The organism is Ventrimonas faecis (genome assembly GCF_040096075.1).
Classification (GTDB): Bacteria; Bacillota; Clostridia; order Lachnospirales; family Lachnospiraceae; genus Brotaphodocola; species Brotaphodocola faecis.
On the sequence record NZ_JBBMFJ010000019.1, the window covers coordinates 1 to 57,671 of the forward strand.

Annotated in this window: 54 protein-coding genes (1 of these 54 running past the window's edge); 21 read left to right on the forward strand and 33 right to left on the reverse strand. The window is 43.1% G+C overall.

Going from position 1 to position 57,671, the window contains the following annotated elements; translation table 11 throughout:
- Positions 1–239: 239 nt before the first annotated feature.
- The 6 genes from WMO41_RS09710 to WMO41_RS09735 all read right to left on the reverse strand — a co-directional run bounded on the left by WMO41_RS09710 (position 240) and on the right by WMO41_RS09735 (position 3,743).
- Positions 240–833: a PrsW family glutamic-type intramembrane protease gene (locus tag WMO41_RS09710; RefSeq protein ID WP_349229568.1), complete on the reverse strand. Its 594-nt coding sequence runs from the start codon at positions 831–833 to the stop codon at positions 240–242.
- A 26-nt stretch (positions 834–859) separates the two neighbouring features.
- Positions 860–1,486, reverse strand: a complete 627-nt coding sequence (locus WMO41_RS09715; RefSeq protein ID WP_349229569.1) for a histidine kinase — start codon at positions 1,484–1,486, stop codon at positions 860–862.
- A complete protein-coding gene (locus tag WMO41_RS09720; protein WP_349229570.1) occupies positions 1,470–1,838 on the reverse strand; it encodes a DUF4179 domain-containing protein in 369 nt (122 codons plus the stop codon). The genes WMO41_RS09715 and WMO41_RS09720 overlap by 17 nt, the downstream gene beginning before the upstream one ends.
- A complete protein-coding gene (locus WMO41_RS09725; RefSeq protein ID WP_349229571.1) occupies positions 1,825–2,373 on the reverse strand; it encodes an RNA polymerase sigma factor in 549 nt (182 codons plus the stop codon). The genes WMO41_RS09720 and WMO41_RS09725 overlap by 14 nt, the downstream gene beginning before the upstream one ends.
- 94 nt (positions 2,374–2,467) lie before the next feature.
- Positions 2,468–2,821 carry a DUF2500 domain-containing protein gene (locus WMO41_RS09730; protein WP_494338446.1) on the reverse strand — a complete coding sequence of 118 codons (354 nt, stop codon included), beginning with the start codon at positions 2,819–2,821 and terminating at the stop codon, positions 2,468–2,470.
- Between the two features lie 55 nt (positions 2,822–2,876).
- Positions 2,877–3,743 carry an AraC family transcriptional regulator gene (locus tag WMO41_RS09735; RefSeq protein ID WP_349229572.1) on the reverse strand — a complete coding sequence of 289 codons (867 nt, stop codon included), beginning with the start codon at positions 3,741–3,743 and terminating at the stop codon, positions 2,877–2,879.
- Positions 3,744–3,907: 164 nt separating this feature from the next.
- Between WMO41_RS09735 and WMO41_RS09740 the strand changes: the two genes are divergently transcribed.
- Together WMO41_RS09740 and WMO41_RS09745 are read left to right on the forward strand one after the other, a co-directional pair.
- Positions 3,908–6,949 (forward strand): glycoside hydrolase family 2 TIM barrel-domain containing protein, encoded by a 3,042-nt coding sequence (locus WMO41_RS09740; protein ID WP_349229573.1) that lies wholly within the window; start codon positions 3,908–3,910, stop codon positions 6,947–6,949.
- A 284-nt stretch (positions 6,950–7,233) separates the two neighbouring features.
- A complete protein-coding gene (locus tag WMO41_RS09745; RefSeq protein WP_349229574.1) occupies positions 7,234–8,022 on the forward strand; it encodes a helix-turn-helix transcriptional regulator in 789 nt (262 codons plus the stop codon).
- Positions 8,023–8,144: 122 nt separating this feature from the next.
- On the opposite strand, the gene ltrA is transcribed toward WMO41_RS09745, so the two are convergent.
- From ltrA to WMO41_RS09860, 23 genes are all read right to left on the reverse strand, one after another.
- Positions 8,145–9,443, reverse strand: coding sequence for a group II intron reverse transcriptase/maturase (ltrA, locus tag WMO41_RS09750; protein ID WP_349229575.1), 1,299 nt, complete (start codon positions 9,441–9,443; stop codon positions 8,145–8,147).
- 656 nt (positions 9,444–10,099) lie between these two features.
- The gene (locus tag WMO41_RS09755; RefSeq protein WP_349229576.1) at positions 10,100–11,218 is read right to left on the reverse strand and encodes an RNA-guided endonuclease TnpB family protein; all 1,119 of its coding nucleotides are present in this window, start codon (positions 11,216–11,218) and stop codon (positions 10,100–10,102) included.
- Positions 11,181–11,621, reverse strand: coding sequence for an IS200/IS605 family transposase (gene tnpA, locus WMO41_RS09760; protein ID WP_349229577.1), 441 nt, complete (start codon positions 11,619–11,621; stop codon positions 11,181–11,183). Before tnpA ends, WMO41_RS09755 begins: the two co-directional genes overlap by 38 nt.
- A gap of 192 nt (positions 11,622–11,813) precedes the next feature.
- Positions 11,814–12,113, reverse strand: coding sequence for a type II toxin-antitoxin system RelE/ParE family toxin (locus tag WMO41_RS09765; protein WP_349229578.1), 300 nt, complete (start codon positions 12,111–12,113; stop codon positions 11,814–11,816).
- Position 12,114: 1 nt separating this feature from the next.
- Positions 12,115–12,363, reverse strand: coding sequence for a type II toxin-antitoxin system prevent-host-death family antitoxin (locus WMO41_RS09770; protein WP_349229579.1), 249 nt, complete (start codon positions 12,361–12,363; stop codon positions 12,115–12,117).
- A gap of 214 nt (positions 12,364–12,577) precedes the next feature.
- Entirely contained in the window at positions 12,578–12,871 is a 294-nt protein-coding gene (locus WMO41_RS09775) for a type II toxin-antitoxin system RelB/DinJ family antitoxin (RefSeq protein ID WP_349229580.1), read from the reverse strand.
- Between the two features lie 96 nt (positions 12,872–12,967).
- Positions 12,968–13,870 carry a hypothetical protein gene (locus WMO41_RS09780; protein ID WP_349229581.1) on the reverse strand — a complete coding sequence of 301 codons (903 nt, stop codon included), beginning with the start codon at positions 13,868–13,870 and terminating at the stop codon, positions 12,968–12,970.
- A gap of 14 nt (positions 13,871–13,884) precedes the next feature.
- Positions 13,885–14,202 carry a hypothetical protein gene (locus WMO41_RS09785; RefSeq protein WP_349229582.1) on the reverse strand — a complete coding sequence of 106 codons (318 nt, stop codon included), beginning with the start codon at positions 14,200–14,202 and terminating at the stop codon, positions 13,885–13,887.
- 70 nt (positions 14,203–14,272) lie between these two features.
- Complete coding sequence (locus WMO41_RS09790) at positions 14,273–16,237, reverse strand: SAF domain-containing protein (RefSeq protein ID WP_349229583.1); 1,965 nt, start codon at positions 16,235–16,237, stop codon at positions 14,273–14,275.
- A gap of 2 nt (positions 16,238–16,239) precedes the next feature.
- A complete protein-coding gene (locus WMO41_RS09795; protein ID WP_349229584.1) occupies positions 16,240–17,808 on the reverse strand; it encodes a CpaE/TadZ family protein in 1,569 nt (522 codons plus the stop codon).
- A gap of 3 nt (positions 17,809–17,811) precedes the next feature.
- Positions 17,812–18,099 (reverse strand): hypothetical protein, encoded by a 288-nt coding sequence (locus WMO41_RS09800; RefSeq protein ID WP_349229585.1) that lies wholly within the window; start codon positions 18,097–18,099, stop codon positions 17,812–17,814.
- A 54-nt stretch (positions 18,100–18,153) separates the two neighbouring features.
- On the reverse strand, positions 18,154–21,033 hold the full coding sequence (locus WMO41_RS09805; protein WP_349229586.1) for a hypothetical protein: 2,880 nt from the start codon (positions 21,031–21,033) through the stop codon (positions 18,154–18,156).
- Positions 21,030–23,324 carry a putative type IV secretion/conjugal transfer ATPase gene (locus WMO41_RS09810; protein ID WP_349229587.1) on the reverse strand — a complete coding sequence of 765 codons (2,295 nt, stop codon included), beginning with the start codon at positions 23,322–23,324 and terminating at the stop codon, positions 21,030–21,032. The genes WMO41_RS09805 and WMO41_RS09810 overlap by 4 nt, the downstream gene beginning before the upstream one ends.
- Entirely contained in the window at positions 23,317–24,300 is a 984-nt protein-coding gene (locus tag WMO41_RS09815; protein WP_349229588.1) for a hypothetical protein, read from the reverse strand. The genes WMO41_RS09810 and WMO41_RS09815 overlap by 8 nt, the downstream gene beginning before the upstream one ends.
- Before the next feature lies 1 nt (position 24,301).
- Positions 24,302–24,643 (reverse strand): hypothetical protein, encoded by a 342-nt coding sequence (locus WMO41_RS09820; RefSeq protein ID WP_349229589.1) that lies wholly within the window; start codon positions 24,641–24,643, stop codon positions 24,302–24,304.
- A 15-nt stretch (positions 24,644–24,658) separates the two neighbouring features.
- Positions 24,659–25,129 carry a hypothetical protein gene (locus tag WMO41_RS09825; RefSeq protein ID WP_349229590.1) on the reverse strand — a complete coding sequence of 157 codons (471 nt, stop codon included), beginning with the start codon at positions 25,127–25,129 and terminating at the stop codon, positions 24,659–24,661.
- Positions 25,116–25,511: a hypothetical protein gene (locus WMO41_RS09830; protein ID WP_118542796.1), complete on the reverse strand. Its 396-nt coding sequence runs from the start codon at positions 25,509–25,511 to the stop codon at positions 25,116–25,118. Before WMO41_RS09830 ends, WMO41_RS09825 begins: the two co-directional genes overlap by 14 nt.
- A 160-nt stretch (positions 25,512–25,671) precedes the next feature.
- Positions 25,672–26,961 (reverse strand): peptidase associated/transthyretin-like domain-containing protein, encoded by a 1,290-nt coding sequence (locus WMO41_RS09835; protein ID WP_349229591.1) that lies wholly within the window; start codon positions 26,959–26,961, stop codon positions 25,672–25,674.
- Positions 26,954–27,463, reverse strand: a complete 510-nt coding sequence (locus WMO41_RS09840; RefSeq protein WP_349229592.1) for an LPD16 domain-containing protein — start codon at positions 27,461–27,463, stop codon at positions 26,954–26,956. The genes WMO41_RS09835 and WMO41_RS09840 overlap by 8 nt, the downstream gene beginning before the upstream one ends.
- 14 nt (positions 27,464–27,477) lie before the next feature.
- Positions 27,478–30,675 carry a DEAD/DEAH box helicase gene (locus WMO41_RS09845; protein ID WP_349229593.1) on the reverse strand — a complete coding sequence of 1,066 codons (3,198 nt, stop codon included), beginning with the start codon at positions 30,673–30,675 and terminating at the stop codon, positions 27,478–27,480.
- Between the two features lie 13 nt (positions 30,676–30,688).
- Positions 30,689–31,924: a DUF6094 domain-containing protein gene (locus WMO41_RS09850; protein ID WP_435436148.1), complete on the reverse strand. Its 1,236-nt coding sequence runs from the start codon at positions 31,922–31,924 to the stop codon at positions 30,689–30,691.
- A 213-nt stretch (positions 31,925–32,137) separates the two neighbouring features.
- A complete protein-coding gene (locus tag WMO41_RS09855; protein ID WP_349229595.1) occupies positions 32,138–32,677 on the reverse strand; it encodes a hypothetical protein in 540 nt (179 codons plus the stop codon).
- A gap of 47 nt (positions 32,678–32,724) precedes the next feature.
- Positions 32,725–33,015 (reverse strand): hypothetical protein, encoded by a 291-nt coding sequence (locus tag WMO41_RS09860; RefSeq protein WP_349229596.1) that lies wholly within the window; start codon positions 33,013–33,015, stop codon positions 32,725–32,727.
- Positions 33,016–33,797: 782 nt separating this feature from the next.
- On the opposite strand from WMO41_RS09860, the gene WMO41_RS09865 reads away from it, so the two are divergent.
- The 11 genes from WMO41_RS09865 to WMO41_RS09915 all read left to right on the forward strand — a co-directional run bounded on the left by WMO41_RS09865 (position 33,798) and on the right by WMO41_RS09915 (position 47,213).
- Positions 33,798–34,754, forward strand: coding sequence for a MerR family transcriptional regulator (locus tag WMO41_RS09865; RefSeq protein WP_349229597.1), 957 nt, complete (start codon positions 33,798–33,800; stop codon positions 34,752–34,754).
- Between the two features lie 1,016 nt (positions 34,755–35,770).
- On the forward strand, positions 35,771–36,913 hold the full coding sequence (locus WMO41_RS09870) for a ParM/StbA family protein (RefSeq protein ID WP_349229598.1): 1,143 nt from the start codon (positions 35,771–35,773) through the stop codon (positions 36,911–36,913).
- Complete coding sequence (locus WMO41_RS09875; RefSeq protein WP_349229599.1) at positions 36,914–37,519, forward strand: hypothetical protein; 606 nt, start codon at positions 36,914–36,916, stop codon at positions 37,517–37,519.
- A gap of 14 nt (positions 37,520–37,533) precedes the next feature.
- Entirely contained in the window at positions 37,534–37,722 is a 189-nt protein-coding gene (locus WMO41_RS09880) for a hypothetical protein (RefSeq protein ID WP_349229600.1), read from the forward strand.
- Positions 37,723–37,886: 164 nt separating this feature from the next.
- Complete coding sequence (locus WMO41_RS09885; RefSeq protein ID WP_349229601.1) at positions 37,887–39,050, forward strand: N-acetylmuramoyl-L-alanine amidase family protein; 1,164 nt, start codon at positions 37,887–37,889, stop codon at positions 39,048–39,050.
- A gap of 39 nt (positions 39,051–39,089) precedes the next feature.
- Entirely contained in the window at positions 39,090–41,696 is a 2,607-nt protein-coding gene (locus WMO41_RS09890) for a TraM recognition domain-containing protein (protein WP_349229602.1), read from the forward strand.
- Positions 41,689–42,564, forward strand: coding sequence for a hypothetical protein (locus WMO41_RS09895; protein WP_349229603.1), 876 nt, complete (start codon positions 41,689–41,691; stop codon positions 42,562–42,564). Before WMO41_RS09890 ends, WMO41_RS09895 begins: the two co-directional genes overlap by 8 nt.
- 430 nt (positions 42,565–42,994) lie before the next feature.
- Positions 42,995–43,252, forward strand: a complete 258-nt coding sequence (locus WMO41_RS09900; RefSeq protein WP_349229604.1) for a hypothetical protein — start codon at positions 42,995–42,997, stop codon at positions 43,250–43,252.
- Between the two features lie 170 nt (positions 43,253–43,422).
- Positions 43,423–43,986 (forward strand): alkyl hydroperoxide reductase subunit C, encoded by a 564-nt coding sequence (ahpC, locus tag WMO41_RS09905; RefSeq protein ID WP_349229605.1) that lies wholly within the window; start codon positions 43,423–43,425, stop codon positions 43,984–43,986.
- Complete coding sequence (locus WMO41_RS09910; RefSeq protein ID WP_349229606.1) at positions 43,986–45,608, forward strand: FAD-dependent oxidoreductase; 1,623 nt, start codon at positions 43,986–43,988, stop codon at positions 45,606–45,608. The genes ahpC and WMO41_RS09910 overlap by 1 nt, the downstream gene beginning before the upstream one ends.
- 306 nt (positions 45,609–45,914) lie before the next feature.
- The gene (locus WMO41_RS09915; protein ID WP_349229607.1) at positions 45,915–47,213 is read left to right on the forward strand and encodes a DUF3854 domain-containing protein; all 1,299 of its coding nucleotides are present in this window, start codon (positions 45,915–45,917) and stop codon (positions 47,211–47,213) included.
- Between the two features lie 72 nt (positions 47,214–47,285).
- On the opposite strand, the gene WMO41_RS09920 is transcribed toward WMO41_RS09915, so the two are convergent.
- The gene (locus tag WMO41_RS09920) at positions 47,286–47,687 is read right to left on the reverse strand and encodes a hypothetical protein (protein ID WP_349229608.1); all 402 of its coding nucleotides are present in this window, start codon (positions 47,685–47,687) and stop codon (positions 47,286–47,288) included.
- 131 nt (positions 47,688–47,818) lie between these two features.
- On the opposite strand from WMO41_RS09920, the gene WMO41_RS09925 reads away from it, so the two are divergent.
- From WMO41_RS09925 to WMO41_RS09955, 7 genes are all read left to right on the forward strand, one after another.
- A complete protein-coding gene (locus tag WMO41_RS09925; protein ID WP_349229628.1) occupies positions 47,819–47,992 on the forward strand; it encodes a helix-turn-helix domain-containing protein in 174 nt (57 codons plus the stop codon).
- A 133-nt stretch (positions 47,993–48,125) separates the two neighbouring features.
- Positions 48,126–48,449, forward strand: a complete 324-nt coding sequence (locus WMO41_RS09930) for an SDR family oxidoreductase (protein ID WP_349229629.1) — start codon at positions 48,126–48,128, stop codon at positions 48,447–48,449.
- 426 nt (positions 48,450–48,875) lie between these two features.
- A complete protein-coding gene (locus WMO41_RS09935; protein WP_349229609.1) occupies positions 48,876–49,853 on the forward strand; it encodes a hypothetical protein in 978 nt (325 codons plus the stop codon).
- A 7-nt stretch (positions 49,854–49,860) separates the two neighbouring features.
- On the forward strand, positions 49,861–50,190 hold the full coding sequence (locus tag WMO41_RS09940; protein ID WP_349229610.1) for a hypothetical protein: 330 nt from the start codon (positions 49,861–49,863) through the stop codon (positions 50,188–50,190).
- A 265-nt stretch (positions 50,191–50,455) separates the two neighbouring features.
- Entirely contained in the window at positions 50,456–51,196 is a 741-nt protein-coding gene (locus WMO41_RS09945) for a metallophosphoesterase (protein ID WP_349229611.1), read from the forward strand.
- 456 nt (positions 51,197–51,652) lie between these two features.
- Positions 51,653–52,495 (forward strand): hypothetical protein, encoded by an 843-nt coding sequence (locus WMO41_RS09950; RefSeq protein ID WP_349229612.1) that lies wholly within the window; start codon positions 51,653–51,655, stop codon positions 52,493–52,495.
- A 20-nt stretch (positions 52,496–52,515) separates the two neighbouring features.
- Positions 52,516–52,953, forward strand: coding sequence for a DUF1810 domain-containing protein (locus WMO41_RS09955; protein WP_118542822.1), 438 nt, complete (start codon positions 52,516–52,518; stop codon positions 52,951–52,953).
- Between the two features lie 388 nt (positions 52,954–53,341).
- Here the strand turns inward: WMO41_RS09955 and WMO41_RS09960 are convergent, their stop codons facing one another.
- From WMO41_RS09960 to WMO41_RS09970, 3 genes are all read right to left on the reverse strand, one after another.
- Positions 53,342–53,842, reverse strand: coding sequence for a hypothetical protein (locus WMO41_RS09960; protein ID WP_118542824.1), 501 nt, complete (start codon positions 53,840–53,842; stop codon positions 53,342–53,344).
- A gap of 26 nt (positions 53,843–53,868) precedes the next feature.
- Positions 53,869–55,260 carry a hypothetical protein gene (locus WMO41_RS09965; RefSeq protein WP_118656564.1) on the reverse strand — a complete coding sequence of 464 codons (1,392 nt, stop codon included), beginning with the start codon at positions 55,258–55,260 and terminating at the stop codon, positions 53,869–53,871.
- Positions 55,261–55,345: 85 nt separating this feature from the next.
- Complete coding sequence (locus tag WMO41_RS09970) at positions 55,346–55,519, reverse strand: hypothetical protein (protein WP_349229613.1); 174 nt, start codon at positions 55,517–55,519, stop codon at positions 55,346–55,348.
- A 419-nt stretch (positions 55,520–55,938) separates the two neighbouring features.
- On the opposite strand from WMO41_RS09970, the gene WMO41_RS09975 reads away from it, so the two are divergent.
- Positions 55,939–57,671, forward strand: partial view of an ATP-dependent helicase gene (locus WMO41_RS09975; RefSeq protein WP_349229614.1) — the 5' portion only. It continues 883 nt past the right edge of the window; 1,733 of the gene's 2,616 nt are visible here — the first part of the coding sequence; the start codon lies at positions 55,939–55,941; its stop codon lies beyond the right edge, outside the window.

Sequence of the window (57,671 nt, forward strand, 5' to 3'; positions counted from 1 at the left end):
GCGGATGCTTCGCTGCACCTGCCTGCGGTGGTGTTCTGCCATTCGCTTTTTTACCAGCGCAACACGCTTTTCTGTATTATACATGCATAGCAAACCTCCTCTCTAAAAACTCAGCTAAAAAAGGCTTTCACTTATATAGGTACAAAAATTGGTGAAAACTCTCACCCAAAAATCAAATTTTTTGCAAAAAAATGGAAGCCGCAAAACAGCAGCTCCCAAAGAAGAAAAAAATCAATTTTCTATAACATCAGGCGGTGGGTAATCAGCTTCCCCGCTATTAAAATCAGTACCGGCAGAAAATAGGCAATATACTGTGCCACACCGCCATAGGCAATCAGCAGATTATAGATCGCATGAAAGGTGATTGCCGCTCCCAGCAGACCGCAGGTTCCGGCAATCTTTAACCACACCCGCTGCCATACATACGCAAGCCCTCCGCCAACGATGGCCCCACAGATCACATGCATCGCTCCTGTTCCTATCCCGCGAAAGAAAATAAAAGAAAAATGTCCGGCTCCGTTTTGAATCAGATAGCAGACATTTTCAAAGGTTGCAAAGGAAAGCGCGGTGATCACGGCGGCAATTTTTATTTGTCCCGCTTTCGGTTCAAACACCAGCAGATAAAAAAGCAGTGGCAGAAGCTTCAATACTTCTTCCACAACCGGTGCAATCTCTGCAGTTGCGGCAAAAGTATCCGCTCCATAAAGCGCAGCAAAAAAGGTATTGATATATGCGGAGAGCAGACATACTCCCATTCCCGCAAAGCAGAACACAAAGAATTTTGTCTGCCTCTTTCCCATGCACAGGGCGGCAATCAGCAGTGGCGATGCCATACAGATAAAAACATTTTCAATATATGTCATACTTGCACCGCCTTTCCTGTGGCGGGCAGCAAAGCGAAGATGCAAAGCGTCAGCAGCAGATCAAACCAGCAATAGGGACTATAAATGGAGTCGCCCGGCCAGAAGCAGCCGGAAGTCCAGAGGGCATATTCCGCCATCACATAGCACAACACTCCGGCGTGAAAATATTGCAGCTTGCGCGCATCTCCCATCTGTGTCCGGGCATATATAAGGCCCCGGATAGCATGATAGGAAACAGCGATCATCATCCCGCACCAGAGCAAATTGGAAAGAATGTCACCAAAGGTGCAGTAAAATATACACAGTGGAACACCAATCACGAGAGCGATCATGGCTTTCCGGCACGGAAAATTTCTTTCCTCCGTGGAGGAAAGAGCATATTGCAGGATAGAAAGAAAAATGACACTTGCCACCCAGCCAAATTCCGATACATAAAAGACCTGCGGCGTTCTCGAGAATAGGAGCAGATACAGTGTCCAGTACAGGGAGCCAAGTGTGAAGCAGCCATAAAAGCAGGTCAGTAAGAAGTACGCCTGCTTTCGGCTTTTCAGATAGTGGATTCCGCTCAGGCAGAAGCCTAACAGGGTAATCACAAATTGCCCAAGGTTACTGACCAGTTCCATCCGCATCGTCCCCCTTTTGCTCTTCTGTCTCTTCCTCCCTGTTCATCAGGCGGATGTGGAAACATAAAATCGTCACGCACACACCAAGAATAAAGGCCAGCAGTCCGATTACGATATATCCAAGTGCGGCATTGCCGCCCAAAATCGTTGCCGCTGTTTCATAGCCGAAGGAAGTCCCCGGCTCAATCCGGTTGAGAATACCGGGCAAGGAAAGAGAAACGCTCACAATCACAACAAGGCATGCCGCCACGGCGAAAACTGCAGCAATCCGGTATTGCTGTAGTCTTTTTTGACGTTCTTTTTTCGCGATACGCCGTTTTACTTCCGTAATTCGTTCCTCAGGGCTTCGCATTGGTAATTCCCTCCCGTTCCAATAATCCGCGCAGGCGCTCTTTTCCCCGGTACACCATATTGGTGATCTGCTTCTCGCTTTTCCCCATGACCTCGGCAGCCTGCAAATAGCTCATGGCCTCAAAATAAGTCAGGTAAAGAGCCTCCCGGTAATCCGGTTTTAATTCAGCCATACACAAATGCAGGATCTGATCCCGTTCCTTTGTTCGGACGACCTCTTCCACCAGCGTTTGTCCGTCTGGCTCTTCGGTCAGATTATCCAGGCTAAAGAAAAGCCTGCGTCTGCTTTTGTGACGCAGGGCCATGTGCCGCGCTGCTTTATAGAGGTAAGACTTAAATCCGCCGTCCCGGATACGTGGCTTTTTCGTGAACAGATAGGAAAAGACTTCGAGCATCAAATCCTCTGCCTCGTGAACATCATGCAGATAGCCGTTGATGTAGAAAGTCAGCGGGTCACCGTATTTTCTTATCAGTGCCTCAAGCCCTGCTTCGTCGCCATATAAATATTGCCTGTAAAGTTCTTCATCGGTGACCATGCCGTTTCCTTCCCTTCGACCTCATCATCCCGGTATAGAAAGCCATTTGCCGGCAATCTATCTTACGGGGTGCATAATCGTCAGACTATCCGCATCAGGAGGTAATTTCAAATCCTAAATATCTCGTTCCCTGAAAACTTAGGTTTCCCTGGTCTCCCTCTGCCAGCAGCCCATATTCTGATCTGCTCATCCTAAGTTCCATCCGGTCACCGCTCTCCACCTGAAAAGTCACATAGTAGGAAGTCGAAGTGGTTGTGCTAAAACCATGGGCACCCGTAGGATCCCCGGCATTTGCATGTTGCTGCTGAGTAACCTTGGTACGTTTGGTCACAACCGTTGCCGGTACAGTAAGCCTGGGGGAATGGTTGTTCTTATTCCATATAGATATATTTTTTACGATCAGAAAAAGTATCACAGCACATACGCAAAAAAATACCATCTGAAACATGATCATTACAAATGAAAAAAACACAGCATATCTCCTCTTTCTATGTTCCTGCAGCTTATTCCATCTCCCGCATTCTGTTTCGATACTGCTGTGGGGAGTATCCCTTCTTACTGCGGAATGCACGGCTGAAATAGGATGGATTGCTGTATCCTACAATCTGCGAAATTTCATTGACTGAATAAGCCGTTGTTTCTAATAAAATTTGTGCATTCATGATACGCGCTGATGTAATAAACTGTATGGGTGTTTCCCCTGTATATTTTTTAAAGTTGCGAATGAACCAGCTTGTGCTCATTCCCTTTGAATATGCATATTCTTTAACATTAATCTCCAGATTGTATGAGGAACTGAAATAAGAAATAGCCACTTCCATTTCGCGATCCATATATTCATCCTTCAGGACATGCTCTCTTGTCAGTTCCCGTTCAAATTCGATCAAAAGAAGCTGCAGCAAATGAACAAGCATCTCTTCGTACTCTTCCTGGCACTTTTGCAGTTCCAGGATAATCCTCTTAAAAAGACGCTCATACTCTGGTGATGTTCCTACAGGAAAGATTCTCTTCTTATCCGCGAATCCATACCTTCTGAGAAGATTCTTTATATTGCTTCCAGTGAAATGGATCCAGTACACCTCAGTCTTATCTTTTCCATAGTATTCATACTTTTGAAGTTCCTTCGGTCGAAACAACACGATATTGCCAGCCGGGACAATCGTTTCATTTTCTGGAGAATCAAAATGAAAGTATCCCTTTCCTGAAGCAATATAAATGATCTGATAATCCAAACGGCCTCGTGGCCGATACGTTGGCAGTTTCGGATATGTTGATAAGCGGTAACAGCCACAGCTGCCAACAACGAGTGGCTGCCGTTTATCCTTAAAATCCTGGTGGGACTGGTTCAGATACCCAGTATTCATGTACATTTGCATACCCCCTTTGTAATAGTATATCATTTTGTGCATATTTCGTCTATTTCTATTCATGTACATGCACAGCATAATTCTGTAGAATATCCTTATACGATTGCAGAACTATATAATCCGCTTTCTTTTGAAGAAGGCCCACAGCACATCAGGAGGGGGTAACCATGATGATACCGCGTTATTATGAAGATTTAAGCATCCTGCATGATAACACAATGCCGATGAGGTCCTATTATATTCCGGCATCGCAGAAAATGAACACGCTGATCGAACACCGGGAAGATTCCGACCGCTTTCAGTTATTAAATGGAGTCTGGAAATTCCAGTATTATAAAAGTGTTTATGACCTAAAAGAAGCATTTTACAGGACCAGCTTTAATACAAAAGATTTTGATGACATTACTGTTCCCGGAGTCTGGCAGATTGCCGGATATGATTCACCCCAGTACACCAACATCCGCTACCCTTTTCCATTTGATCCGCCTTATCTCCCGCAGGATATTCCCTGTGGAGCCTACGTCCGAAAATTTACTTACCATGAAAATATCGATGCGCCAAAAATTTATCTGAATTTTGAAGGCGTTGACAGCTGCTTTTTTGTCTGGCTCAATGGAAAATATACCGGCTACAGCCAGGTTCCTCATACGACCGCAGAATTTGATGTTACAGAATTTCTGAAAGAGGGAGAAAATACCATTGCAGTTCTGGTCTTAAAATGGTGCGATGGCTCATATCTGGAAGACCAGGACAAATTTCGCATGAACGGCATTTTCCGGGATGTTTACCTCTTAAAACGCCCAGAGCGGGCCATCTGGGATTATCATATCACTACCCAGATCAAGGAAAATACTGCAAAGATCAAACTGAATGTGACCTTTGATTTTTCAATCCCAGTCTCTGTTACCATTGAAGACCAGGCCAAAGCCGTAGTTGCTACCGGCACAATCTCAGATGACGGATCCATAGAATTTAAGATTCCAAATCCTACTCTGTGGAATACAGAGCATCCATATCTTTACACACTCACACTACAAAGCAGCTATGAAACTATCGTCGATTACATTGCTCTTAGGACCATTGAAATCCGTGATAAAGTGATTTACTTCAACGGACAAAAAATCAAATTCCGGGGTGTAAACCGCCACGATTCCGATCCAGAAACCGGTTTTACCGTTAGTGTGCCACAGATCAAAAAGGACCTGTCTCTGATGAAGCAGCACAATTTCAATTCCATACGCTCCAGCCATTATCCAAATGCCCCTTACTTCTATCAGATGTGCGATCTATATGGTTTTATGGTCATTGAAGAAGCAGATATCGAAGCACATGGCCCATACATGCTGTACCGGAAAGAAGATACCGATTATAACCGTTTCAAGCGCTGGAATGAAAAAATTGCGGATGATCCAATCTGGGAGGAATCAATCCTTGACCGTGTTCAGCATATGGTTCAGCGCGATAAGAACCGCTTCTGTATCGTGATGTGGTCCATGGGTAATGAAAGTGCGTATGGATGCAATTTTGAAAAAGCGCTGCGGTGGACCAAAAAATTTGATCCATACCGGCTCACCCAATACGAAAGCGCCAGATACCGCAATTATGACGTGACCTACGATTATTCCAATCTGGACCTGTATAGCCGCATGTATCCGGCCATAAACGAAATCGAAGAATATCTTGAAGAAGACGGAAGCAAACCATTCCTTCTTGTGGAATACTGCCATGCCATGGGAAACGGCCCTGGCGATTTAGAGGATTATTTCCAGCTCATCCAGAAAGACGACCGTATGTGCGGAGGATTTGTCTGGGAATGGTGTGATCATGCCATTGCCCACGGAAAAACGGAAAGCGGTAAAACCATTTATTATTATGGTGGCGACCACGATGAAGAACTTCACGATGGAAATTTTTGTATGGATGGTCTGGTGTTCCCAGACCGTACTCCTCATACTGGGATTTTAGAATACAAAAATGTTTACCGACCAATGCGGGTTGTCTCTTATGATCAGGAAACTGGAAAACTGGTTTTACATAATTACCTGGATTTTGATGATCTAAAAGATTATCTGGATATTCGCTTTGAGGTAATCAAGGACGGGCTGTCCACCGTGCAAAAAGGAAAACTTTCTCCATTCTCTGTAATGCCACATGCAGACGGCGTGACCGAGTTAAACGTAACCATTCCCAGCGAAGGAAAAATCTATTTGAAACTGATATACCGTTTAAAGAAGGAAACACCTTTCCTGAAGAAAAATTTCATTCTTGGATTTGATGAGATCCTGCTTAAAAATGAAGACGGAAGAAACCAGATGGCTTTAAGCTGGCTTGAAAAAACGGACCAGGTAAAAGAAATCCGGGTACATGAAACAGACACAGAAGTGACTATAAACTCAAAAGATTTCACTTATACCCTGGACAGAAGGACCGGTCTTTTTGAACAGATGCAGTTTTCCGGCCGCAACTATCTTATCCATCCAATGGAACTAAATATCTGGAGATCCCCTACGGATAATGATATGTACCTGAAGTCCGAATGGAAAAGAGCACGCTATGATAAAGCATACACCAGGGCCTACACTGTAGAAACCATTCAGAATATGCATGGTATCTTTATCGTTTCTCACGTTGCTGTTGTTGCTGACTCCATTCAAAAAATCCTGGATATCACGATCAACTGGAAGATTGACAACGATGGAAAACTCAGTTCTGTAATGTATGTGGAAAAAGATGATGAATTCCCGGTACTGCCAAGGTTTGGCATCCGGATGTTTTTAGATAAAAGACTGAAAAATGTGAGTTTTTATGGTATGGGGCCACAGGAAAGCTATCGTGATAAGCACCAAGGAGCTTACCATGCCTTATTCCGTACCAAAATAAACGATTTGCATGAAGATTATATCCGGCCTCAGGAAAATGGATCCCATTTTGATTGTGATTATGTGGTGTTCTCAGCATCCCAGTTTGGTATTGCTGCAGCAGCAGAAAAGCCATTCTCCTTCAATGCATCCTGCTACACACAGGAGAAGTTGGAGGACACCGCGCATAACTATGAACTGGAGGAATCCGACAGCATCGTATTCTGTCTTGACTATGCATTAAATGGCATTGGCTCCAACAGCTGTGGTCCTGCTCTTCTGGAAAAATATCAGTTTGATGATACTTCTTTCCAGCTAGAATTTACTTTGGTTCCATTTTCCAAAGGCTAAAAATGATTATTTTCTGATTATGGGGCATTGTTATTTCGGATTACCGATACAGTAACAGTGTCCCTTTTACGCACGATATAAATGATTGAAAAAATCTGCATAAAACATTAAAAGCTCGTTGATATAATTATGAATTCTATTCATCCTAAATATCCCCTTTCTTTTTGTTTGCAGGTTCATTATAAAACCATTTCACTTTGCGTGCTTGTCAAATCGCAGTAACTATTAGCCAAATCTTGCATCGGGGCGATACGCTTCTTATCTTAATTTAGGAGAATTTTGAAATGCATTTAGTATACGAAAATACAAAGGAAGAGATTATTGCAATAAAAAAGACACCGGTCCACCGGCCACCGCATCTGCATAATGCGCTGGAAATTGTATATGTTACAGAGGGATGCGTTGAACTCGGTGTTGGAGAAGAACTTTTCCATATGGATCAGGGCGACATTGGTTTTATCTTTCCAAATATCATTCACCACTATCAAGTATTTTCATATCAGCGCAATCAGGCAATTTATTTAAACGCTTCTCCATTCCTGGTTGACCGGTTTACAGATATTTTGGAAAACAAAGCGCCAAAGCCACCCGTAATAAAAGCTTCCTCCATAGAACCTGATGTTTATCATGCATTTAATTCCATTCTCGGCGCACAAAAGGACGACATTACATTGGTCCAGGCGTATCTGCAGATTATCCTGGCAAGATGTATCCCGAAATTTCAGCTGGTTGAGAAAGGTTCTGTTGGAAGCACAGATTTGATCTACCGTACGGTATCCTATGTCTCCGGAAATTTTAAGCATTCCATTACGCTGGAAAGCATGGCCAGAGATCTGGGCGTCAGCAAGTATGTTCTGTCCAGGATTTTTTCTAAAACATTCCATAAAAACTTCAACCAGTACCTGAATGATGCCCGGTTGGGATATGCATGTCAGCGACTTGAAAATACAGAGGACTCCATTACTGAGATCTGCCTGGACAGCGGTTTTAAAAGCCTGCGTACCTTTAACCGTGCTTTTAAGGAAAGATTCAAAACTTCCCCTAGCGAATACCGGGTTACTATACACAGGTAGCTTGTGTACAACCACATGGTCAAGGTCGAGTAGATACACCTGTTACCAGATGTATCCCTCACAGAATTCCGGACATGCGGCTTTTCCGCATCCGGCTCTTTACGAAACGCATTGTTCAACAATTATCCATAAATACTGACATATATTTTCGGCTTTGCTAGCGGATAAGCGTTATCAATCATTTCAAGAAATCCTGCCCAAGTATAGCTCTTTTTCTGGCTTCTTTTATTAAGCCAATAATAGAGACTTCTAATGACTTGGTATCTAAACGCCGACAAGCTCCTCCCATTGTCAGTAATACCGTAGTAATGATAATATCCAACAAGTATCTGATTTAACTTAGCAATAATGTCGTTCAGTTTATTCGTTCTCATTGATCGGATTTTCTGACGGACTTCTTTGCACTTCTTATTAAATTTTATTCTGCTGGTTTTCCTCTTCACTCTGAATTTTCCGTTCTTATTACAAGAGCAGTAATGCGTAAAGCCAAGGAACGTGAAAGTTTCTGGTTTCCGTCCATTTCTCTCACAGTTTTCTTTTGCAAACCGTCCAAACTGTATCAGTCTGCTTTTGTCTTCCTGTAGGCTCAATCCAAAGTGTCTCATTCTGCGTTTAAGGTGTTCATAGAATATTATGGCATCTTCTTTATATTGAAAACACACTACAAAGTCGTCCGCATAAACTACCAGACCACTATATCCTTTCAGTTTGGGGGCAATTATCTCTTTGTACCACCATATCAGCACATAGTGCATATATATACATGATATTATTGGTGAGCAGACCGAACCTTGTCCTGAACCTTCTTCCGTCGCTTCGTATTGGAAGTTTTCTATTACTCCAGATTTTAGTATTCTTTTCAGGAGCCTGGTTATACTGGGATCTTTGATCTTTGATTCTACGAACTTCATTATCCATTCATGGTCAAGATGGTTGAAGAATGATTTGATATCTGCATCTAGTATATAACTGGTCTTTTCCCTTTCAATCATATAGTTAAGTTTTCTCAAGGCCATATGGCATCCTCTGTTAGGACGAAATCCCACCATCTCATCGTAAAAGCATGGCTCAAATACTGCTTCCAGTATGCGCTTTAATGCTTCCTGTACCAGTTTATCTTCGTAACAGTAGATACTAAGAGGTCTTGTTTTACCATTGTCCTTCGGGATTTCTATTCGTCTTGCTGGCCTAGGCTTATACTCCCGCCTCTTCAGTCGTTGCACAAGGCTCTCTATATTTTTATCAAGGTCTTTATCATAGTCTTTCTTTGTTATCCCATCAATTCCAACCGCTTTATTTCCATCCATCGCCTTATGACATTCTTTCAATAATGATATTGAGATCAGATGTCCTATGGATGTGAAAACCATATCTGGATTTTCTCTAGATAATTGTGATATTCTCTCCAATTTCGTTTCCATTATTCTTCCTATCTCTGAGTATAGATAATGTTTCCTTTTCGATATAGTTTCGCAGGCCTGAACTATGAGGAATAGTTCATTCTCGACTTCCCTCCGGCATTTATCTTATTCATGCTTTCTCCGGTACTATTCGGGCCTCCGACTACCTGTGCGTCATTTGGCATCCTTATCTATTTGTTTGCCATTCCGTATCTATACGCAGTATTTACGGAACGTACAGGTTCTCTCCAGTTGATATAGCATCATTGTGTAACATGAATAGTTCTACGACACCGCAGCAGTGTACGAAATCTCGCCATGACGATAAACTTACATATTGCCTTCTGCTATGTCAACAGCATCGGCCTGCTGGATTAGGGTCTTTCGATGCTCAATTACTATCCCTATTACCTATCTTCCTACGCTTAACCATCCAGATTACTCTGTTCGGCTCAAGGTTGTTACCGATGGTATGGCTAGTACCTTGTCGGATGGGATTTCCACCCATTAAATGCTACATCCTTAGCTGGACGCACTGACATACTCCCACCACTTAGCTAACACTTGAAGTGGGGGCTTCTCGTTCGATTGCCCGATAGGGCAAAGCATAAGCGAGCGATCCCCGTGTGTCCCACGGTTTTATTCGCATGATCCTGTTAGAATTTCTGCCGCAAAGATCAGAAGATCTTCTTTTCTATATCAAGTTTCATTCCAGATTTTCGAATACCTTCCCGGCATATATTGATCGCTGCGTTTTCGTCCCGGTCCATCCGGTTTCCGCATGCACACTCATAAATGCGGTCACCCAGCTGCAAATCTTCTTTTATCTTTCCACAACAGCTGCAGGTTTTGGAACTGGGATACCAGCGATCAATGCGGATGAGCTTCTTGTCAGCGCGTTCCATTTTATATGCCAGAAAATCCGTGAACCTTCCCCAGCTATTGTCATGAACACGTTTTCCAAAACGCATCTCCCGGCTCATCTCTTTCATATTCAGATCCTCGATGCACACGATATCATAGGAATTGGTTATCTTCCTCGATTCTTTGTGCAGAAAATCCTTTCGCTGATGTGCGATATGGGTATGGATTCGTGCCACTTTCTTTTTTTGTTTTTTATAACGGTTACTGCCCTGTTCACAATGGCTCAGTTTACGCTGCTCTTTTGCCAGCTTCTGCTGGGCATTCTGAAAGAAATGCGGATATGCCGCATGGTTTCCATTGGAATCCACATACAACTCCTTCATGGAAAAATCAAGACCAATGGCAGATTCTGCTTTCTTGCTTTCATTCACCGTTTCCTCACAGGAATACAACAAAGCAACATAGTATCGCTCATCTGCTTCCTGAGTGATGGTTGCACCTTTCAGCTGGTAACCCTCTTCCATCTTCCGATGCTGTTTCATACGGACCCAGCCAGCTTTTGGAAGTTTTAACTTTCCATTCTGTAAAACGATATTTCCATTTACATAGTTGGTTGTGTAGTTTCTTACTGTTTTCTTTTTTGATTTGAATTTCGGAAAACCAACCGAGGCATCACGAAAGAATTTCTTGTATGCCGTCTGCAGATGCAGCTGTGCATTACACAATGCCAGACTGTCTACTTCTTTCAGCCATGGGAACTCTGACTTATACCTGGCTGGTGTTACGTTTAAGCTCTTCCCGGTTTTCTCATAATACGCTTTTTTCTCGGCAAGCATCCGGTTATAGACAAAACGAACACAGCCAAATGTCTTTGCAAATAATTCCCTCTGTGCTTTATTCGGATAAATCCGAAAACGGTACACGGTGTTCACTTTTACCCTCTCCCTGTGTTTCGATGTACTGACGGATGACCTCAATCGGGGCACCGCCAGCACTCAGCAGGCAAAAGCTCTGGCTCCAGAACATTTCCTTCCATAGTTTTTGCCGGATTTCCGGATACTCTTTTTTGATCAGGCGGCTGCTTGCGCTTTTATACGCATTGATGAACTTACTCAGTTCTGATTTTGGATGGGCACGGAACATGATGTGAACATGGTCCTGATCATGATTCCATTCTTCCAAAGTAATGTGATAGTTCGGAGCAATATACTCAAATATTTCTTTTGCCCGATTTGAAATCGGATCATTCAAAACCTTTTTTCGGTATTTTACCACCAGAATCAAATGGTAATATAATAAAAATACCGAATGCGCATTACTATCCAATTTTCTCATAATAATCAGCCTTTCTTATGATTTCGACTGATTATATTTTATCATATATTTTTCTATATGACTATAGTTTTGTCGAACATAAGTTCTTTTTTCTATCAGCACAGATATGTGCAATGTAGATGTAGATCCAATATAGAATCATGCCAGTTATTGCAATATCAGGAATCAAAATCAGGCAATTCATCCCACCACCTAAAGAGGATCGGGGAATTCTTGCTGAGTTATGTTAAACACACGATAAATCTCTACATAATCTTTTCCTACTTTATAGATAATCACATAATCTTCCCATATTGCATATTTATAATCTGTCCGAAAACTGACTCGTTTTGAAAGATCCACTCCCATTCCTGGAAACATCTGAAGATTTTCAAATTTACCATAAATTTCTTTTATCGTCTTTAATGCGTATTCTTCACTATCTTCGGCAATATAATCTCGGATATTTTTCAGATCCTTTGCAACAATCGGATTGATCCGCAGTTTTAACATCTTATTCCCCCACAAGTGCTTTCAGTTCGTCCAGATCCAGCCATCCTTCGTCATCTTTCACCGCTTGTTCGGCTTCCTGCAGCTTCATCAGAAGCTTTTTCTCTGCGCGCTCACGCTCGTAATCTTCAATATCCATAACTACAAAACGTCCTCTGCCATTCTTGGTCAGATATACTGGTTCTCCCTTACGGCAATTTTTTAATACTTCATTATAATTTCTCAAATCCGATACTGGTAAAATGTTTGCCATATTCTTTTTCAGCTCCTTCCTTTGATTTCATATTATTTCTGTTACTTTTATTATACGCAAAAAGCTGTAAAATTCAACGTAAAATTTTACAGCTTTCCTAATTCTACATACATTTCATAAAAACAATGTTTTTTTCTTGTTAGTCGTATAAGCTCATTCTCTTTAAAACGGTCAGCTTCCGTATCCAGTGTGATGACATTTTATAGGGGTTCACTTATTTTCCCCTTTCCAGATCATCAAATACTTCATTCATCGACCGGCCTTCTCCCACAAGTGACTGTGCATAGCTATGCTCAAGTTTTGCATCAAGCTCAGCTTCGGACATTGCATCAATGGTTCGAGGCTCTGAAGGAATCATCAATGAGAATGGGACACCATGATGATAAATAATCTGACGGTATAGAGAATTAATAACTACAGAAACAGGAACTCCCAGTTTCTGAAGAATATCTTCCGCTTCCATTTTTACACTGTTTTCTACGCGAGCACTTACCGTTGAATCCTTCATTTCAAACACCTCCTGATTTCATTGTATTGCAGATTGCAAAACATATCAATCAGGAAATCTACATTCATTCACAGTTTATATGAAACTATGTTCTCTTTAGCTCCGATCCACCATATCTTTCACTCTGGCACGGAATATACATTTCTCTGCATCAATGGCTGCCACAAAGCAGGAATACTGCCCTCCAATCTTAATAATGATCGGTCCGCCAGTTGTCGGAGATAAGCGGTTCGGGTAAAAACAGTATACAGAAATATTGGGAACTCCCGGAATTTTCCCTATCCAGTTCTTCCCCTGCATCTCCACACACTCAATGATAATGTTGCTATGCAGAGGGAAGCGTTCCTCAATGCCAATCCATTCAGATTTTACACAATCTCTTCTGGAAACAAGGAACCGCGGCTCTTCTTCTGTAGACTTATTCGTGTAGCCTTTGATCTTCACATCAATGATTTTTCCGGAAACTGCCTGTTCCTTGATGTTTGCCGCATACCCATGAATCCATTCCGAAAATGGCAGCACTCCCGGTATTGAAAGCCCCAAAAGATCAACCACAATGTAATTCTGAAGCTCCCGGCATAAGACCACGATAGCTTTTACTTCTAACTCTTCCCCTGCCTCTATGGACTTTTTAATCTTCTCCAGAGCTGCCGGCCGGTATTCCGCCTGCGCGGCCCGATAACTTAGATAAACCGTCATTGTTTCCCGGTCAACTCTGGTAATCTTCACGTTGTAGCAGCGCTCCAGCAGATAGGTTGAACCGAAAATCCCTTTATACAGCGTGGATTCCTCTGTCGGCATGATCAGCTGAACATCCCCGTCATATGCATGCAACCCCTTATCCTTGATTTCCTGGGTAAACCTGATGTCCGTCAAAAGTTCTCCCTTTTCCATCAGGTACTCATACTGATCCAGTTTTTTCTGGGCTTCTGCCTCCTTAGATTTCGCGGTTCCTCCTAAAAATCCCAATAATTCTAATCCAATTCCATTTTCGCTCATAAATTTGTCCTCTCTCAATTTAATAATATTCCGATTCCCCATGTAAACAGGAGAAAAAATCCCGGAATTCCCACAATAAATGTCAAAAAAATCCTGCGGAACAACAACTTGTCCCTACGCACCAGTAATAGAAGCAAAAAACCAATTACCAGAGAAAAGCCACTCACCGGTAACGCAAGCATCCTCACTTTCCGGTAAAATTGTTCAAACAGCGCAAACACCGTTTCCGTAACCCCGCCATAAGTGGGACCACTATAATCCTCCAGCTCCGACATGACGCGGTCATACGTATCCTCCAGCTTCCGTTTCTTATCCCAGAGTTTTTCATTCATATCCGGAGCATGCAACGTAATTACCGGCCATGCTCTGATAAATTTTCCTGTAAAATACCTGCACCAGGGCTTAATCACCATCTGCACTCTCCACTCCTTCTATTCCAATATCCTCAAGATCTGCCAGATCAGGCAGACCATTATCACCATCTTGCGGATCCTGGAGCACCTGACCAGTGAATGCTTTCATAAGTGGCGTTCCAGCTTTGATCGGTATACTGGCGGCCACACTTCCCAAATCCGCAGCATTGATAAAGAAACTGTCATCAAATTCTGTCTGCACAATCTCCTTTTTCACCATATCTCCACTTATCAGCTGGCCGGCCGGAATGTCAGTTTGCGCATAATATACCTCATGCTCCAGGGCCTTTAATTCCTTTTCTTTCTTTTGCAGTTCATCTTCCGCCTGCCTGTTTTCTTCCTCGAGTCCTGTAATGAATGTGTCTGCCTTCGTAACCATCCGGTTATACCTGTTGTTTGCGCTGCAGGCCGATACCATAAATCCCATGCATGTCACTAACAGCGCTCCCGTCACTATCCGGAACCCAAATTTTTTAAAGTCCCGCGGCCGTTCTGAAAAACGCTGCTCAACAGAATCGCTCCTTTTATATTTTTCTTCCTTGTATGTACCATCCAGAAGTTTTAAAAAGATCTGCCTGCACGCTTTTCCTGGATAAAATGGATTGCTCTCATATGGAATTGCTGCAAGGGCCGTATTCTCCGGCAAAAGTTCCTTTACATCCCCAAATTCCGAAGCGGCAGAGGGGGAACTGATCAGTACCTTGCACTCATCTTCCCCAGGCATTCCCTTTATATCTTTCAGAAGTTCCTTTAATTCATGCTGTTTCCATTCTGCCTTTGACGTTACAATGAAGCGGTTTGGCAGCCTTGCATACACATGAAAGATCGTTTCCTGGTCCAGGCACCCAAAGTCATAGACAATAAAATCATATAAAGGCTTATAGTCCAGCTGGAATTTCTGGAGCGGAACATGGTAATAGTAATCCAGCGTTCCGATTGCAAATTTTGTGATCCCATCCACCTGCTCTTCCTCCCGCTCCTGGCGGCAGAGTTCTTCGAAACATCCATCCGCATCATCCAGTTCAACGATCGCAGTGCGCTTTCCTTCATGTGCCAGCGTATTGGCAAGAAGAATGGAAATGGTTGTGCATCCAATGCCTATGTTGGTAGCCATAACGCCAATTTCACAGGCCTGTCGTTTCGCTGGTTTACATTCTGCCGGTTCCTCCTGTTTTCTTTTTAAAAATCGCCGTATTGCTTTATTCTTCGGCTGCTCCTCCCTTTCCGTATCCGTTTTTTCACCCGTCTCATCTTTCTCTGGCTGACCGGAAGGCTTATAAAGGTATGCATACTGTTCTTCCGCCATCTGGCAGATCAGGGCAAATCTCGGTTCCCGTTTTAACATTTCACAAATAGGATCCGGGAGCTGGCAGACGATTGATGCCACCTGACTGGCCGGAATTCCATTTACCAGTACGGACATACGCTGGATCAGATCCGTGTAAGATCCGTCATATTCCAAAAGATACTGGATACTGGCATTTACATCCATATTACGATACTGAACCACATGGTCCCCTCCGGCAACCCCGTAATAAGCCCGGGCCTCTTTTTTCGTCCGGCCGTTGCAGTACCATTCTGCAATTTTTTCAAAACTGGCATCTTCCTGGTAAACAGCCGTATATATCCCCAGACTTTCAATTTCTTTCATGTAATCGCTGCCGCGCATCTCGGAAACGACCACGAACACCTGAAGATCGCCTTCTGCCGCGGAACAGATCTGATCAATATCGCGGGGGGAGAGTTTTTCCTGATCCTGATACTGGCTGAGTACCACTGCACGAATTTGCGGATTGGCCCGGACAGACCGGATCACACTGTCTTTTCCAGAGCGAAATTCTATTCTGTGAACCGTGACTCCGCGTTTGGCAAACACACTCCGAAGTTCTTCTGCCACCGAATCGCCGTCCCCGCTCATTTCCGTTGCGATCAGAAGGTCTAATTCCATTTCCATACTCACCTCTTTCTGCCAAACAGTCTTCGTAAAAATCCCCCAGAGCCCTTTTCTGGCTTCTCCAGTTCTTCATCTACCGCGACTGCTGCCCTGGCAAGTGCTCTGATTTCTTTTGAAAACAGGGATCCTTTATCACTGGATGCTGCTTCCCCGACATTCGCAAAACTTCTGGCATCCTGATTCGTGTGGATGATGCAGGTCGGTTCCATATTGAGGATCCTGGCCACATGGGATATGCCAAGCTCACATTTTTTATCATCAAGCGGCACCTGATTTATAACCATTCGGATATTGGATTTTTCTATCCGAAATTCACCGAGTGCATCCAGAAAATTGCGGGCATCCTGTACCGTGGAGGTGTCCAGGGAAAGGATCAGCAGGATCAGATCCGATTTTTCCAGTGGAATGACGGTCGTATCTTTTAATGTGTTGCAATTGTCAATCATGATCAGGTCATAATCGCAGCGCCGCAGATTATCCATAATCGCCTCTGCAATGTCACAATCCAGACGTGCCGCTTCCATTGCATTATCACTTCCGGCCAGGATATGAATCTGTTCATCATATTCAATCACATACCTGGATACGATATCTGCCGGCGAATATGCCGGAATATATCCCAGGCGTTCCCGATCCTTACAGATCCGTTTCACCCAGTCCATTACATTGGGCGATGGGCAGATACCAAACGCACTGTCCACATCCCCAAATTCCCAGTCCGCATCGAGCACTAAGATTTTAAGCTGTTTCCCATTTTTCTTCATGCCCGATAGGACATGGGATAATTCCCTCACAATGGTAGATTTTCCCACGCCGCCTTTGGGAGAATATACAGAGATCATCTGTTGCTGCAGGGACACGTTTGTAACCGGCTGGCTTAAACCGATCTGTTTATAAGTGCGCCTAACTGCCCTGTTTATCGTATGCATCGGCGCAGGCTCCTCCTCCACCTGCGTGCGTTTAACAACTTTCTGCGGTTTCCTTGTTTCTGGGGCTGGTTCTGTCATAGCTTTTCTACCGACGGTCCCAGCGCGCTGCGGTTCCTGGGTCTGAGTGTCCGGCAAAGGCTTTGGCATTTTTTCTGGTTTAGCCACTGCCGGTTCAGGACTTAATGCTTTCTCTATTTTCTCCACTGCCTCTACAGAAATCTCTTTACCCATTTTTTCTGCAGCATTGTCGTTGACTGCTGGAGCAATTTCTTCTTCAGCTTTTTCTTCTACTACTTCCGAAACCGCCTGCGCGGCCCCGCCATTCATCGCAGAAACAGGTTCCTCCGGTAAAGCATCCGGCGGCGCATCCTGTTTTATCTGCTCTTTTGTACGGCCATCCGCACTACTAAATAAATCCTCAAATTCACCAAAGAAGTCATCAGGAAGGACCGCATCCAGTTTTTCCTGAACAGACGGCTCTTTTTTCTCCTCTTTCTCTGTTACGGATGCATTTTCCTGAACAGGCGGCTGAACGGTGATCCTGCTTTCTGACAGTCTTTCCTGTTCTGCCATTCTGTCCAGAGTTTCATGATCCGCAGCCGTCTCCTTTAATAAGTCCGAAGTCCGAACTGGTCTTGCCATAATTTACCTCCAAAAATTTACATTCAGAAACGGAAGATACTCCCGCAGCTGTGTGATCAGTGCGATCCCGATCTCCACCATTTCTTTGCGCGGCCCCGGGAAACATACGGATGCAAGCCCAAGCAGGCAGAACCCGACAAAAATAGTGGCTGCAAGAAACCGCACAATCTGCCCGGCTGCCTGGATCATAACGGAGAGCGTATTGGAATGCTCCACAATGATGATATCCGTTGAATCCTCCAGGCCATGCTGTGCTTTTATTCGTTCTGTTTCCAGACTTTTTCGTTTCAACCGTTTCTGCTTCCTCATTTGTATCCTTTTTGTAAATATGTTCATACTCCTGTGCTAAAACAATAAATGTTTACTCCTTAAATATTTTTCCATCCGGCCGCGCTCATCTTCCCTCAGCCGGTCTTCCACCGCCTGCTGATATGTGATCTGATCCACATGCTCCGGAGCATCCAGACTATCCAGTATCGTGTTCGTATACTGCATAAAAGCCGTCTCAATGATCTGCTCATTCGCAACCGCGCGCTCCTCTTTTGTGGCATTTACCATACTGTTTTTCAGTCCTGAGTAAACCTGCCTTGCGCTCACCGCGCTGTCCGTATACGCATGATGCATAGTCCTGCGAAATTCCGGTTTCTGTATTTCTGCCTCATAGAATTGCTGCATGATCGCTGCCTCTTCATCCGAAACCGTTTCCGTAAAGGTTACCTGCGGTCCCTGACGTGCTCCCGCATCTTCTCCTACTGCTTCCGGTTCTGACTGATAGGACGACTGCTCCTTCGATTCTGGTACAGAAACCGTCTCTACGGATGACTGGCTATTATCCTGTGACCGGGATACTGTCATAACGGTCGGCTTTGATGATGAATGCACATTTACTTCCAACATTTTTTGCGGTTTCTCTTCGTAAACATTCAGACCTTCCGGATTGTTTCTGTAAGCTTCTGCTTTGTCTTTCAGGATTGTTGCTCCTTTCTGCAGCAGCGGGCCTCCCTTTTTTACAAGTTCCACACCGCCTTCATACACCGGCTCAGCCAGAACTTCACCCAAAACGCCTCCTGCATTTGCTCCCAGCGCGCCGCCTATGGCCGTCATCTGCATCTTTGCTGCCGGAAAACTGAATGCGGTCATGGCCATCCCGGCCGTTGCTCCAAAGGTCATACCGGCCATGGTGCCTGCCGCGGTTGTTGCACCTCTCACCCTGGTCTTGGCAGCTCTTTCCCTGTATAGGGCCGCTTTACGTTCCAGTGATATATTCTTAAACTGCGGAGCCTCAAAATTATCAATGGTGGCATACTGATCCAGGATCTCCTGCTCTTCTTCCGAGATACCGCTTCCCATTCCGCCAACGCTGCCCCCTGAGCCACCTCTGGATGAAGCGATCGTGCTGCGGGCCCTGGCCGATAAAGCATCAATACGCCCAATTTCTTCCTTCGTCCTGGCATTCTCTCCGCGGAGCCTGGACTGTTCTTCCATACGGACGGACCGCGAATGCTCCGCTTCGCCAATTCCCTGATCCAGTTCCCGGATCCTCGCATATCCTTCCGCCGATGGGGTGTCCCCCCGTTTTTTCTGTTCATTCTGCTCCGCCTGGATCGCCTGTTTTTCAGCCTTCATGGACGCGATCTGTTCATTATCCATAGCGATTTCTTCCCCAATGGACGCGATTTTGGAATCATTGGAGCGGATATCCTCATTTAAAGAATCCTTCTTTCTTCCAAGGGCATCAATACCACTGGCAATATTCTGCGCGGTCGCTGCTGCCTGGGCATGAGGGCTTTTCTCATGTATGTCCTCTTTCGGTGTAGGCTGATATCCAAAAGCGAAGGACGTTTCCGCATCATCCGCATTCAAATCCGGATTATTGCCTATGATATCTTCCATTTCACTCTGGAGTTCCTCGCCCTTGTTTACATCTTCCAGGTCTTTCTTTTTCTGGACATCCGCCAGATCATCCGTCATATCCGCGTTCCTCTTATCGGATTTTGCGTCAGAGGATGCATGGGCCAGCGCACCAGCCGCTGCTCCAATTCCGCTTCCAATGGATCGCATCAGGCTTGTGGCCCCCATAATGGTTCCAAACCCGGCAAGCTCCATTCCCATTCCATTGCCGATATGAAGAAACCCGCGGATGACGCCCCGCGCCGGTATGATACAGCCACAGATAATGAGTGCGATCAGGGCATAACCTTTGCTTTCCTGGGCCGTCCCGATGATCATAAAAAACATGGGGATAAGCAGCAGGCAGGAATCAATCACGGGGTTTAATAAGATTCCCAACACCTGCCGCACCCAATTAGAAATCGTTCCTCTCTCTATCATTTCGAACAGAGCGGCAAATGGGAATAACAGCACCAAAACTACCATGCAGACTGCCGCGGAAATATAGCAGACTGCCAGGTATGCCTGATAAACAACCGCACCTACATATAACATGGAATTGATAAACACGACCTTTCCATTGGGTTTGGCCATTGCGCGGAACTGGCTGATCAGGTTGTAGTCCCCTCCGGAGCCAAAGAAAAATGCATAGGAATTATCCCCCATGTTGACGCCGGATCCGACACTGTCCGCCACCTTAAGGATCAGCGATTGGCTACCTGTCATGATCGCATGGAGCATGGCGTCTCTCAGATATAAAGCAATACCCAAAAGCTGGGGGAACAGAATAAATCCTATACTGCTGGCAACAAACAACTTTGTCATGCCAAGCAGCCGTTCCTTGACCCTTGGATTGCCATTTGAGTAGAGGAAACCAACCAGGTAGTATAAGAATACTGGCACCATGAGCGTAAAAACCAGGTTCCGCAGGTACCCATACATTGCCATGCCCACCAGGCCATATATGTTGCCGGTCCCCATGTCAAAGGAAAACAGCGCCACATCCCCGGTGCGGACAGAGGCACCTCCCACTCTTCCGAATATGATCGCGTTTAAATCGCACCCAAAGGAAGTCAGCAAAAAATTCAACCCATCACCAATTCCAATACAGAACTCCCCAAGAAGCTCAGCAAAAATTCCTCCGTCCAGCATATCCGGTGTACTGGAATCAGGTGCGTCCCCGGCGGAATCGTAAATACTCTGGTCCGCCCGGTCTGTCCACGGACCATCCGCATATGAGGATACCGGCACCATGCACAATGTAAGTACAAATATAAGGAGCAGAAGTCGGATTGTTTTTCTGTTGATGATCTGCACATGTTTCATCTGCTTCATCCCCCCTGTTTCATCCTTGCGTGCTCTGCGATCTTTTCTACATCTGTTTCCACTACATCAAACTCACTGTCTTTTAAATAATCCGCCTGGATGAATACTGCGCGCTTTGTCGGAATATCAACCAGACACAATTCACCATATTTTTTCGCTTCAGAGGTGCCGCCCAGATTGAGTACCGTATCCACCTGGGACTGGGTAAGGTTCGTGGTATCTTTGATGTACTGCCCATCCAGGTAGTTATGACGGAACAGCATAAAGGTCTCCGTAGACTTTAAAATCTCCTCTGTATCCTGGTATTTTGCAAAATCCTTTACGGACTGAAGGATCAGCCATGGAGCCGTATGACGTTTACGCGCCACGCGGTATAAAGCATTTTCAAACATGCGTGCTCCCTCAAATTTCAGGATACGGTGTGCCTCATCCGTAGACACAATGAGTTTCTTTGCCTTATTCGGATTGGTAGAATTTTTCTTGATAAAGTTTTCCTCGATATAAGACTGTACGACCATGATCATATTAATGCGCTCCGTCTCATCCGTGATCTGCGACAGATCGAAGTTATGGAATGGCAGCGACATATCAATAGAAAGCGTGGACTGGCAATCCAGGTATGCCTGGCTGCCATGGATTTCCCGTAGATAATAGATCTTGCCTTCTTCATGATTATTACAGATATGGACACCTCTCTCGGTTCTTTTTAATGTGGACAGCTCTTCTCTTGTAAATTCCTTCATGCAATGAGGACAGTAATACATCTCTCTCACACGATCCTCAAAAATATCCAGAAGCAGGGAAAACGCATTTTCCTTGAAGCTGTCCGTATTTTCCCGCGCATCCAGTAATATCGCCCGGTAAAAATCATGCATCTGGGGCAGCCGCTTCTTTCTTCGTCCCGCCCCAAAGGATCCGCCGGATGCCGGTACTGTTTCATAAAGAGACGCCGCATCCTTGTCCCGTAGGCCGCAGTCAGCATAGATTTTCCGCACATTTTTTGAAATAATGGATTTAATACGGGAATACTCCGTCGGTTCAAATTCACCGACCATGCCATTGGTCGTAAAGCTGGTTGCCAGTACCATCAGGATATTCGTCATGTCCACGATCTTTTCTTCCAGATATAGTGTTGGTATCTCCTCTCCGGTTGCACGGTTATATTCATACTCATCACTGATCTCGAAAAAATTAAGTTGAGAGTCGGAATAATTGGATATCAGATAATTGACTCCGCCTACTGCTTCTGCCACTATGGAATACTCACCTCTCTTTCCATCGCCAGGGAGCGGCTCATAATCAATATTTGCGATATGCACCCCGAAATCCACCTGCCTGGAAAACAGCTGTTTCACGGTTGCCGACTTTCCGTATCCGGACTGCCCCGCGATCACGGCTCCATAGGAGAAATGGGTCTTATCAAACGGGTCAAACGTAACCGGCATTCCAGAATAGATAGATCGGCCAAATACGCAGCCCTTTTCATGGAAATATTCACTTGTGGTATGGTTAAAGATCAGGGATAAATAGGCCTGGCTTAAAATATGTCCCTTGATTGGCTTTTTACTCACATTCAGATTTTTCCCGACAGATATTTTGGCTTCAAAAATTTCATTGAGCGGAAGGGATGTTAAAAATGCTTCCTTGTGCATCGCATAGCAGGAACGGAAACCGATCCCCTTTCCCCTGGAAATAAACTCTGAGATCCGCTCCGTTAAAAGTTTCAGGCTTTCCGCACGGATCAAGAATAAAAAATATGTTTCGAGCAGGGTTGACTGGTCAGAGTCGATCTGTCTGGCCCACCGCTCTGCATCCGCAATCTTTCCATCCAAAATTCTCAGCCTGTTTCTGTCCCGTTCCCCGGACCGCTCCATATCCAGTGACCGGATCCGACGATTGATCTTTTTCTGGGATTCTTCTAAGAGCGGGTCTATGATGACCGTAGACTCCACAAAATCCATATTGAAGATCCCGGCAAAGCTATGGGCAAACCGCCCCTCCACTGGAAGTTTGTCGATATAGAGACCGGCATAATAAAGTTCAATCCCGTTATCATCCAGTGTCATGTAAGATACCGGCATGGTATTTGCGCCATCCGGTGCAAGCACCTGTAAAATCCCGGCACGCTCTTTTATGGGCTTTGGCGTATTCCTCGTCCCGCTATGGAAAACAGTATCTCCTGTTTTGTCTTCCTCCTCTTCTTTCTTCTGCTTTTTCTTAGACCAGATATGCACGATCAGTAATGTCACGCCCGACAAAACACAGATGCACAGGCTGAGCATCATAAGAAAATCAACCATTTTGCAGTCCTCCATATAACATTTCATCAATCAATTCATCTGTGAAAGATTCCTCTAAATCCGTGTCCTCCCGGTATGGCATGATCCGGCTGTCCCAGTTAGACTCCAGCAGATCAGCATAGTGGTATCTGTTTCCGGAAATTGGATGATAATGCGTATGGAGCATATTAAAAAGTTCCGCTTTACTGCAGGGCACCGCTTTTACATCACACTCCGCCAGGTTGTGGAGCAGCTTTTTGATATCTTCTTTTAAATGTTTTGTAGCCTCCTGATACAGCTCCTCTTTCGTTAGGACCGCTGCCAGGTCCGGCGGAGCGCTCCAGGAAAGTACATATGTTTGAATAAGGTTCTGCCTGGCTGCATCCGGTCCTGACACTTTCGCGATATAGGCCAGCTGGCTTTCCACATGACGGATGCGCCAACTGTATGCTTTTATCTTTTTCTGGAGCAGGAGCAGCTGTTTGGAACGCTCCCGGGTTTCTGCGGAATCAAAATCACTCCTTACCGTTTCAAATTCTTTCCGGAGGGCCTTATAATCTTCATTCGTCTCAAAAAGCATGTCCTGAAGACCGGTTAAGATCTTCTCATATTCCCGGACAGTACCATCCATGTTAATGTCTTCCCCATATATGCGGTATGTAACCCTTGATGTAAATTCTGAAATAAAGGCAGCATAATTATTTTTGACCCTTACTTTTTCGCCAATCGGCTTCGTATAAAAATCGCTGCCACCGCATTTTAGCACCACAACAAATTTCTTCCCGCCATTTGTCACGATGAACCCCGGCCCGATCTCCTCAATCGGTACCAGTTCATCCGTCTGGGCAAACAGTCCTCTTTCTTCCGTTTCTGCCTTTTTTGTCTTTAAGTTCTTTTTTCTCATCCGGATAAGCCAGATGGCAGCTATTCCCAGGACCAGAATGGTCAGCCCTAAAAACGCAGCCGTAAGCCTGGTAAGATGATTGATACTTTCCATCTTAGAATTCTTCCTCCCATTCCGTATCTTTGTAATAAGTTCTGCGGTTCAAATGGTGCGCAATCATGCTGATGATAAGCTCATCGGCGGTACGTCCGCCAAATGCCAGCAGGGAACTTCCAAAATCCGGGACCGGAAATGTAACCCCGATAAAAAGACCTGCCTCAAGCATCACGCCAAGCCACACACCCAGAAAAGCCAAGTGGATCATTGCTGTGATCTTAAATAGAAGATAGGCAACTACCCCGCCGCCCAGGCACACCAGTAATGATTTGTTTGAAAAGATCCACCATTTTGTCACATCCGTAAAATCCGGCGGTCGTAATTCTGTCAGCTGATCCATGCCACTCCTCCATTTCTAATGCTGCAGCATTCCCAAAAACAAATTGATAAGTCCCATAAAGCAGCTGATACAGAAGAACACGATCACTTTTGTTCCAACCACGTCAATAAATTGATGTTTCCCATGACCGGCATCATTTGCCGCCAGCTTAATTCCCGCTATGATCAATGACAGAACCATCCCGCCTATGGACAAATACAGGCATAAACTGTAAAAAGAGGCGATCGGGCTCTGTAACGCTTCGCTGTCACTAAACCCAAAGTCGGATACCTGATCGTATGGATCCAGCTCGATCTGCCCATCTCCCATTCCAAAATCCATATCCGACAGTCCTGCGCTGGTTGAAGACTCTGTGATTTCTGCCTGTTCGGTTGACTCTGCCGGTTCCGCATAAGCACTCATTTTCATCACACCGGCCAATAAAATAGAACTCGCTAAAACAATTCCGATCCATGCACCTAGCCGTTTTTTTCTACTGGAACGCATCGCCAGCCGCCTTATAAACCAGACTTACAAAGAAGATTGCCCCAAACGCGCAGATCATACCCACGAAGATCCGAAATATCTTCTGCTTTGTTTGCTTCGCGTCAGAGGTATCACCAAATGACAGTTTTACGCCTGCATAGATAAACAACAGTACAAAAAGTCCCACCGCCACCACAATCGCAAAGGAATAGCCGCTTCGGAATACATCCTGCACCTTCGTGATTGCTTCCGTAAAAAGACCTCCGCTTGTCGCATCTTCTTTCATCCAGTTTGCATCCTGGACCGTCTCCGCATAAGAGCAGATCGTCATCATTCCACTTAAGACTGCCGCCTGCATGGTCAGAAGTGCCTTCCTTCCATTTTCTTTCCATCTTCTGAACATTCCTGATGTCCTCCTTCATCTTTTCTTTTTCTATTGGTTATGAACAGTTTCTGCCCATATCCAGAGCCCCAACCTGATTGGAATACTGGATATATGCAGAATACGCAGAAATTCATGGGAAACTGCTGCAGATGCAGCAGCCTTCCCATAAACAAACAAATTACTCGTCGGAATCTTCTTCGGAATTTTCTTCCATCTCATCTTCCTGTGTTTCCTCTTCCTGAGTTTCTTCCTCTTTTGTCTGCTGATTGCCCGGACCCGTATGCAACGTTACCAGATGAATGAAATTGTTTTCATCATCCTTGGTCCAGATGCACCAGCCCTTATAAATTTTCATATCCTCCGTATATGGTTTCAGAAAATTCATAAACAGAGACAGTTTTTCATAAAAGCACGCTCCGCTTTCCGCAGTCGTCTTGACATCAATAGCTGATACAAAGTTATCATTCTTCATGTCCGAGATGCTCATCGTCTGTCCTTCAAACGAAACTTTTACCGTATCGACCTTCTGGGCACCTGCATTCATAATGTTCAGCGCGCGTCTTAAACTGTTGCTGTTTGCCTGAAATTCATACTGCACGGTTTCCGTATTTCGGAAAGCCGCTTCATACATCCGCTTATCAACAGCGCTCTGTGTATTCAGGCGAAGCTGATAGATCGCATCCGGCCACTTAAGAGCGATACCGATGATGCTTTTATGTTCCTCATCAAACTGGAATGAAATACCGAGCTGGTTATAGCTTTTATTGCATGCCAGAATTTTGATCAGAGTTCCAGGGTTGATCGTCAGATAGGTCGAGATTGCATCCACATAGGGCTTATAAACTTCCTCTTTCACCTCAGACCGGTCCTTACTTTCAAAACGGACCATTGTGGGAGATAAATCCACCGTCAGCATCGTGTTCTGGCGATCTGTTGACGCCATTTTCAAAATCGGGCCCTCTCCGGATAATACCGGAAGGAAGCCGATCCCGCTTTTCGTAGTCGCCATATGGGGTAAATACTGTGAGATCTTCTCCAACGGAATGCTCATACTAAATGCATCCGTTTTCGGATTTTTCACTTTGGTCGGCTCTTCCACGAAGCTTACCGGGATCTGAATCGCCGGCTTTTGGGAAAGCAGTGTCACCTGCTTTTCCTCAAACTGCATATATACAATGTCGGTCTGCTCCGCAACGGCTCTGACCGAACCGGCAAACCGCGCCGGCAGATAAACCGAAATTTTCTCAACCGGCATCATCTCGCCCTTTTCATCAAGTCCTTTGATCTTGGCCTCGAACTTCACGCTGGCAGTGGTCGTTTTTCCCTCTACGGAAAACATGCACGGGTAACCTTTTGCCGTTGCCTTATTACTGGCCAGAAAGCTGATAACCCCATCTTCAATCGTGATCTTATCCATCAGTTCCAACATCTTTTCGCTGGTAGCCGCAACGATCATCATCTTACTCATATGTTTCCCCTTTCTCTTCTACTGAATTTTCCAGTTCATCTGTTGAAATCCGCTCATGCGTCTGCATATCCATTTCATACATTTCCAAAATCATCTTCTTGGCTTCATTCATGGTGCCGTCCATATCTACCTGGCCACCATCCCATTCTGAAAAATCGGAATGGTATAACTGGTAATCATAGCCATCTTCTGATACCTGGACATATAAATAGCCCTTATTACCCAACTTCCAGGCACACTCATCTTCCGTAATCTCCGGCTCCGGAGTACAGGTTGCCTTGCATCGTTCCAGACGTTCTGCCAGTTCGCAGATATGATAAACTTCTCTACCGAAACGCAGATGATATTCATCCATGTAACCGCAAGCCATAATGGCTGTGCTGTTTGGATACTTCAACTCCACATACGCACCATCCGGGATCTGAAACAGCTCCCGGTAATTCGGATCAATGAAGCGGATCATGCGTGTCTCATCCGCTTTATCATTTTTATATTGGTTCATAATGTTCTCCCTCTTTAAAAATCAAACAAAGAAAAAATATTTGCCATACCTGCCATGGGCTGCTTTTGCGCTACTACCACTGCCGGTTCCTCGTTTCCCGGCTCCTGCAGATCCATAAAATCTTCATCCCACTGGCCGAACAGATTTTCAAACATCTCATCTTCCTTTGCTTTTTTACGTCGCTCCACCTCTTCTTTTCCAAGCAGCTCCTCATATACCTGCATCGTTACATAGGACTCAGCCTGTTTGTCCGAACTGTGAAGCACATCAAACATCTTTTGCAGGGCACTTCCAGACTTTACGTCCTGATCCGCCAGGCTTGACGCCAGCGCGACTCTCGCATCGACACCCTCCGCCATGGCAGAAATCCCTTCCACGGAGAACTTTCCCTGAATAGCTGCCGTTGCTACCTGCTTCTCCGCGATCAGCTCAATCACTTTCGCCTGCGCGGTTCCTTCGTAAGCCATATAGTATGTTCTGCATTCCATGGTCTGGTTCATCCTGTAGTGACGTCTGGAAGCCTGCCAGACAGTAAAAAGGCTGTATCCCAGCTGATAAAAGATCAGGGTCGGGTAGTTGTATTTCTTCCCGCCTTCCGTCCAGCACAGATCAACGCCCGTTTCAATGAGCTTTGGATTGGTGATAAATACTTCCACGCCATCCTTTGCCTGCTCACGGATCCAGTTTTCCCGTTTTAATGCTCCCGGGCTCTCCGCTTCCACAACAACGGCAAAGATCCCAGCGGCTTCCAGGATATCCCGAAGCCGGTGCGTGACGTTCCATTCATTTTTTCCGGAGCATTCAGCAAATACTACGGATTTTCTTCCTTCCGAAAGTTCTGATTTTATCAGTTCAATGAGTTTTTCTTCTTTCGGCAGAAGTTTTTCTCCCGAACGGTATTCATCGTGCTGGGCGGCTCTGATCAGAATGTCTCCATCGACCGGATTACGGATTTCTTCATTTCCATATGGCATATCAGGATAAAAAAGCCCGTACTGTAATGCCTGGCTGAGCAATGCAAACCCGCCGCTTTCTCTCCGTTTTGCATACGAAGTCAGCCTCGATACCAGAATGGAATGATCCCGGGCCACGTCTCTTGCCATTGGAACGGTCACAACCATCTCCTTTAGATCCGGCAAATAGGATGACATGTCCGAAAGATCCAGAAAAACGGCACAATCCAGCAAAAAGTCTGTAAAGATTGTTGGGCTGATTCCCGGCTTTGTTTTTGGTGACGACAAGCTTCGACCGCGGGCAGATACTTTCTCCGCAAGATTCTCATCCGAAGAAGAGCCCGCATATTCATAGCGCTGCTCCACTTTTCCGTATTGCTTGGAAAAATTCGCAACATCCGTCCACCGGTATCCCTTTGATGTCATTTTCCACGGTGCCAACCGGTAAATCAGATAATAAAGATCCTCAGCCTTTCCGCCAGCAATGGTTCCTGTCAATGCAAGTTGTTTCTTCGTTGCCTTGATCAGGCAGTGCATTGCATTTCCCTGGGCACTGTCTCCGTCCTTACACACATGGCACTCATCAAAGACAGCAATGTCAAAATATCCTTTCATGTATTTTTTAATGAACGAAGCAGGCGAGTATTTTCTTACCCCATCTCTTTCTGAAACGGATATCGGTTCCGTTTCATTCTCTGCGTAATACTTTCTTGCATATTCTTTATGTACCCAGACTGTAGTCTTTCCTTTTTGGGCTTTGTTTCTATAGCAGGTTGCCCGGTGCCAGGGGCTGATTTTCTTTGCACCGATGTTTTTCACATGCGGCATCCATAAAGATTCCCCGCACCAGATGCAGTTTGAATTCCGCCCTGTTTTATACGCAAAGTCATTAGCTGTCAGTCCGCAGATTCCGCCGGATGCTGTATAGGCAGCAAGCACTTCTCCACAATACGGGCATTTCATTCCGTAGATCGTCTCGATCTTAGTTGTACTTTTTTCAAAATCCTTTCCACCACAGGAAACGCATTTTCGGACGGGCATATTATCTAAGCCGCAATCCGGATTCGTACACTTTTTCATATACGCCATCTTGGCAATTTCCTTTTTCGGTACCGGCTTCAAGCTATAGGAGAGCTTTGCAAAATCTTTCGAGAGAATATAAAATTCTTTTCCAACCCTCTGACTTCCGCGCTTTCTAAGCTCCAGCAGCTGAGAAAAATCAGTTACGATCGTTGCCTTTGCATATGGGATCTGACGCTCGATCTCCCCTTTCCATTTTTCAAGGAGGTGACCGGGACACATAACGAGATTCCTGTACTTCACCAGGGATTCATCCATATAAATATCCTTGAGTACTTTATGGCTGCGTTGCATTTCCTTCTGCACAAAATAGCTTTCGCAGATTGCAGCAGCCTGCGCTGTCTTTCCGGTTCCCATGCCCTCACAGATGATAGAAAACGGTGCGCCATTTAATAGGTGTGTAGTAACACCATTCACCATGGCTGCCTGCTGTGGATAGAGTCTGATGGAATTTAAGGTAAAAGCATCTACTTCACCTTTCAGTTCACTTTCCGGATCCAGAAGCTTTTCAAGATTTTCCACGAGTGTCGTCCCGTACTGGCGGAAGTATTCATCCATGCTGTTAAAGTTGATAGCTTTCTGTTCCTTCTTTGATATCCAGATCTGCTTTTGCTGAAACAGGACCTGAATGGCGGACTTTAACGCTTCATAATCAAAAGTCGTAAGGTCATATATCTGCATTTCTCTCAGATCATCCGTACCCTGCAGAGAATATTCCGTTTCAATACACTCCGTATGAAGCCGGTTGGAATAGGCATTGATCAGTCCCTCTTGCAGTGCATACGAAAGGATTGGCTTCCCCCACCACTTAAGCAGCGGCAACGGGTATTTTTTCATCAAGATTTCATAAAGTTCCTCTCCTGCTGTTTCTTCTTTTGAAACAAACAAATCGTTTCCAATCGCTGCGTTCAAGATCACTCCATGATAGAACCGTTCTTTTCCGCGCATGATCGGCACATAATAAGCTTTGTAGGTGCCAAATACGTTGTACCTTTCCTCCGGACCATTTTTATTCAGCCAGATTGTGCTGCTCTCTGAAGTACACATCGTACTTCCTATTGCCTTTGCTTCCTGCAGCGTCCGGGTAAAATAACTGATGTAGGCCACCTTAAGTCCGCGGATCAGCATTCGCTCCAGATATGCCTCAAACATGCCGATTTTGATCATTCCGTTTTTCATCACACTGCCCTCCCTATGCTAACTCTCGGATCGTCCCGAAATTATCGATCACATGCAGCGTGATCTGGTTGCGTGTTGTGACTAAAACAGAATGAATATCCCCATCATCATTGATCTCCGGAGTTTCGATCTGAACCGGCTTTGCCTGTCCTCTTTGCAGGTGTAAATCACCGCGGTCTTCATTTCCAGCCAGGCCCTGTCCGCCTCCCGCAATCGCAGATAGATACAGCAGATCTTTTTTCAGCGGAACAATTGGCTTTCCAAGACCAACCGACTGGTATGCATTGGTCTGCAGAGCTTTTTTAAGCACTGGTACCAATGCACTCGTGTTATGAAGCAGGATTGCCTCGTCGAATTCCTTCGTGGTAAAGAGCTCAATCTCGCTCTCCAGCGACACTGGGACTTCCATGCGTGTATCTGGGTCTTTGGGAATGTACGGAATATTTTCAAGCGGCGCTCCAGGATTTGCACTCATCCATTCCTCGTACTCTTTCCGGTATAGTCCGATCGATGCACGCTTCTGGCCAATGAAAACCACCTGTTTGTATTTCGCAAACTCCTCATCGTCAAAGCGATAGAAGGCCACAGGCTTAAACCTTGCCAGCAGAGACTTTGCAAATTCATCCAGGTTCATTGTGGTAAGGGAAACAACCAGGACAAGATATCCTTTCGTTTTCATTAACTGGAAGATGCGTTCAATAAATAGTCTTTCCAACCTTGTTGATCCATCATCTCCACCTACGCCATATGGCGGATTGGCAAAACATAATGTAAATGCCCGGTTCGATGCCCGGATCCCGCCAATGAAATCGGCACATACTGGAAATTCAATCTCCTGCTTATACTGCTCAAAGGTTTCCCGATTCAGTTCCACGCCAAATGTATGGACAGAACCGGCTTCATCTGCTCTCTCGCACTGACTTAAAAACGCCTTCAGTGCTTCTGCATTGCCAAACGATGGTTCCAAAACGCAGCATTCTCCCTGCAAGCGAAATAGCCTTCCTATTTTAGCGGCATGCACCGGATCCGTGTAGTAAGCCCCAAGCTTACTGTCATTAAATACCGTTCTTGAGAACGTATTCTGTTTGATGATTTGCTCCATCACCGTTTCCTCCTTTTGGAATAGTCTTAAAATAAAAAAATCCCAGTTATCGCTAACCGGGATTTGAATATAAAAAAATAGACTATTCCCTCCAAAGACCCATATGGGCCACCCACCGCCAAAAGCGGTTTCTTTGAAAAAAATAATCTAATGCACTAATTATAACAAAGCAATTCTAAGATTGCAATATCGAAACTGGCAACATACTCACTGCATATCCTGATAACTTATTAACCCCCGCTTCAATTTCTGAATAATTGAAGTGGGGGCTTTTGATGATCCTGACTCGTGGAATATGTTGCACTGGCATCTGGAATTTCAGGCAGCCCTGCCCTCTCTTCCTGCCAAAATCGGTTGAAGTTATTGAAAATCTATATGTCCCCAATCGATGCATCCGTCTACCTGGTTCTCCAGAAGGTAACGTATCAGTTTCACGCAGGTTTCCCGCGGGTCAGCATCAATCTCATCACGAACATCCATCAGGTAATCTTCATACCAGTTATAAGGATAAATGTCCCCATAAGTTTCTCTGTAGTCTTCTTCCGGATCTTCGTCATACACCTCTTCCGGATCGTGATCAAACGTAACCGCAATATGCTCAAGCTCATTTATATCTGCCTCGTGGTCGTAGAGGTAGTAAAGGAATGAATCACTACCGCCCATTCCGCTATAGGCCCGCGAAAACCATTCGCCTGCAAGTTCCTCCTCATCTGATCCATTTCTATGCCATCCGCTCAAATCACCAACAAACGCTTCCAGAAGCTGCTCCGGACGCTTAAAACCGGCTTTAAAGGTATAATGCAGCAGAGCATGATACTGCTCATCTGTAAGCTTTGGGCTTATATCTCTGTCTGCTTTTGTTGCAAGGTCGGCCGTTCGCTGTTCTCTGTCTAATATCATTTTTTCGTGTCTCCCTTTAAGCATAATATTTTCTAATGCTGTATTGTTTATTCTCTAGGTGTCCCAATCCAGTCGATTTTTTGACCGCATCTATGACAATAATTCGTCAATCTTGCTGCATTTGGTCCCCATCTCAAACGGGTAGCACAACTGGAGCATGTATACAGAGTACCTTTTTTGTCATCATGTAACGCTGCAAGCGGATGAACCTCTATTCCCTTTTTGATCGCTCTCTTTGCACTTTCCAAGGTTTCGTAAAATTTCTTTACTATTTCCTCTGTTCCATTTATTTTAACATTCATTTTCTGAATCATCTGTAATGCCTCATTTTCCAACATCTGACATACACCTCCGCATTTCATTTTGCAAAATATCTGTAAACTAACATAGTTTTCACGCAATTTTACATTAAATATCTATTTCGTTAATCAAGCATACATTTATTTTTGATAGGCAAAAAGAGCCTCCTCTCAGGGAAGCTCTTAGGGAAATATCTTTTAATGTATTGTTTTTGCATAAAGAGAGTTTTGTAGCTCTACAATTTTAATGCATTATAAATATCATTAACGTTATAATCCGGAGCAAGTCAGGTGCTACATTCATAATTTTTTGAATTAAAGGAACGTCTTGCTCAACAAGATCATTTGCAACTTCCTCTGCAGAAGAAAATTTCTGCATTTTTACACAAACTTTTAATTATTCTACTCCTGTTACTAATGCCAGAACTCTCGCTCCAGCCACTTCCTGGTCCTAACGACCTGTTTTTGATAACTAATAATGTATAATATTATCTTACCATAACTAAAACAAAGTCTCAAGATTTCCTCTGATATTTCGCCATTACTATGTACCTTGTATCAATTTACATAAGTATGGAGAACGGTAATGCATTTAACTGCGCTTTTTTCATTGATGAGTTTATGCAGACAGATATAAATTTTACTTATTCCCCTCATATTCTAATCTTTGATTTCCTACCGTCAATCACTCTCCATTTCAAGCTACTAAAACTTAATTTGTTGATTTTTGTCCTCTGCTTTAGTATAATAATAATAATTTCACATGTGTTTTTACTATTTTTAGTAATAACAAATTTTGTTATTATGAAAGAGGTGATATTTTGGAAGGTCGAGTATATAACTTTATGGGTAGTAGAAAAGCAGATGAAAATGTTCCTGATCAGGACTTGGGCAGCACCACAGGATCTAATTTTGATGACGTTAAAGCTGACACTGCGAAGCCTGATAGTCAGGATAATTTTTCTTCTGTATACCCTACCGATACTTCAACTGATACTGAACAAAGCGATCATAACGGCCCTGTCATTAGTGAACAAGAAGGACATAATGGTCCTATTGTAAGCGATATAGATGGCTTATATACGTATGGCCAACTTGCCAAATTGTTAAATAAACCGGAGAATAATCTGCGGTACTTAATCAATACTTTCCGTGATTATATTCATCCTGTTCCAGTTACAACTTCAGCAAGTGCTAAACGTGCAAATTTCAAATATTCAGAGTCTGATTATGCTACCCTCAAACAAATTATTGCCTATAAAGAGAAAGGCATTCAAAATGCTGAAATCATGAAGCTTTTAGAAGATAATCCGCCTGATAATAGCAATGATAATGAGGATGATCAGATTGATATTATTGGAAAGCGATTCCTGGCTTTATATAAGAATAAACTTTCTGAACGTGATCAACAGATTATTAATGAATTTGCTTTGGTTAACTCCAGAAATCAAAAAGCTATAGAAAGCCTGCTCCAAAAAGTTAGCGATGTTTATTTAGATCAAAAGGAATTTTATGAATCTGCACTTTCCGAGACAAAAAAACAAAATGAAATTCTTAAAGAGCAAAATGACAAACTGCAAAAACAGTTAACTGATGCGCAAAATATTATATCGTCTTCGAAAGAAGCATACGAACGCAACAGTCAAGTTATTAATGATGCACAGGAAATCATATTGAGACAATCTGAATATATTGAAAAATTAAAGGATGATCTTTCACATGATGATGATCAAGCTTCAGAAAAGAAAGGCTTTTTTTCAAGATTATTTGGGCTTTAACCTGATTCCATCTTACAAATTTATATTCTATACCTATAAAAGCAATCATACCTAATGATTGCTTTTTCTTTTAATTCACTTGATTTCCACCACTCTCCTACTCTCATCTTTATTCCAGCTCGAATCTCTTTAAATCGCACAGACATATGTTTACCATTTATTCATCAATCGAGCTTTTTATGATAATAATAATTTATCTTTATCTTTTTGTATGTATAATACATTTATTATTACTAAATATGATAATAATGTTATTACTATATTTGATAATAATAAATACGTTTATCTTTCCCCCTTAATCCAAATATGATAATAATATTATCATTATTATTTTGTAATCCGTAGATCGTATTCTTATTATCAAATTTGATAACTCATTTATTATGTTTTTGTAGTAGTTGTTCTTTTTCGCATTTATTATTATCATTTTTGTGAAATTTATTTATTTTCATGTATGGTAAATTTCTTCCATGGATCACGATTAGCTTAATTCATAAAGCAAATCTGTAGACATGCTTTATTGGCAAAATGCATTTTATAAATCCGCAAAGCTCATTATTTATGTTTTATCAAAAGCAGGAGAGCAGAACTGCCATCAAAACACGATTTTTATGCAACCAAAATGCCATTATTACGCAATTATTGCGCCATTTCACAGAGCAAAAGTTATGGTATGCCATTTATACGCCATTGATATGACATTTATACGCCATTGATATGACATTTTTACGCCATTTTAATGCGACCATAGTGCCACCATCACGCCATATTTGTGCCATTTATTGGATTATATTTGGTTTAATTCCATTGGTAAATTGATAATAATATTGACATTTTCATAAATAGACAGTATTATAATAGTAACGTCGTTACTATTTTTGATAATAATAAATTGACGCAGTAGTTTTAAAGTATCGAAAACATAAGATATAATAATAAAATTGATGTTAATTAAAAAGAAAGGAAAAACTGCCATCCATGCATCATAAAAGAGTTGATGGGCAGTAGGAAAAGGAATGGACCAGAAATTGTATTTGAGTGTTGATTGCGGATTTGATGATTTTAAGTGCTGTATCGGAGATTATTTGCTTGCATTTTCATCAAAAATGATCGATGTTACCAACTCTATAAATGTTTTATCCGTAGCTGATGGTGACAATACCTACATAGAATATAAAGGATCTGTATACATGTTCGGTGACAGCATCGATCAAATCATCACCATGAAATCCAATTTAAAAATGTATGCTGAAGAACTTGATAATAATCGAAACAAAAACCGTTTTAAAGACAGAACTTTTCATATCAGTTTACTCGCAGCAATCGGATATTCGATTGTGGCGTATGATACCATCTATAATCCAGAAAAAGATATTGACAAACATCTTTTTAGAAACCTCGATAATTTGCAGTATTTTATCGGCATTGGCTTGCCTTATGGCAGCATGAATGAATGGCCGCAGATTAAGGAATTTTTAAAGCAGCGCCATCAATTCAAGATCCGCCGTGGCAGCAAATCCTGCACATTTGATTTTGATTTAGACCTGTCAAATGCGAATTTCTTGTGTAATGCACAGGTAATCACCGCATTTCTTTTCCAAGCTGCATCATCAGATGGTAATTTAACTATTGATAAGAGCGCCTTACCGTGTATCATGATGGATGCCGGATATAAAACAGTTGGATTATTCGAACTGGCAAAGAATCTGTCGATTAATCCAGAAACCGCATTCAGTGATACCGATCATGCAATGTACAACATTGATAAGTACGTCGAAAAGAAAGTAGTAGAAGCCGGAAGAGAGGACTTTAGTTATCTTCAGGTACAGTATCATGCCAGAGGCGAAGGTAATCCAACGGTTCGTAAGAACACAAACGTAATCAATGTACGTGATATCTACGAAAAGGTTCTGGCAGAAGAAGCCATCAAACTGTGCAATCTTTTAGAAGAAAAATATTCATTAGATGATGTTGAAAATATGTTCATAACCGGCGGCACCGGAATCGCATATTATCCTCACATTAAAAAATACATGGCCGAACATCACGGACTTACAAAAGTGGTGTTGACAAATCGTGCCGATGATGGATCCGAAATTTCTCCAAGATACGCTATTGTAATCGGATTGCATAAACAGTTAAAAAACAGGTACAAATAAATGGCTAGCTACATTCAAATCAACATCAATACAGCTAATGCACCACATTTCGCTACGTGGTATCATAGCCGAAGCGGTCAAGCAATGTCTTACTTGACCGCAGCTGTACTTAATTACGCAATCATGCAACAATTTCTCTTAATCGGGTATGCACCTAAAGACATTTCCATCGAAGAGCTTCCAAAAGTATTTCAGATCCGCATTAAAAGCAATGAATCAATTGTCAAATGGGAAAGTGATTTAAAAAGGGCAAGCCTCAACAAACGCCGCACGATTGAATATATACTGGAACAATCCATCAGTACAGATACACCCATCAGTTATACACAAGCAGAAATGGATATGAAAATAGCTGAGCTCACTTTCAGATCAGCAGTACGAGAAGATAAGAGTAGCGTGATGTCTTCATATGTACCAGTAGTAAACGAAAAGCGTACGGATAATAGTTTCACGGAAACCATGACGAAATCCACGACTTCCGTGAAACAGGATGATTCAAAAATTGTTCCTGAAAATAAGGATACCGAAACTTCTTCAGGTAGTACTACCGAAGAAAATAATTCCGATAATATATTCATGAACAGTGCATTTGCTGGCCTAGAATAAAAGGGGTGGTGACCATGCATATAGCAAAGAAAAAGCGGGACGCAATTATCAAACTGCACCGCCAGGGCGAGTCTATCGAACTTCTGACCGCCATTAGCGGTCTCAACCGAACCACCATTACATCCATTATCAAAAAAGACGATAGCGAAAAGCTTCTACGCGACTTCAATATGGTAAGTGAAAGGTTATCATTTGAGCGTTGATAAGCAATTCAATCAGGTAAGAATTTACAAAGCTCGTCTGATGTGATAGAATACCTATTACAAAACCGCTTTCCGGCATAACATAATCAATCTGCAGAATTACTGCAGCCGATTATGTTATGCTTTTTTGTGCTCAAAATTTGAATTTGAGAAAGGATTTTAAGATGAGAAAAATCAAATTAGTATTCTTTATTTTCCTCATATTCATGTTCGTACTAATGACAATACCGGCATACGCTTCCGATACCAAAAAGATCACCAGCATAAATATCCAGAGAGTTTATAAAGCAAAAGAGGGCGAAATCAATCCAGATCAAGTATCTTTTAAGCCGGGCCGTTCCGAGTACACCATCACTTATCAGGGAGTGTATGATGTCAACGATTTGCCCATCGGATCTTATATGGACTATAGGATTACCCTGAATGCCAAAAAAGGTTATGACTTTGAATGGCTCAAAGAAAGAAATTGTCTTTCAGATTCCGGAACGATACATGGGCTCTCTATCTCAGCTGATTATTCATCCTGCAGTTTTATCCTGCATTCCTACCCGCTTCCAATGGTTTTAACTCAGCCACAGCAGCTGCGATGGAACGGAACAGTCGCAGAATGGGATCCAGTTGAGCATGCCGATTCATATCATGTAACTATATATACCATCGAAAAGGATGGCCGCCTTACCCAACGTGGAAAAGAGCTCACATGCACAAAAACCTCTATCAACGCCAGAGAAATCCTATATTCAAAACCAGGGGATTATATTTATAAAATCGAAGCTGCCAGTGATCAAACATACCTATATACCAGTAAAAAAGCAGAGCTGGCCTATAATCATTCAAAATATCTATCTGCCGAAAATATCGGCTATTATACAGGATACTGGCAAAAGAAAAATGATGCGCAGCTCTATAAGCTTGCCTCCTCCGAACGATCTGAATACGATAGCGAATACCTTATTAGTGGCCGATACCTCATAAACGGAGACTACTACACTTTTAACGAAAGCGGCGAGCGACTGACTGGATGGCAATCATTCAATGGACAATGGACATATCACGATGAAAACAGCGGAAGAGCAGTTCGTGGGTGGTTTTCAAAAGCAGGCAAAAAATACTTCTTTGATCCTGCATCATCCATTATGGCCACCGGCTGGCGGACGATCGATTATCAAAGATATTATTTCGACCAGTCTGGGGCCATGGTGACCGGCTGGCAAAAAATACATGGAAAGATATATCTGTTCTATAAAAATGGGTCCTTAAACCTTAACACGGTAGTGATCCAGGGGAAAACCTATAGTTTTCAATCCGATGGCAGCCTCATTCAGTAACCAGTAATATATTTTCAATGAAAAGGCAGGAATGCATTTATGCTCAGTTTGGTCTTAAAAATACTACGCGATAAAGTAGGAGAGTTGTACAATTCCATCAATCGAAAGATGCAGCCCTTACCATTTGGGGATGATCAGGACTATATCCTTGATTCAGGCACTGTAACTGTATCCGATTTCTGGAAGGATTTTAAAAAGTATGGTCGGAACCCAGCTCTAATCGGTGTATTTTATGTATTTTTGTTTCTCAACATAATAATAAATTTTTTTATTATTATCATGTCCATTTCAAATCTTTCCAATCGCCTCTTAGGAAATCATTTACTATCATTGACAATGGCACTTTTCTGGCTATTTGTGCCTCCGGTTATCTGGATGTATTCTACCAGATATGTTTTTTGGAACTACCGTCTGTACAAATATGGCAGCCTTATTCTCTTAACATTTAATGACCTGATCATCGTCCAGAAATTTATAATGTGCAGCCTTTATCAGCCCCTTGTCCGTTTTCTTTCAATCATTCCAGTGGGAGAGTACATTGGCAAGGATATGGTCATGCAGCTGGGCATTTTCTTATTTGCCGGGCTTCCGCCCCTGATTCCTATCTATATCGGGTGCAAGTTGTACGGCACATTTTCTTCCGATCTTGTCCTGGATGAAATCGATCGGTTTAAGCTCGATCAATACATAGATTTCCGAAAATCCAAAGAATTTGCTTATGATTTTAAAGCAGTCCGTTATCTTTCAACGGGTTCCCAGTTTGTTGTAAAAGAGTTGGACCGATTTTTGCATATGTACTGTGACGGTACAACCGGTACTGCAAAAACATCCAGTGTGCTCACCGTTGCCATTGCAGACGATCTCGATCAGAAAGTATATAACGAGGATTATCAGAAAAAATCTTGCTACGCAGCCCTGAAAGAGGGGAAATTACGGATTTGTTTTCCATTCAAAGGAACCGATTTTTCCGTCAATTACTTTGAGCCGATACTTTTAGAAAATTCAAACGCAGACAAACAGATTGAAAAAGAAAATGCCAGCAGAAGAGAGTTGTACCGGCATCTCAAGTTTGACTCCCAATCCGCTGGCATCACCGTGGTTGCACCCAATGCAGCATGGGCGGATCAGTGCTACCATATGGCCAAAAATCGCAAACTGAAGATCCATAGGATTGACCCCATTTTAAAAGACGGAAAACACAAAGAAGGTTTCACCGGTTTCAATCCTTTTAAAATCGATCCCGCACTGACCGGAAAGGAGCTGGCAACCACCATCACGGCCCAGGCCTCCAATTTTGCTACCGTAGTCCAGTCCATTTATGACCAGTCCGGAGTATCCGATCCTTATTTTTCAAGCCTGAACGAAACAGTGACCGTCAGCATAGCAGAACTATTAATGCTGACTTACCACCTGGTGCACCCCGGTCAGGTTCCCAAAGCGTCCGATGTGCAGATCCTGATCAACGACTGCAGCCGGTGCCGTCCATATCTGGATGCACTCGTTAAGCACTATTCCGTTCACAGTCTCAGAGGTAATGGAAATGATCGCACAGAACAAGTTGCTGAGGTTGTGGATGTAGGGCAGTGGCAACAGGTATACACCACCATCAACAATGACCTTTTGGGCGAAAATAAAGCAAACATGTACGATCGCTGCAATGGCCTGAGAAACCTGATCAATAATTTTCTAAACGATCCTCTGGTCCGCGATGTTTTTGAAGCAGAAGAGACCGTTGATATTGATAAAGCCCTGGAATACGGCGAAGTCATCATATTAAATTATGCCCTTGAGCGAGGCGATTCTGTAGCAACCGGCTTTGGCCTGTTTTTCCTGCTTTCCTATGAAACAGCCGTTCTCAGGCGGCCTGGATCAGAAAATGACCGTATCAAAAATTTTATTTACATTGATGAGCTTCCTGTGCTCCTGCATCCGAAACTGCAAAGCTTCTTTACTCTGTTCCGCCAGTACCGGGTTGCTGTTATTTGCGCTATCCAGACACTGGATCAGGTAAAAAAGATACAGCTAGACAGTATTATGCTCGGTAACTGTGCCCATCAGGTTATATTCGGACGCGTAAGTACCACAGAAATGGATATCTTTTCTAAAATGGCAGGCGAGACCCTGGAACACGTTACCCAAGAAACTGTCACAGAAACAGCAATTACCGCAGAGCGGCCGGCTTACTCATATTCCAGGCGCTCTACACCTACCTTATCCGAACGTTTTTCTGGCACGGTATTCCGGTATTTGGGCTTTCAGGAAGTTATATTCTTTTCCGTAAACAATTCTTCACCCATTTATCCCTTTAGGGGAAAAGTGAATTTTCTGCCCAAACCGAGAGAGAAGAGCGCCCCAAGACTAAAGATCGAATGGGAGCCATTCATGCCAGGACCGTTGCATCCATCCGTTTTTGAAAAACGATTCAGCGTTGCCCACATATCATCAAACGGGTATTTTTCTTCAGGCAAACCAGGAAATTATTTCCTCGCAGGAAATAAAAAATCCATTCCAGAACCCCAGGTCCAGACGGATCTGACCACAGAAACAACTGAAGCTGTCTCAGATGCAGAAGATCAAACGCCAGTAGAGCCGACCCATATCATAACCCCCACGGAACACACCGATGGCATCTTCTTCGGTGAATGAAAATGAAAGGAACGCGGATACCACCGCATATACCATGTCCTATTCCCCATTTCGATTTGATAGCGCCACAACCATTAAATCCATTCAGGTCCCTAGATCATCAGGAGCATGGCAATCCATCACAAAAAATGAATTGTCTGATCTGGAACTGCTCATCCTATCCATAGTCTATGAGATGCAGTATTGTACTGCATCTCAGGTAAGAGATTTTCTATTGTTTGGTGGGTGTGAAAACAGATTCAAGCGTTTTTCCGACGGAAACGGTAATCCCTATCGAAACCCCATTCATGCTCTGATACGCAAAGGATTGTTAATCCCGCTTTCCATATTTCGCGGCAAAACAGCAAGCGGGCCGTCTATCCTGCAATTAAGCTCATTTACAAATAAATTAATGGAATTGTTATTGCCGCATCCCAGAATTTTTGATCATTTTCCCAACCGTATTGCAAATGATCCACCCACGATTTTAGCAGTTCTGGTCCGCAATAGCGCCTGCATCAATATTCTGAGAAGCAATCACCAGATATTCCTTGCGCAGGCCATGGAGAATCCCCCATCCATTCCCCATATCTGCCTTAAGACGCGTTTGAATAGGCAGATCTTAGTATTTCCCTATCGTTCGAATAAAACGGCAATAAAAGCGGAACTGGATCGTCAAAATGCCACTGCTTATCTGGCATGTATAGTAATTGCCGAAACTTTGGATGATGCACAGAGATTGAACCAATTTCTAAACAGCAGCCATTATAAAATACCATTGCTCTTTAGCACCGATGCTTCGCTGAAAAACTCAGAAATTCCACTTCTTCAGCACTTATACCAATTCGCGGATGGGCATATGGAGTGCCTGGCACTTTCTGATACTTAAGGCAGATCGAAGCTTACACCAGTAACTGTTTCCATACCACAGGAGGACAAAAATTACGATGTATTTGATATGTTTCTTACTTTTCTTGTTTCCTGCAACGCTTCTTTTCTGCATTGTACAGAACAAATCCCCATATGACCAGGCTATTGATGATTTAGCACAGGAAACCTTTCTAACGCAGTATTGTACCCATCGCAATACTAAATATCGCTGATTCCTTCTGTTTTCGTCCGTGCACGGCAATGTGGTAATAGACGATGAAGGCCTGGTATTCTTCACAGTGTTTAATGCCTCTTTTTTCTATTGATGCAACTCGCAAATAATGATAGAATTGGTGAAGCAGGATCATGCCTGACAAATGGCCCACCACTGCGTGTATCATTCGGAGCATGATCCTTTCTTTAATACGGGCCTTAAGAAGGATATAAATATGAAAATGACTCTAAGAAGTCCCAGAGCCGGCGTTGTGGTTGAGCGGTTCGGGGACAAAAGAAAATATCTATACAAAATTGTTGAGAACAACCCACTGTGCTTAATCAAACCCTGCACAACCTTACTTTCCCTGGCAGAAATAAGTGCTGATGCAAAGATCATCGGCCCGGACGGGCAGCCTGTCCCCGCAACCGGCGAATACTATATCACTGCAGAAACCATGGATCCGTACCATATCGTAACAGATTGGTTTTAGGAGCTGCAGGTAAAAGACATATAAGCCCAATGGACTTTGTATGTCTTTTTTGTTTCTGATTGCCATAAGATTGATGCCTTTCTCTATGCAAACGTCATTGTTGCAGCGCGGTCTCCGCATAACTTGATGTGCTTCTGGGAACCATTACTCCATAAAGGAGGACTGCGAAGATGTCAATGATCAACAAAGAAATAAATGATTTTTCTGTTCAGGCTTATCAGAATGGTGAATTTAAAACCATAACCAAAAACGATATCATGAAAGAATGGAGTCTCTTTTTCTTCTATCCGGCAGACTTTACCTTTGTATGCCCTACGGAGCTGGAAGATCTTCAGAACAAATATCCAGAGTTTCTAAAAGCAGGATGCGAAGTTTATTCGGTCTCTACAGATTCTCATTTCGTACACAAAGCATGGCACGATTACTCTGAGCGAATTGGTAAGATCGCATACCCAATGCTGGCCGATCCCGCTCATGTATTATGTAAGGACTTTGGGGTATTGATTGAGTCCGATGGAATGGCCGAGAGAGGAAGCTTCATCGTAAATCCAGAGGGAAAAATCGTTGTATACGAAATAAATGCGGGCAATGTTGGCCGTAATGCGGATGAACTGTTTCGCCGCCTTCAGGCATGCCAGTTCGTAGCAGAACATGGCGATCAAGTATGCCCGGCCAAATGGCAACCTGGTGCAGAAACCTTAAAACCAAGCCTTGATCTGGTAGGTATGCTCTGATGGAAAAGGAAAATTTCTATGATGTAGTAGTGATCGGCGGAGGGCCGGCCGGACTGACCGCCGCATTATATCTTGCACGTGCCCGCTATCGTGTCCTTATCCTTGAAAAAGAGAAATTCGGCGGCCAGGTCACCATCACTGATGAAGTGGTAAATTATCCAGGCATTGAGAAAACCAGCGGGAGAGCACTGACAGAAACCATGCGCAGACAGGCCGAGTTTTTTGGAGCTGAATTTCTATTAAGGGAAGTTACTGCGCTGAAAAAAGAAGAAACTGCATCTGGAGCAGAACTCTGGGAAAGCGCTACAGACAAGGACAGCTTCCAAAGCTTTGGAATTCTGCTTGCAACAGGCGCCCATCCAAGAATGATCGGCTTTCCAGGTGAGGCAGAGTTCCGCGGTCATGGAGTAGCTTACTGTGCAACCTGTGACGGAGAATTCTTCTACGGGAAAGAAATCTTTGTAATCGGCGGAGGATTTGCAGCGGCAGAAGAGAGTGTATTCCTCACCAAATTCGCAAGCCATGTGACCATTTTGATCCGAGACGATGATTTTTCCTGCGCAAAAGCTGTTGCAGAAGCAGCCAAAAATCATCCTAAGATTACCGTCCTGACAAATACCGAAGTTATTTGTGTTGAGGGTGACCACATGCTGCGCAGGATCCGCTACAGAAATAGAAATACCGGAAAGGAAACTCTCTTTGATTCTGCAAATGACACGTTCGGAGTGTTTGTATTTGCAGGTTATGAGCCAAACACATCACTGGTAAAAGAACTGGTAAATCTGGATCCCCATGGATATGTGATAACCGATAAGAGCCGGCAGACCAGCTGCCAAGGAATTTATGCAGCCGGTGATGTGTGCCAGAAAAATCTGCGCCAGGTAGTAACGGCAGTGGGAGATGGTGCTACCGCCGCTACGGAGCTGGAAAAATATGCGGCTGCCATGCAGGGAAGAACCGGTATCCACGCAAAACAGGCGGTTAAAAAAGGTGCCGCGCCAGATGTAAAATCCTCAAATAGTTTTTTCTCACAGGATATCATAAACCAGTTAAATACGGTATTTGCCAAAATGGAACGGAAATTACAGCTTGAGCTGCATCTGGATTCCCGGCCCGTGAGCCAGGAATTAGAAAATTATATGACAGAACTGGCAAAATATACAGATAAGTTGACTGTGCATGAAAGCGTCCCTTCTGCCGATACGGGTGCTTCGCTTCCTTTTGTGGATGTATTAACCGAAAGCGGAGAGCAGACAGGGCTAGCTTTTCACGGCGTCCCCGGAGGGCATGAATTTACGTCCTTTATTCTGGGATTATATAATGCTGCAGGGCCTGAGCAGCCACTCGATCCTGTAATAAGAGAAAAAATACTGGCAATCCAGCATGACGTTCATCTGCAGGTCCTGGTATCACTTTCCTGTACCATGTGCCCGGATCTTGTGACGGCCGCACAGAGGATTGCTTCCCTAAACCCTCTCGTAACGGCTGAAGTATATGATATTGCCCATTTTCCAGATTTAAAAGAAAAATATCATGTTATGAGCGTTCCCTGTCTGATTATCAATCAGGATAAAACCTCATTTGGCAAAAAGAACATCCAACAGATATTGGAATTAATCTGACTGGTCTGCATCTCTTAACCTTCCCATGAGTGTTTAACTTGCAGTCCTTTCAAAGGCTTTCCCTTCGCCGAACAGGGTTTCAGCGCTGTTGACAAGCATTTGTGAAGCAGATATAATAAAACGGTACTCATTTTTTTCAAATATAATTCGCTATGTGAAAGGCATACGATCTCATCCGGGATTGATATGCCCTTTTTTATGCGAAAATGATGCCGACAGGCAATCATATGCGTCAGCAGGACTGACATACTCCGCTACATGGCGGTAAAAAGCAAACAAATATCATATTTACAGGAGGAGAAGAACATGAGCGATGCATGGAAAGGGGTAAGCAGGGCCAGAAAATGCCCCATTTGTCAGCATGAAGACTGGTGTGGCTATTGGACACCGGAAGATTACGGTGGTGAGCTCATCTGCTGCCAGCGCGATAAAGAAAAGTGCAATATGATCGGTTCCGATGGCCAGGAATATGTGTTCATCGGAAGCGCAAAAGGTTCTGGCAGTTCCATCTATGAAGAACGCACTCAGTACGAACTGCTCCGGAAAAAGAAAACCGGAATGAATTATTCGCATATTTCAAAACCACAAAAGAGGGAACTGAAACCGGTTGATCAGATTGTGCCCAAAAACAATGAAAACTGCAGCAGTATTTACACCTATATGCAAAATCTTCTGATCCTTGACCCGGCACACAAGGCTTATCTTCATAGCCAGGGTTGGACGGATGAACTGATTGAAAAGCATCATATTGTATCATTTCCGGAAGAGGACAGCCTGCGGGTAAAGTACCATAACCGATACCGCACCAGGAATATAACCAGGGCCAGGCTTGCAGATCTAATTCTACAGAAATTTGGATCAAATTCACTCGAAGGAATTCCCGGGGCGTATTTAAAAGGAGAGCAGTGGACCTTTGCCGGCCCAAGTGGACTGGTATTTCCGATGTATGACCTCGATGGGAACACCTTTCGTCTTCGGATCCGGAAAGATTTTTCTGACATTGATGCAACCGTGATCACTTCCGGCCAGGATCGTTTCTACTATGCCGAAGGTAAAAAATATTTCATCAGCATGAAGGGAGTTTACTTTGTAACCCCTGGAGGAGAGAAAGAATTTCTCCCGCAAAAAGGAAAATACAGAACCCTGGCTTCCTACTATCAGGATTCTCAGGCTGCAACACGTGGAATATTGGCCAACATCTATAAAAAGGGCTGCGCGGCTGCAAACCAATGCAGTTTTTACGGCCTTCCTTTTGCCAAAACATCCTCCCTTTGGTACATCACGGAGGGTGAGCCAAAAGGACTATTTGCATCCAACGCCTTATCGACTCCGGTGGTAACTCTTCCCGGGGTCAATTCCTATTCTCTTATTTTAGATGACGGTGTCCTTTCTCAAATGAAAGAACTGGGAATGAAAATGGTTGTTGTTGCATTTGATGCAGACAAGCTTCATAATGAGCGGGTTTTATCGTGCGAAAAATCACTGGCAGACGGACTAAAAGCCGCTGGCATCCCAGTCGTAATTGCAAACTGGAAAGAAGAAAATGGAAAAGGTATTGATGATCTTCTGGCATCCGGGGGAGCACCTCAATACTGCATTTATTAAGAGAATTCAATGAAAGGTCCATCTCATTAGTGTTTTGCTAATAGGATGAACCTTTTCTCATCCATTCAATTCTTAATCTTCTTCAGGAATACCATATATGAGAGTAAGTTCCACCTCATCAGCTCCAGACCACTTGTTTACAGCAATGTGGTCTGCGAATGCTATTGCCATGTGCATTTGTTTCTGGTTTGCAGTGATATCAACGCCATACTTGCTCCTTAATGTTACTGTCATACCGCCACACGCATCCTGATCAATTTTAAGGCAGCATCCGGAAACAGCAGCAAATTCATTAAGAATCGGGAAAAGAGCCTCATTAAACCATTTTTTAAATTTCATGACCTTTTTCTCTTCTTTTTCCTCTTTTATTTTTTCAATAGCTGCCTTGGCAAATACCGCTTCCTCATAAGACAGCCCATCCACCGCATCATACAAATCATTCGATGTTTCATTACTATAGTCAAATTCCTGCATATTCTCTTACCTCCTTCTAACCAGTATACAACATTGTGCATATATGCACAATGTTGATTTATCCGTAAATCAGCTATGATTGTTCTTAGGAGGACTTTTCAATGGTTGATTACAGCCCGTTATGGGACACGATGCAGAAACGCAAAATTACACAGTATACTCTGTTGAAGGATAAGGTCCTTGACAATCATACGCTTGACCGGCTCAAAAAAGGCCAAAATATAACCTTGGTAACATTAGAACGCATATGCAAATATCTGTCCTGCACCCCCAATGATGTCGTATCATTTACAGATGAGCCATGAAATATCTGCCAATTTTTAAGTGCTTTAAAAAGTTTACGTTTACGCTGTGAACGTAAACTTTTTTGATTATAACAGCTTAGCAGAAAACAAATTGACACCCTGAAAACAAGTCCTTATAGGCCTAAACAAGTGCCTGGCTGTTGAATCCAACCCGGAAAATCCGGAAGCAGCAATCAAAGACATTGCTTCAGCTGTTCCGATGAAACGTCTTGCAAAGGCGATCGAAGTAGGTGAGCTGTTCGCATTCCTCGGAAGCGATGAGTCCAGCTATTTAACCGAATCCCAGATCGTTATCGACGGCGGCAGCACACTTCCGGAAACCATGTCTATTGGTACCAACCAATGGATATCAGTCAATAAAAATCTGAAAAGTATGATTTTAGCGGGTATGTCTGTTATGGGCATATCCGCTTTGACTTCATCCCATCTTTATTCAATGTTTTACCCTATGATATGATATGAAATAAATATGCCTTATCACTTATTTTCGAATATACTTGCCATTAAGGTATATGATAAAGAGATCTTCCTTATAAAATTCGATGAACCTTTCTGTCTCTGACTTCCTTTAATGCATCTGTTTTTCAACACTTGTTAAAATGCCAAGATCATTAAACTGTTATTGAAACGTAATAACAATCATTGTGCTTGTCGTATCTGATTTCATAAATCATATTGACAGAATATTTTTTTTAATATGATAAGTTTAAATATATTAACATCAAAAGGAGGAAATTGAACGAAAACTTTAAAGCGTTTTGTTGCCTTTAGTTTAACTTTGAGTAGTATAGTATGCTCAACTGCGGTACCGACCTTCGCAAGCGAATCTTATCAAGGGCGAACCGCGGCTAGTACGGAACTGCATAGCTTTCTGGTCAGTGGCTTGGCAGCTGCAGAAGCTGTGTCAGAATTTGAAAATACAACACAAGCAAAATTTAATGTTGAAAACTTTTCAAACCTTAATTTTAACGATACTTGGATGGCAGATGCTGAAACCTTTCTCAATGATTATCTTGATTCAAGAAGTACATATAGTACCGCTATACTATCCCAAGATGAGGAATTGCAGGAGGCAAAAGCACAGTCTATTGCATATTCAATAGATTGTGCAGAATGGAGTATTGCGCAGAATCGCTCCAACGATATCTCTACAGAAGCAGGGTATATGTTTATATCCCATTATATAGATCGAAAAGATTATTTTTGGAATCAAGGAAACCCCGCTTTACTTTTGGATGGAGAGAAACGTTCAGGTCCTGACGGAGCATTGGCAAAGTGGATTACCGATTCTGATCGACAATCATACAATACTTATATGAGTTCAACAAAAGTTTCAAGTTCAATACAAAAAATTGGCAAGCTAGCTTCAGGTGTGGTTTCTTTGCGTGGTAATTATGAAACATTAATAGACGGGTTGAAATATTTCGATCTTACACGAAATGTTTTTTCTACTGCCTTGGCCGAATTACTCAATGGATTCGATACTGGTTCAACTGCAATTGATGTTTACAAAGATTCAAAGTGGTTAATAGATCAAATCACATCTGAATTTGTGAAAGATCCCAATGTTTCTTTAGATGCTTTATTTCAACAGTATATGACGGATGATACTATTCTTCTGAATTATGGAAACGTTGAAAAAGAAGCCTTGATTCAAAATTCAATGGCCGTTGTTTGTAGCTATATTCTTGGTGGATATGCAGGAGTTGCAGACACTGCTTTAGGAATTTTAAAATCCACAATGATTGGATTTACTATCGAAACGTATACAGATTTTTTTAACTATGTAGCATGGTTATCTTTACAGTATGGCTATAGCGGCAGGTACGCAATACGTTTCTCTGATTACGCGGGGATATAATAAAAATATGTCTATAGAAAAATGCATGGAGCTTTATCCAAAATGGATTGTAATTACTGCGGTCGTATTGTATATCATACATCGGCTCCTTCCTTACGATTACCGCGAAAAGTTTCCTCACGATAATCCGCCACCTAAGTTTTTAGGTACATTTTCATTGGGAGAATTAATACAATATATAATTCAAGTGTTAGTTTTTCCTATTATAATATTTATTGCGATTGCTTTGAAACTCTCAGGAAACTCAGGAAATATTCCATATATAGTGTTTGTGGTATTATTAATTATTTGGTGGTTTGTACCCAAGGCTCTCGCTAGAATAATAGATGGGTGGTAATAACAAAAGAGCTTCTGCTTTTACAGCAGAGGCTTTTTCGTTCGTTATACTGTTTCAACCATCAAATGCAATCCTTATATTATAGTTCCCACCAGTGAATTCGAACTTATACCGGTCCGCAATTAATGAATGCAAATCGAATTGACACTCCAGGAGCAATTCATTATACTAAAAATATCGGTGAGCGTCCTCCCCATACAACATCGCAGTTTGTATTGTCCAGTTGGCTCATCAAACATTCATTTTAAATGGAGACTCAGAAAACATGGCACTATATGCTCTGGGAGATATGCATCTGGCTTTTTCCATCGATAAACCTATGGACAAATTCGGAAAAGTCTGGAAAAAACACGAAGAAAAGCTTGAAAAGAATTGTAGAAAACTGATTGGAAATGAAGATACATTTGTCATCACCGGTGATCATTCCTGGGGCAAAAATCTGTCCGAAGCAAAAGCAGATCTTGCTTTTATCGCGGCTCTTCCCGGAAATAAGATTTTGCTGCGGGGAAATCACGATAAGTTTTGGGATGCCAAGAAAACTGCAGTTCTAAATCAAGAATATGAACCACAGCTGCATTTCCTACAGAATAATCACTATCATTACCAGGATTATGCCCTTGTAGGAACAAAAGGATATACCTTTGAGGGACCATTCTACATCAATTCAAAAGGGCAGATTGTCGGATGGGATGAAGCCAATGAGAAACAGGCCAAAAAGCTGGTAGCGCGGGAAGCGGAACGATTGCGGATTTCTTTTGAAAGCGCCAGAGAGGCCGGCTTCCGTAAATATATTATGTTTCTCCACTATCCGCCAACAAATATCGTGGAAGAGGAGAGTATCTTCACGCGGATGGCCGAAGAGTACGGAGTGGAGCATGTTGTATATTCCCACTGCCACGGAGAGTCCCGTTACGGCGACAGTATCCACGGAGTTCACCATGGGATCCGGTATCACCTGGTTTCTGGAGACTACCTCAATTTTAAGCCTGAAAAGATCCTGGATTAGATTTTCTACTGGAACGGTAGAATAGCATTATTTATGGAATTTTTCTTTCTATATGCTATAATCGTTGCTCATCTCCATAAAAGTTTACGTTTACGGCGTAAACGTAAACTTTTTGTTCTAAAATGCCTAAACAACTCCAAATCAAAAATATTTGCCGTACTTGTCTGCTGAATTATCACATGTGGGAATCAGTGACCACGTGCACTTTAAATTCAACATATATCGTGAAATTCATTGTGTATTCGCCTAATTGCAAAGTAAAATTGATGCTGCATGATATAGCCTTGGGCAAAAATGTCCAGGGCTATTTTTATTCACATTTCTCGCAATAAAAAGTTTACGTTTTTCACTAAAAATAAACTTTTTATTGTTATGTGGCCTGTATGATGCTATAATACAATTAAAGTAAACGTAAATAATGTAAACGTAAACATTTATATCAATCAGGAGAATCCCATGGAAGAAATCAAAGAAAAATCTGCCAAAAAGCCGGTCAGCATGCGCTTGACCGCAACAGCATCGGAACGGCTGATGCACATCATTGATCTGTATAAAAATCTGGAAGACCCAAAAGGCGAGCAGCAGGAGAATGCTATTCTGCGCATTCTTGATATTGCAGAGTCCGACAATATCAGAGGGACACATCCTGAGTTAGAAGGCCCCTTACTGGCAGTTGAAGCCACGATCTCTACATTAATTAAACAACTTAATGGTATAGCAGTCGGCCAGGATGCCAAAATTTCTAGGCTTCAGGAAGCATTAAATGCTGCGATTACAGAAAAAGAACAGGCTATTGCAAAGGCCCAAATTGATATGGATAGGGCCCAGCAAAATACTGATTTGGCTAACAGACTCCAAAAAGAGGCCATGGATACGATGAATAAAGCAGAGGAGGATGCCGCTGCCCAGATTGAAGCCATAAAAAAAGAAACCACTGCTCAAATTGAAAAAGTAATGAGTGAAAAAGAGCATGCATGCCGTGAGCGTGATGATGCCCGCACGATTGCCAATGAAAAAACTGCCAGCAATGATCTTCTTCTCAAAAAAATGACTGGTATGGAAGCCGATCTGGAAAAATACAAGGATTTACAGGAGCAGTACAAAGAGCTCCAGGAAAAATTTTCAGCCCTACAGTCTCAGTTAAATGAAAGCAAATTGCGTGCGGAAATTGATAAAGAGCGCGCCGTCATGGATAAAGAGCGTGAAATGCAGGAGCGTATCAGAGAAGCGGATAGAGAAAATGCAAAGCTGCAGGCAAAAATTGAACAACTGTCACCTGCAGAAGCCTCGCCAAAGTAAATATTTTTAAGGAGCCATTCATGAAAAAATCATTAGATCGTTTCCTAATAGCACAGCAGAATTACTATCATGACGCTTATGAGGAATTAAAGGTAGGTAAAAAGAGAAGCCATTGGATGTGGTTCATATTCCCCCAGATTCGTGGTCTCGGATACAGTAATATGGCGATATACTATGCCATTGAAAGTCGTGAGGAAGCTGAAAACTATATTACGGATCCAACCCTCGGCCATAATCTGATTGAAATATCCACTGTCCTGCTGGAAATTAAAGACAACGATGCAAAGAAAGTAATGGGTGAACCAGATGATAGAAAGCTCCAGTCCTGTATGACCCTATTTGATACTGTAGCTCCGGAAATTGATGTATTTGAAAAAGTACTCAAAAAATTTTTCGGTGGAGAAAGAGATAATAGGACCCTGGAAATTCTGCAGAGTTGTGATCATAGGAATGAATAACTGAGTCAATCAACATATAAAAGCACATTTTCATTCTTGCATAAGCAAAGGCTACCGCCTAACAAATACCAGGACGGCAGCCTTTGCGATTATTCCTAGAAGCCCACTTTTTATCATTTATTGAATTTTCTTTTCTCAATGTAATAACACAAACTTATTAGGTAACCAACCACTCCAAAGGAGAAACACTTCATTATTCCGTATGGGAGTCGTCTCAAAAGATACGTCGGAATTTCAGATAATCTGAAAAAGGTGAAATGCCCCGTCATAAATATCATAAATAGATATAGCAACATTCCACATAGAAATCCCTTAGCTGCACTCTTCAATTTCTTATTACAAGAAATCATCTTAACTGCCTCCCTTCAAATTTGAAGTTGCTGAGGTTTCAGTTAAGTTCATTTCCTTCAGCATCAATAAAAACGTACTCCGATGGGACAGATGAACAATAGAACACATACGGATAGGCATCTTTTTCTATCATTTCTTCATGTGTACCTGCTTCATCCGTAATTTTTACAGAAACACAATTTGGATTGTTCACAATAAAGGCATACCCACGATTCCAGTTCAAAACAGCAATATCCATGAAAGGAGACATCGGTTTGTATGTCCGAACATAAGCATATTCTGCTTCTCCTTTGATTTCTACTTCCATAGGAAGGTAGTAATGCGTCTGATATTGATTGCCAGAAATAAACCAAACGAGTGCCGTATCATCTACGGTACACATACCTCCATACTGCATATCAATCGTATCCGCATCGGAAACTGGAATTTCTTCTCTGGCTTTTTCTATCAGTTCATCCGTACCTTTATATGTCTTTGTACAGCCTGAAATAGAAAAACATAATATGCAAGTCAGTAAAATGCATGTGATTCTTTTCATAAAAAACACCTCTGCAACTCCCTATTTTACATTCCTAAGCCGACAGAATTCTCACGTTCTCCCTCCGGTAACACCTGCAGCGCATCCTGCACAGTACTGAACACACGCTCATTCAGCCAGCCTCCCTGTTTTCTGTTCTGGGCCGCAGATATCACTGGGTACTGCCAGATGGTCTTTTGATGGGTGTAATTGAGCCAGGAATCAATCCACCAGTCACTTTCCTTTGCCTTGATTTCGTAAGCCACGTATCCGCGGCAGTTTTCCCCGCGATGTGGCATGGAAAATTCTGCAAAAATACTGGCATACTGCTGGCTTCCGTAAAATGGAAAATTCTGGTTGGTATCGTATGCTTCATTTTGTAAAGACGCATACTCTGCGGTGTAAGAAGTCCCATCCTTATCGTAAAGGACCTGGCCGGTAAGTTCTCCCTGGGCAGTCCAACCGCCGTTCAATTCCTGGTATGCAGGATTGATCTGCACTGCCTCTGTCCCGCGAAAGCCCGAATTTCCGTTCCATAAGAAATGATGGATTACCTTCCACTGCCCTTCCTGTTCCAGTTCCACTGCCACGCCGTCAAGCTGCAGCCGCTCATCCCCGTCCCGCAGCAAATCATCGCTTTGATTCAGCAAAATCTGTCTGGCATTTTTGCATGCCAGAATATCTTCTTCCTTTAAATCATGCAAAATCTCTTCCGGAAAACCCAGGGATAACAGATGTGCTTTGATTTCTTCACTCGCCGAATCCTGCGTTTCTTTTGCAGTTGTCCACGCCATGTGATAGGAACCAAAACATGTATAGCCGATGAGCAGGCCTGCCGCAGTCAGAATTGCTGCTCCCGCTGCGTATCTTCCATCTGAAATCCGCACCGGATGCTCTTCCAGTACATATTCGGCCTGTTCCAGTTTTTCTGCTATATTCTTTAACTCCACAAGGATTCCAATATATGCGGCAACGATCGCCAGGCCAAGAATCCAGCCCTCATATTCCCGAACCGCAAGCACGGTCACCACCACATACCAGATGATGATATGGAGCAGGACCTCATTTTTTATTTCCGCCTTACGCTTTTCCAGTTCCTCACGCATACCAAGGAAGAGACAAACCATCAGAAAAACCGGCAAAATTCCGCCACAGAAAACAATCACTTTCCATACATATGAAACATAAATTTTCTCCCGTTCGAGCACACTTCCAATCACAATGTTCACGATGGTAATCACAACTTTGAGCGCGGCGCCTGCGTATCCGGCTTTCAGCCAGCGGTTTTCCAGTCTCAGTTTTCGGAATCCCGTAAACAGCAAAAGGGCACCAAGGAAGGGAAGAATCTGATTGAGAAAGAGAAAATTCAATGTAATCCCAAAGAGACCCATTCCAATCAGAATCTTCTCATATGTCTGTTTCCAGAAACTCTCTTCCATGTAATCGCCCCTTTTTCAAATTATTTGTTATAAATATGGTAGCACAAAAGTGAACCTTTATCTTTAATTCTCCATTACAAAACTATTAATTATAACAAACGATAACCAGATATTCATACAGCGATAAACGGACATTCATAGGAATATTGACTTTTCGATGAAAATATAATAAAATGTAGGCAGCTAAGAAATGTGATGATTTCCCATGCGGCAAAACGAAAACCCCAGAGGGTGCCTCCTCTGGGGTTTTCTTGTTCATTACGGCGAACCGACCGTTTAGGCTGTTGCTGCCTATTTATCTCTGTCCAGCCATTTGCATATGTAGTAGCTAACTACACCTGCTAAAACAGAGACAAAAAATGTGATGATAAAATCTCCCATCCGACTCACCTCCTTTCTGCTGGAGGTTCGGCAGCCTTTTTAGCATAGCACATTTCTTCCCATTAATCTACATAAGTTGTCATACCATCATGTGATAATCCTTGATTTGCCCCAAATCCAATGGTAAAATACTCATAGATTCTTTCATTTCAACAACATTTGTCTCTGACAAAGCGCACGCCATTTTATGACCGAATGAGTGGGGGAATTCTGGAAAAATAAACAGAATAATATGTACGTTGGAGGAACTTCCTTTGGGAGGTTCCTTTTTTCGTGCCCAAAAGGAGGACTTAGCCTATGAAACTTACAATCAGGGATCTTATCCGGCTCCGCCACTGCGAAAGCCACTACCGTCTCGGAAAGCTGGGATTATATGCTGCATCAAAACGTACCCAGTTTTTTTATCAAAAGAAGGACTCTTTAATTTTAGCATTATCCAAAGGGCCTACTTCATTTTCAGAAGCACTCGAAAAAGCATTTCTGGAATACAGCAGAGACTGGTTCCTTAATAACCGCCAGTATGAAACCTGCCGGGATCAGGACCTTGCCAGGTGGCATCGCTTTGCTGACTGGTTCTTTGAGCAGGGTTATCAGATTTTGAAGACCAGGCTCTGCTCAGCGATTTCAGTCAATACAAGCTGCAACCACGTAGCGGTGTCTGAATTATCTGCACAAGCAGATCTGGTTCTTAAAAAGGGGGAGCATGTCTATGCTTTAAGTATTTTCCCGAATGAACCACAGTATTCTGTGAGAGCCAGGAAGCAAGAGACCCAGGCATATTACAGCCCGGAGCTGCTGTCACAATACCTGATCAGCGCTCCCACCTATGGGCAGGAGATAATTTCCATGATCTGCTACTTAAAATCCAAAGAGGATAAGGCCGATTTCCTGGCCTCACAGTATACAGAAGGAAAATGCTATCTTCAAATGGGCTATGGCGGGATAGCGGAGGCCACCCAGGCTCTCCTGAGCACAATCCATCTTTCCATACCTCAAAAATGTGAGGACTGCCGCTATACGGACTTGTGCCATCAGCAGAATACTTCCGCATTGGCACCAGAAAAACAACCAGAAGAAACTTCCATTTCTGTTCCGGCAGAAGCAGTCGATTTAGAAAAAGGATTAACCCCAGAACAGCGAAAGGTTGTTGAACACATGGAGGGCCCTATGGCAGTCATCGCGGTACCTGGTGCTGGCAAAACCCACTGTCTGATTGCGCGTATGGTGCGTATGATCAAAAACGGGATTTTACCGGAACAAATTCTTTTTGTCACCTTTACCAAAAAGGCCGCTGGCGAAATTCTGGAACGTGCCAGACGGGTGCTCGGTGAAGGAAGTGCATTGCCGGCCATCTTTACCTTCCACAGCCTTGGCTACACGATTCTTCGCAAACATGAGGACTTCATAGGAAAATCCTTAAAAATTGCAGAGAAGGTAGACTACTATCGTCTGATTTTGCAGATCATTGATGAAATCTCTCCATTGTCCGGCATTAACTATGACGGACTCACCGGTGATTTCGGCCTGCTGAGCAGGATTTACAACGCTGTACTTTCCATTGAGAAAGACGGACTGGAAGAGTGGAAAAAACATGCGGATTTTCCTGATCCGGATGGTTTAGGGTGCCTTTATCAGAAACTGAAGGAACGAATGAAAGAAGAGGGGTATATCTGCTTTGATGAACAGATCCAGCTTACCAACCAACTGTTTAGCGAATATCCAGATGTATTAAAAAGCTATCAGCAGCGTTTTCGCTATGTAATGATTGATGAATTCCAGGATATCTCGTCAGATCAGGTCGATCTGGTATACGCCATCGCATCCCATGGAAATATTGTGGTTGTGGGAGACGATGATCAGAGTATTTATTCCTGGCGCGGAGGAAGCAACTATTACCTGCTTCATTTTCAGGAAATGTGGAGCAACAGTAAAATCGTGATTCTTCCAGATAATTTCCGGTCGGTAGACCACATTTTGGAAGCAGCAAATGCACTGATTGCCAATAATACGAATCGGTATCGCAAATCTCT

Bases quoted from the DNA above. Each gene is read 5' to 3' on its own strand.
- WMO41_RS09955 (WP_118542822.1), top strand. From the start codon at position 52,516: ATGAAAAAATCATTAGATCGTTTCCTAATAGCACAGCAGAATTACTAT.
- WMO41_RS09960 (WP_118542824.1), bottom strand. From the start codon at position 53,842: ATGAAAAGAATCACATGCATTTTACTGACTTGCATATTATGTTTTTCT.
- WMO41_RS09940 (WP_349229610.1), top strand. From the start codon at position 49,861: ATGTCTATAGAAAAATGCATGGAGCTTTATCCAAAATGGATTGTAATT.
- WMO41_RS09720 (WP_349229570.1), bottom strand. From the start codon at position 1,838: ATGCGAAGCCCTGAGGAACGAATTACGGAAGTAAAACGGCGTATCGCG.
- ltrA (WP_349229575.1), bottom strand. From the start codon at position 9,443: ATGGAAACGAAATTGGAGAGAATATCACAATTATCTAGAGAAAATCCA.
- ahpC (WP_349229605.1), top strand. From the start codon at position 43,423: ATGTCAATGATCAACAAAGAAATAAATGATTTTTCTGTTCAGGCTTAT.
- WMO41_RS09730 (WP_494338446.1), bottom strand. From the start codon at position 2,821: ATGTTTCAGATGGTATTTTTTTGCGTATGTGCTGTGATACTTTTTCTG.
- WMO41_RS09715 (WP_349229569.1), bottom strand. From the start codon at position 1,486: ATGGAACTGGTCAGTAACCTTGGGCAATTTGTGATTACCCTGTTAGGC.
- WMO41_RS09900 (WP_349229604.1), top strand. From the start codon at position 42,995: ATGAAAATGACTCTAAGAAGTCCCAGAGCCGGCGTTGTGGTTGAGCGG.
- WMO41_RS09945 (WP_349229611.1), top strand. From the start codon at position 50,456: ATGGCACTATATGCTCTGGGAGATATGCATCTGGCTTTTTCCATCGAT.
- tnpA (WP_349229577.1), bottom strand. From the start codon at position 11,621: ATGAGAAAATTGGATAGTAATGCGCATTCGGTATTTTTATTATATTAC.
- WMO41_RS09825 (WP_349229590.1), bottom strand. From the start codon at position 25,129: ATGCGTTCCAGTAGAAAAAAACGGCTAGGTGCATGGATCGGAATTGTT.
- WMO41_RS09910 (WP_349229606.1), top strand. From the start codon at position 43,986: ATGGAAAAGGAAAATTTCTATGATGTAGTAGTGATCGGCGGAGGGCCG.
- WMO41_RS09880 (WP_349229600.1), top strand. From the start codon at position 37,534: ATGCATATAGCAAAGAAAAAGCGGGACGCAATTATCAAACTGCACCGC.
- WMO41_RS09950 (WP_349229612.1), top strand. From the start codon at position 51,653: ATGGAAGAAATCAAAGAAAAATCTGCCAAAAAGCCGGTCAGCATGCGC.
- WMO41_RS09795 (WP_349229584.1), bottom strand. From the start codon at position 17,808: ATGGCAAGACCAGTTCGGACTTCGGACTTATTAAAGGAGACGGCTGCG.
- WMO41_RS09870 (WP_349229598.1), top strand. From the start codon at position 35,771: ATGGACCAGAAATTGTATTTGAGTGTTGATTGCGGATTTGATGATTTT.
- WMO41_RS09855 (WP_349229595.1), bottom strand. From the start codon at position 32,677: ATGATATTAGACAGAGAACAGCGAACGGCCGACCTTGCAACAAAAGCA.
- WMO41_RS09780 (WP_349229581.1), bottom strand. From the start codon at position 13,870: ATGAGCGAAAATGGAATTGGATTAGAATTATTGGGATTTTTAGGAGGA.
- WMO41_RS09740 (WP_349229573.1), top strand. From the start codon at position 3,908: ATGATGATACCGCGTTATTATGAAGATTTAAGCATCCTGCATGATAAC.
- WMO41_RS09915 (WP_349229607.1), top strand. From the start codon at position 45,915: ATGAGCGATGCATGGAAAGGGGTAAGCAGGGCCAGAAAATGCCCCATT.
- WMO41_RS09965 (WP_118656564.1), bottom strand. From the start codon at position 55,260: ATGGAAGAGAGTTTCTGGAAACAGACATATGAGAAGATTCTGATTGGA.
- WMO41_RS09835 (WP_349229591.1), bottom strand. From the start codon at position 26,961: ATGAGTAAGATGATGATCGTTGCGGCTACCAGCGAAAAGATGTTGGAA.
- WMO41_RS09885 (WP_349229601.1), top strand. From the start codon at position 37,887: ATGAGAAAAATCAAATTAGTATTCTTTATTTTCCTCATATTCATGTTC.
- WMO41_RS09920 (WP_349229608.1), bottom strand. From the start codon at position 47,687: ATGCAGGAATTTGACTATAGTAATGAAACATCGAATGATTTGTATGAT.
- WMO41_RS09710 (WP_349229568.1), bottom strand. From the start codon at position 833: ATGGCATCGCCACTGCTGATTGCCGCCCTGTGCATGGGAAAGAGGCAG.
- WMO41_RS09820 (WP_349229589.1), bottom strand. From the start codon at position 24,643: ATGGATCAGCTGACAGAATTACGACCGCCGGATTTTACGGATGTGACA.
- WMO41_RS09840 (WP_349229592.1), bottom strand. From the start codon at position 27,463: ATGAACCAATATAAAAATGATAAAGCGGATGAGACACGCATGATCCGC.
- WMO41_RS09765 (WP_349229578.1), bottom strand. From the start codon at position 12,113: ATGTTAAAACTGCGGATCAATCCGATTGTTGCAAAGGATCTGAAAAAT.
- WMO41_RS09815 (WP_349229588.1), bottom strand. From the start codon at position 24,300: ATGGAAAGTATCAATCATCTTACCAGGCTTACGGCTGCGTTTTTAGGG.
- WMO41_RS09725 (WP_349229571.1), bottom strand. From the start codon at position 2,373: ATGGTCACCGATGAAGAACTTTACAGGCAATATTTATATGGCGACGAA.
- WMO41_RS09845 (WP_349229593.1), bottom strand. From the start codon at position 30,675: ATGAAAAACGGAATGATCAAAATCGGCATGTTTGAGGCATATCTGGAG.
- WMO41_RS09890 (WP_349229602.1), top strand. From the start codon at position 39,090: ATGCTCAGTTTGGTCTTAAAAATACTACGCGATAAAGTAGGAGAGTTG.
- WMO41_RS09790 (WP_349229583.1), bottom strand. From the start codon at position 16,237: ATGGAAATGGAATTAGACCTTCTGATCGCAACGGAAATGAGCGGGGAC.
- WMO41_RS09785 (WP_349229582.1), bottom strand. From the start codon at position 14,202: ATGAATGAAAAACTCTGGGATAAGAAACGGAAGCTGGAGGATACGTAT.
- WMO41_RS09770 (WP_349229579.1), bottom strand. From the start codon at position 12,363: ATGGCAAACATTTTACCAGTATCGGATTTGAGAAATTATAATGAAGTA.
- WMO41_RS09735 (WP_349229572.1), bottom strand. From the start codon at position 3,743: ATGTACATGAATACTGGGTATCTGAACCAGTCCCACCAGGATTTTAAG.
- WMO41_RS09925 (WP_349229628.1), top strand. From the start codon at position 47,819: ATGCAGAAACGCAAAATTACACAGTATACTCTGTTGAAGGATAAGGTC.
- WMO41_RS09805 (WP_349229586.1), bottom strand. From the start codon at position 21,033: ATGAAGCAGATGAAACATGTGCAGATCATCAACAGAAAAACAATCCGA.
- WMO41_RS09775 (WP_349229580.1), bottom strand. From the start codon at position 12,871: ATGAAGGATTCAACGGTAAGTGCTCGCGTAGAAAACAGTGTAAAAATG.
- WMO41_RS09970 (WP_349229613.1), bottom strand. From the start codon at position 55,519: ATGAACAAGAAAACCCCAGAGGAGGCACCCTCTGGGGTTTTCGTTTTG.
- WMO41_RS09830 (WP_118542796.1), bottom strand. From the start codon at position 25,511: ATGTTCAGAAGATGGAAAGAAAATGGAAGGAAGGCACTTCTGACCATG.
- WMO41_RS09810 (WP_349229587.1), bottom strand. From the start codon at position 23,324: ATGGTTGATTTTCTTATGATGCTCAGCCTGTGCATCTGTGTTTTGTCG.
- WMO41_RS09875 (WP_349229599.1), top strand. From the start codon at position 36,914: ATGGCTAGCTACATTCAAATCAACATCAATACAGCTAATGCACCACAT.
- WMO41_RS09860 (WP_349229596.1), bottom strand. From the start codon at position 33,015: ATGTTGGAAAATGAGGCATTACAGATGATTCAGAAAATGAATGTTAAA.
- WMO41_RS09745 (WP_349229574.1), top strand. From the start codon at position 7,234: ATGCATTTAGTATACGAAAATACAAAGGAAGAGATTATTGCAATAAAA.